Source organism: Cohnella phaseoli, from assembly GCF_003386235.1.
In the GTDB taxonomy this organism is placed as follows: Bacteria; Bacillota; Bacilli; order Paenibacillales; family Paenibacillaceae; genus Cohnella; species Cohnella phaseoli.
In genome coordinates this window covers 62,291-119,961 of record NZ_QRDZ01000020.1, presented here as the reverse complement: position 1 = coordinate 119,961, position 57,671 = coordinate 62,291, and the positions used below count along the sequence as shown (strand labels likewise).

Annotated in this window: 30 protein-coding genes (1 of these 30 cut by a window edge); 7 read left to right on the top strand and 23 right to left on the bottom strand. The window is 53.3% G+C overall.

Going from position 1 to position 57,671, the window contains the following annotated elements; genetic code table 11:
- The 4 genes from DFP98_RS23180 to DFP98_RS23165 all read right to left on the bottom strand — a co-directional run.
- Positions 1 to 8,570: the 5' portion of an S-layer homology domain-containing protein gene (locus DFP98_RS23180; protein WP_116062990.1), read on the bottom strand. The gene continues 961 nt to the left of window position 1, outside the view; 8,570 of the gene's 9,531 nt are visible here — the first part of the coding sequence; it begins with the start codon at positions 8,568 to 8,570; its stop codon lies off the left edge, out of view.
- 453 nt (positions 8,571 to 9,023) lie between these two features.
- Positions 9,024 to 11,438 carry a glycoside hydrolase family 3 N-terminal domain-containing protein gene (locus DFP98_RS23175; RefSeq protein WP_116062989.1) on the bottom strand — a complete coding sequence of 805 codons (2,415 nt, stop codon included), beginning with the start codon at positions 11,436 to 11,438 and terminating at the stop codon, positions 9,024 to 9,026.
- A 38-nt stretch (positions 11,439 to 11,476) separates the two neighbouring features.
- Positions 11,477 to 13,012, bottom strand: coding sequence for an extracellular solute-binding protein (locus tag DFP98_RS23170; RefSeq protein ID WP_246016661.1), 1,536 nt, complete (start codon positions 13,010 to 13,012; stop codon positions 11,477 to 11,479).
- Between the two features lie 166 nt (positions 13,013 to 13,178).
- Complete coding sequence (locus DFP98_RS23165; RefSeq protein WP_246016665.1) at positions 13,179 to 15,482, bottom strand: helix-turn-helix domain-containing protein; 2,304 nt, start codon at positions 15,480 to 15,482, stop codon at positions 13,179 to 13,181.
- Between the two features lie 301 nt (positions 15,483 to 15,783).
- On the opposite strand from DFP98_RS23165, the gene DFP98_RS23160 reads away from it, so the two are divergent.
- Together DFP98_RS23160 and DFP98_RS23155 are read left to right on the top strand one after the other, a co-directional pair.
- On the top strand, positions 15,784 to 16,644 hold the full coding sequence (locus DFP98_RS23160) for an ABC transporter permease (protein WP_342772504.1): 861 nt from the start codon (positions 15,784 to 15,786) through the stop codon (positions 16,642 to 16,644).
- A gap of 20 nt (positions 16,645 to 16,664) precedes the next feature.
- Positions 16,665 to 17,540 (top strand): carbohydrate ABC transporter permease, encoded by an 876-nt coding sequence (locus DFP98_RS23155; protein ID WP_116062986.1) that lies wholly within the window; start codon positions 16,665 to 16,667, stop codon positions 17,538 to 17,540.
- A gap of 221 nt (positions 17,541 to 17,761) precedes the next feature.
- Here the strand turns inward: DFP98_RS23155 and DFP98_RS23150 are convergent, their stop codons facing one another.
- A complete protein-coding gene (locus DFP98_RS23150; RefSeq protein ID WP_246016664.1) occupies positions 17,762 to 18,583 on the bottom strand; it encodes a helix-turn-helix transcriptional regulator in 822 nt (273 codons plus the stop codon).
- Positions 18,584 to 18,712: 129 nt separating this feature from the next.
- Here DFP98_RS23150 and DFP98_RS23145 point away from each other — a divergent pair, with 129 nt between their 5' ends.
- Positions 18,713 to 19,843: a Gfo/Idh/MocA family protein gene (locus DFP98_RS23145; RefSeq protein ID WP_116062984.1), complete on the top strand. Its 1,131-nt coding sequence runs from the start codon at positions 18,713 to 18,715 to the stop codon at positions 19,841 to 19,843.
- Positions 19,844 to 19,934: 91 nt separating this feature from the next.
- On the opposite strand, the gene hisD is transcribed toward DFP98_RS23145, so the two are convergent.
- The 14 genes from hisD to DFP98_RS23075 all read right to left on the bottom strand — a co-directional run bounded on the left by hisD (position 19,935) and on the right by DFP98_RS23075 (position 44,856).
- Positions 19,935 to 21,212 (bottom strand): histidinol dehydrogenase, encoded by a 1,278-nt coding sequence (hisD, locus tag DFP98_RS23140; RefSeq protein WP_116062983.1) that lies wholly within the window; start codon positions 21,210 to 21,212, stop codon positions 19,935 to 19,937.
- A 130-nt stretch (positions 21,213 to 21,342) separates the two neighbouring features.
- Entirely contained in the window at positions 21,343 to 23,013 is a 1,671-nt protein-coding gene (locus tag DFP98_RS23135) for a hypothetical protein (protein ID WP_116062982.1), read from the bottom strand.
- Positions 23,014 to 23,047: 34 nt separating this feature from the next.
- Positions 23,048 to 23,866 carry a carbohydrate ABC transporter permease gene (locus DFP98_RS23130; protein ID WP_116062981.1) on the bottom strand — a complete coding sequence of 273 codons (819 nt, stop codon included), beginning with the start codon at positions 23,864 to 23,866 and terminating at the stop codon, positions 23,048 to 23,050.
- Between the two features lie 9 nt (positions 23,867 to 23,875).
- The gene (locus DFP98_RS23125) at positions 23,876 to 24,772 is read right to left on the bottom strand and encodes a carbohydrate ABC transporter permease (RefSeq protein WP_116062980.1); all 897 of its coding nucleotides are present in this window, start codon (positions 24,770 to 24,772) and stop codon (positions 23,876 to 23,878) included.
- A 78-nt stretch (positions 24,773 to 24,850) separates the two neighbouring features.
- Positions 24,851 to 26,404 carry an ABC transporter substrate-binding protein gene (locus DFP98_RS23120; protein ID WP_116062979.1) on the bottom strand — a complete coding sequence of 518 codons (1,554 nt, stop codon included), beginning with the start codon at positions 26,402 to 26,404 and terminating at the stop codon, positions 24,851 to 24,853.
- A 111-nt stretch (positions 26,405 to 26,515) separates the two neighbouring features.
- Positions 26,516 to 27,451, bottom strand: a complete 936-nt coding sequence (locus DFP98_RS23115) for an AraC family transcriptional regulator (RefSeq protein ID WP_116062978.1) — start codon at positions 27,449 to 27,451, stop codon at positions 26,516 to 26,518.
- Between the two features lie 109 nt (positions 27,452 to 27,560).
- Entirely contained in the window at positions 27,561 to 31,586 is a 4,026-nt protein-coding gene (locus DFP98_RS23110) for a discoidin domain-containing protein (RefSeq protein WP_181917888.1), read from the bottom strand.
- Positions 31,587 to 31,734: 148 nt separating this feature from the next.
- A complete protein-coding gene (locus tag DFP98_RS23105) occupies positions 31,735 to 32,709 on the bottom strand; it encodes an AraC family transcriptional regulator (RefSeq protein ID WP_116062976.1) in 975 nt (324 codons plus the stop codon).
- 285 nt (positions 32,710 to 32,994) lie between these two features.
- Positions 32,995 to 34,812 carry a cache domain-containing sensor histidine kinase gene (locus DFP98_RS23100; protein WP_116062975.1) on the bottom strand — a complete coding sequence of 606 codons (1,818 nt, stop codon included), beginning with the start codon at positions 34,810 to 34,812 and terminating at the stop codon, positions 32,995 to 32,997.
- A complete protein-coding gene (locus DFP98_RS23095) occupies positions 34,809 to 36,413 on the bottom strand; it encodes a response regulator transcription factor (protein ID WP_181917887.1) in 1,605 nt (534 codons plus the stop codon). Before DFP98_RS23095 ends, DFP98_RS23100 begins: the two co-directional genes overlap by 4 nt.
- Positions 36,414 to 36,832: 419 nt before the next feature.
- Positions 36,833 to 38,404: an extracellular solute-binding protein gene (locus DFP98_RS23090; protein WP_116062973.1), complete on the bottom strand. Its 1,572-nt coding sequence runs from the start codon at positions 38,402 to 38,404 to the stop codon at positions 36,833 to 36,835.
- A 52-nt stretch (positions 38,405 to 38,456) separates the two neighbouring features.
- Positions 38,457 to 39,356, bottom strand: coding sequence for a carbohydrate ABC transporter permease (locus DFP98_RS23085; RefSeq protein WP_116062972.1), 900 nt, complete (start codon positions 39,354 to 39,356; stop codon positions 38,457 to 38,459).
- A gap of 55 nt (positions 39,357 to 39,411) precedes the next feature.
- On the bottom strand, positions 39,412 to 40,338 hold the full coding sequence (locus DFP98_RS23080) for an ABC transporter permease (RefSeq protein ID WP_116062971.1): 927 nt from the start codon (positions 40,336 to 40,338) through the stop codon (positions 39,412 to 39,414).
- Positions 40,339 to 40,662: 324 nt separating this feature from the next.
- Complete coding sequence (locus DFP98_RS23075) at positions 40,663 to 44,856, bottom strand: GDSL-type esterase/lipase family protein (protein ID WP_181917886.1); 4,194 nt, start codon at positions 44,854 to 44,856, stop codon at positions 40,663 to 40,665.
- Positions 44,857 to 45,115: 259 nt separating this feature from the next.
- Here DFP98_RS23075 and DFP98_RS23070 point away from each other — a divergent pair, with 259 nt between their 5' ends.
- Both DFP98_RS23070 and DFP98_RS23065 read left to right on the top strand, forming a co-directional pair.
- A complete protein-coding gene (locus tag DFP98_RS23070; protein WP_116062969.1) occupies positions 45,116 to 46,009 on the top strand; it encodes a helix-turn-helix transcriptional regulator in 894 nt (297 codons plus the stop codon).
- A gap of 105 nt (positions 46,010 to 46,114) precedes the next feature.
- Positions 46,115 to 46,948 (top strand): phytanoyl-CoA dioxygenase family protein, encoded by an 834-nt coding sequence (locus DFP98_RS23065; RefSeq protein WP_181917885.1) that lies wholly within the window; start codon positions 46,115 to 46,117, stop codon positions 46,946 to 46,948.
- Positions 46,949 to 47,062: 114 nt separating this feature from the next.
- On the opposite strand, the gene DFP98_RS23060 is transcribed toward DFP98_RS23065, so the two are convergent.
- The 4 genes from DFP98_RS23060 to DFP98_RS23045 all read right to left on the bottom strand — a co-directional run bounded on the left by DFP98_RS23060 (position 47,063) and on the right by DFP98_RS23045 (position 52,797).
- Entirely contained in the window at positions 47,063 to 48,793 is a 1,731-nt protein-coding gene (locus DFP98_RS23060) for a type 2 periplasmic-binding domain-containing protein (protein ID WP_116062967.1), read from the bottom strand.
- Positions 48,794 to 48,875: 82 nt separating this feature from the next.
- Positions 48,876 to 49,745 (bottom strand): carbohydrate ABC transporter permease, encoded by an 870-nt coding sequence (locus tag DFP98_RS23055; protein WP_116062966.1) that lies wholly within the window; start codon positions 49,743 to 49,745, stop codon positions 48,876 to 48,878.
- A 12-nt stretch (positions 49,746 to 49,757) separates the two neighbouring features.
- On the bottom strand, positions 49,758 to 50,687 hold the full coding sequence (locus DFP98_RS23050; protein ID WP_246016659.1) for an ABC transporter permease: 930 nt from the start codon (positions 50,685 to 50,687) through the stop codon (positions 49,758 to 49,760).
- 52 nt (positions 50,688 to 50,739) lie between these two features.
- Positions 50,740 to 52,797 carry an alpha-glucuronidase family glycosyl hydrolase gene (locus tag DFP98_RS23045; protein WP_116063037.1) on the bottom strand — a complete coding sequence of 686 codons (2,058 nt, stop codon included), beginning with the start codon at positions 52,795 to 52,797 and terminating at the stop codon, positions 50,740 to 50,742.
- Between the two features lie 397 nt (positions 52,798 to 53,194).
- On the opposite strand from DFP98_RS23045, the gene DFP98_RS23040 reads away from it, so the two are divergent.
- Complete coding sequence (locus DFP98_RS23040; protein ID WP_116063036.1) at positions 53,195 to 53,935, top strand: AraC family transcriptional regulator; 741 nt, start codon at positions 53,195 to 53,197, stop codon at positions 53,933 to 53,935.
- A gap of 40 nt (positions 53,936 to 53,975) precedes the next feature.
- Positions 53,976 to 57,476 carry a glycoside hydrolase family 2 TIM barrel-domain containing protein gene (locus DFP98_RS23035; protein WP_116062965.1) on the top strand — a complete coding sequence of 1,167 codons (3,501 nt, stop codon included), beginning with the start codon at positions 53,976 to 53,978 and terminating at the stop codon, positions 57,474 to 57,476.
- Positions 57,477 to 57,671: the final 195 nt, after the last annotated feature.

Genomic DNA, 57,671 nt, shown 5'->3' with positions numbered 1-57,671 from the left:
TCGATCTTAAAGCCGTCTACGACGTACGGAGACAAAGCTACCTCTACATTGCCGGCATATTTGCCGTCCGAACCCGCCGTTCCCTTCACCTTCAGCTCAAGCTGCGGCCTGGACGACTGCGTGTTCGTCACGCTGAATCGGTAGGTCGTCGCCGTACCCGACGCGCTTGCCGGCTGCACGGAAATCTTAAACTCGTTCACGGCGCCGCTTGCCGACAGCTGCAGCGTTTGATCGACGGACACGAAGCCCTTGCCCGAGCGAATCGGCTTGCCGCTACTGTCCAGCAGCGACACGGTCGCCTCGCTGTTGGACGCCGCCGCCACCAGCTGTGTCCGCTTCAGATCGCTTGCCTGCAGAGCGTACGCAGTCTGCCCCGGATCGAAGTCCAGCGGCACGCCGCTGAGTTTGACCGTGCTTAACGTTGCGTCCAGCACATCTGCGCTTTCCCGGAAGAACACCCCTTGAACGGAATGCCCGGCCTGGCTGAACTGTACCGTTGTCGTTTTCTTCTCCTCTGCGGAGAACGACAGCAGCCCTGCCGCGTCGGTGGCCACATACTTCGTCTCCAGAACTTGCCCCTCGGCATCGAGCAAATTAAGCAGCACGTTGCCGGAAGTAATCGGAGCCATCTTCATGTTCTGCATCGTCAGGTCCACACTCGTACGGGAAGCTGTATTCGTCTGTTCCATCGTCAGCAGCACTTGGTTTTCATTGTACTTGAGCGCCAAGTTGTCGAGCGTCACTTTGGCCTCGTTGTCGGAATCGTCGAATTCTTTGAGCGGCTGACCTTGCGCATCCTCCGCCCAACTGTGCAAATAAATCGTAATCCCGTTATCCGGGATTTCCGTCAGCCCATGCCGGATCAAATACGCACGGACATCGAATTCCACCGTCTCGACATATGCACCTTGATCGATCAGGCTCAGAGCGTCCGCATCCGAGATCGCAATGACATTGCCGATTCTCGTATCGTCCGTGAACGGGTTGCCCTCGTACAGTGCGAGCTTAACGACGCGCCCCTTGCCGCTCGACGTTGTGCCGTTCTTGTTGTAGACCGGAATGGACAGAACGCGCTTGCCAGCCTCTTCCTTCATCACTTTAATTTTCGAAATTCCCGTATCCGGCACATCGAGCCGCAGCGTGCCTGCCGTCGATTGCCGCTCCCCATCGGCGAAAACAACTTCAATCTGATACGCCGCATCCGCAATCGGCGAAGGCACCGTATAATAGGCAATCAAGCCTTGGGCGCTGTTCGGTACGAGCGACAAATTGGCATAATTCGTCTGCGCCCCGTTAATCGTAATGTCCACCGATTGAATTGCGGACAAACCTTGGTTCACGACATTGAACTGAATCGGCAAGTCGTATCCGGCTACGATCTCGCCGGGGTTATAGACCACTTGATCCGCATTGAACTGATTATGGTACGTTGCGCTGGCCGTATACATGGCGCTTACCGTCTTGGACACCGTAACGGGAATGGCGTCTCCTCCCGCTTGGCCTTCCTGCTTCGGCGTAATCGCGCCCACAACCTCCGTATCGGTCGTATACGTCGTGCCCAGCAGCAAGGCTCTAATCTCCGTCCCCGCGCTGTTGGCGACATACGCCGCAATCGTATCAATGGCGGTATCGTCCGGCATCGCTCCCAGCTCCATGACGCCCGACAGATACAGCTCCCCCCCGCTAAAGCCGAGCTTCACGGCCTTCAGCGCGTCGCGGCTAATTGTCTCTCCGGAAACCGTCTCGACCTGCGCTTCCTTCCAGATCAGCGACAGATGCTCCAGCTTGCGGTCCGCCTGCGGCATTTTCGCAAACACAAAGTTCGGATGAATTCGAACGTTATTGTACGCCTTCACCGCGCTCAAGCTATCCACGAATTCCGAATACACTTCTCCGTCCCGGTTGAACGCCAGCATCCGGATATCCTCCGCAGCGCTCTCGTCCTCGCCGCTTGTCGTATACCAGGCCATCACAAAGCGTTCCGTCCCATCCGGGAAAATAACGCTCGTCAACTGCGGATTCTCGTTCGCGTTGCGGTCGTAGGTCACCTGCAGATTTTTCACGACGCCTTTGGTTCTCCAGCCGGTGGTTGCGGCTGCCGGGTCCGCCGACGTATCGATGACCGCGTACACAATCTCGTTATCCGTTCCGGCGACATACTGATCTGCCGGGATAGACTCTGTGTTGCCTTTGTTTACCGTATAGACGACGGCCGTTGTCCCGTCGGTCAGCGTCTCCGCCGACATTCCCATAACCGTACCGTTCGTGCCGTTATACAGCGTCTCGACATCGCTCCACACGCCGCTGGCCGTATCGTACACCGTGTACATAATGCTGTCCGATTCGGAGAAATCCAGCGGATTGTCGATATTGGACGAATAGACGCTGCGATACGCGACGACGACTTTGCCGCCCCCGACCGAGACGATTGGCGCAATATCGGGGTTTTGGTTGTCCGTCAGACGTTTCGTTATCCAGTTCGTTCCGTCATAGACGGCAACCATGATCTCGGCGCTGTTGTTCATCAGCAGCATGTCGGCGCCGGTCAGCTCTTCTCCGGCTTCCTTGCCGATTTTATCCTTCTGTCTGACCCAGACGGCGGCGACCAGATTGCCCTCTCCGTCAAGCTGCAATCCCGTATCTCCATAACCTTCAAGCGCAGCGTCCGTTACAATCTCCCCGCGCGGATCGTAGCCGCCCTGACCGTTGCGAACCGCCCAAGCGGCAGCCGTATCCTCCACATTCGCGCTGTTGTTGTCGGACAGGTAGACGAACAGCGAGCCGTCCGCAGCCACCTGCGGATTGGAATACGGATACGCATTGGATTCCAGCACCTGCGGTCCGCCCGGCGCGCCGGCAAGCAAACTTCTTCCCGCGCTGGATGGCGCTTGCCGCCATGAACGATCGTATTCGTCCAGATAGCTGCGATCCTCCACCGTCTGCGAGTTGAATACCTGCATCGGATCTTCGCCGATAGACCTCATATAAGCCAGGATGGCAACCTCTGCATTGGATGCCATAAGCGGCATCGTCGCATGCTCTTTCCAGTAATCCTGAATGTTGTCCCAGTTTTTCGACAGCCACGTATGGCTGTAACGCAAGGAAGCAAAGTCGTGCTGAATCGAGATAAACAGGAACTTAATGACAACGCGTATGCCGACAATACTTTCCAGCGTCAGCTTGTTACCGTACAATACGCGATCGCTGCTGTTTTGCAAATAATTCCGATTCAGCCATGTGCTCGTGTTCTCCAGCGTAATTTTGCCGAACACGCCGATTTTGGCCGCGATAATCGAGTAGTCGAAGCCGATGCCGCCGAACGCTTCGATGTAAGCAAGGACGCGCAGCGAGGTCAAATAATCGTTAACGCTCTCCAACTGCGGATTGCTCCACGGGTTGCCCGGCACTTCGTCGAACAGAACGGAAGCTCTGAAACCGACCTCGAGACCGCCGCCAATCTTTAACGAGAACGTCACCGGTATGAAGCCCGCTTGAACGTTCCAGGACCACGAATACTCGAAGCCTCCGCCTGCATTGAAGCCCCCGCCATGCACGACAGCTTCCCAAGCATCGGTCTTCACATTGTACTTGATCTCTCCAATGTAGTATCCGCCTGCGCTGAACGGAATGTTCTTGCCGGAATGCCCGGCTATGTTTTTGGCAAGCTGGTTTTTCTGATCCGCCACATATTGCCCCATCGCGATCTTGTACAGATCGCCGGCGCCGGGCGCAAAGTTGTTATTCGATTTCATGAACTGTACATCGCTGCTGCCCTGTGTCGACGCCATCTTGTCCAGCGAAGCCGACATAATCATTTTGAACACCATCGGGTCGTCCGTCGGATACACTCTCATCGCGAGCGGACCGACGTCCATTTTCAGATTGCCCAACAGGCTCAGCGTTTCCAGAACGACCTTATCGTTATTGCTCGGACCCTTCGTGCTTCCATTGGTGCCGTTCATATCGCTTTTCAGCTTCTGAAGACCGGAGCGAAGCTCCGCAGCGCTGACCTCGGAAGCGCCGATCATATTGACGAGCGTAGCCGTCGACGTGAAGCTTTTGCGGAAGCTGTCCGGCTTGTCGTACAGCTTGAAATGCACCGAGCCCGATTGCGCTTTGTCCAGCCAGATCGTATCTTTATTCAGCACTTGGACGTGACGCGTCAGCCACAGATCGGAGAACGGATACTTGAGCGTCTGGTAGGATTGCCCTTGCGGAGCAAGACCTGTGCTGTTCTCCAGCACGGCATAAGCCTCTTGATCCGCCTCTTCTCCCCACCATAGCAATTCGGTCGTCAATTGAATGCTCGGGTACGCATTGTTAGGACCGTACTTGCCGCGGTAATCGCGAATATCGGTTTTGACGCCTTTATCGCTGCTTGCGACGAACTGATTTACGATGACAGGCGTCGGCTGCTGCCGATCGTTGCCGATCATGTTGACGATTTTGTCGCCGATGAGGATGCGGTCGATCGGGCTTGCATCGCCGTTCAGCGCGACCAAGCTCGGATTATAGCGGTCGCCCTCGAACCGGGTTTCGACGATGAACTCCAGCTTGTCCTTGGCGGATAGATCCGCGGCATTCTTCTCCCCTGCGGCCACGGAATAAAAGTCCGTCGTATCGAAAATAATTTCCAGCTTGCCGTCGGCAGCCAGCGTCTCGGTAATACCCGAACCGCCAATCTCCGTCGCTTCTGCATAATTGCCGTTCTTGTATACGCCGCCGCGATAGGTCACTTTGCCGGTGTACGGCTTGCCGTCGGGCTTCTTGAAGAACAGCTCGACCTTCGACAACTGGCGAAGCTGCAAAATATTAATCGGATACAGCTCCAACTGAGCCGGATTTCCTTCCTGCGACAGCAATCTGTCCTGACTGAACACGCCGGTATAGGTCGAGCCGTCAAATACGGAGGTCACATACGCATCGCTCGCAATGCCGCTCTCGTCGTACAGCGCCAATTGTCCGTTGGCATCGCTCTTCACCGATTTTTCGGCGCCTGCGCCGTTCGTGTAGGTCAAAGTCGTTTCCGTCTTCGGATAGAGCTGGAACAAATACAGCTTGTCCTTCAGCGTCTCGACAGTGAGATCGAGCTCGGCCTTCATGCCGGTGCGGGCATGCGTGGCGGTAATCGTCGTCCTGCCGTCGTTCGTGCCGCCGAGCAGAAACTTCTGCTTCGGCTGATAGGAGGAATTATTGAACTTCTCGATATCCTCGACATAGCCGTCACTGCGATGATAGATGGTGCCTGCGTCATTGTTGGAGGATTTCCACGCGATCTGATCGGTAATCTCTCCCAGATCGTCGTAGTCCTTGTTGTTGACGCCCAGCTCGTTGTTCAGCAAAATATTTCGCTTTAAGGCGATAATTTGATCGCTTGTCATCTGCTTAATGCGGTCGACGTTGCTCATCTTGTAAGAGGTAGCCGGTTGACCGTCGATTTGGATTTGCACCGCATCGTTCTTATACACCTGCAAATACAACGAATCGTACGACCAGGTCGCATCCGTGCTGTTCTTCACAGCCAGCGTTATGGCGTATACGTCTTTGATTTGCCTGCTTCCGGTTACGGGGGCGATATTTAAGCTGTAGCTTCCTCCCGTCGCTGTCACATTGCCATCGCTAAACTGGCCTGTCGTTTGATCGAATACGATGCGGCTGTCCGGTATAAGCACGCCATTTTTAGTAATCTGAAACTCAAATTCGCCCCGATTGACCGGATCGAAATGGTCGAGCGTCCATCTGATCGGCAGCGTGCCGACGGAATCGACTACAAACTGACCCATCGACTTGTCCAGCGCCACTGTCGCCGCTTCCGATCTCACGACGATATACGATAGCGCGGACAGCGTGGACTGCGCATTTTCCGGGTTAACCGTACCGATGCGAACCGTGTAGCTCGGCACATTGCTGCTCGAGATGTCCTTCATATAAGAGCCCGGGATCTTAAAGCTTGTTGCGTTGATCAGCTCGGCAGCGGTCGGAGCTTCCCAGCTCTGCGTCGGCTGCTGTGCGGCAAGCTGCGCCTCGTCCCAAAATCCATCGTACAGCTCCAGCTTGAAGTTGGCGTCCTGCACCGTGCCGCCCGCTCCGGCCAGCTCTTTATAGCGATCCATCACATTGGTGGACCACAGGATGTTCGCGTCCTTGTTTTTGTTGACGTATACGCGGTTGGCAAAGCTCGGGACGACTACGGCCGCGGAACCGTCCGCACTAATCGTAATCGTCTGCGAAGTCACCGTCGCTTCCGCCGCTTCTCCGTTGTTTTTGGCTGCCAGCGTAAACGTCACCGTGCCGGCTGTCTTGGGAAGGATGGTTCCGTCGGCCGTAATCCCCGCGATCCTAGTATCGCTGCTGCGCCATTCGAATTGATCCGGCGTTGTATAGGTCGCATTCGGCGGATATGCGAACCCCAGCTTGGTTGCCGTCGCATCGATCAGGTTCACCACATAAGGCGTACCGGACGGCCAGGTTGCCGGGTAGGTGATCGACAGCTCCGCAGAGGAAATATATTTGGGCGTTGTAACCTCCAGATAGGCAAATCGATCGGCCAGCATTCCCATATCTTCAGCGTTGCCGACGGCTAACGCGCCCGGAGTCGTATTCCGGTTATAGAAAATTTTCGCGCGCAATTGCTTGCCGTCCGTGGCTGCATCTGCGTCCGTCAGCGCGTCGAATATCGTTTGTGTAATTTGCAATTTCCCTTCCAGAGCGGGCGGGGAAATCGGAAGCCCGTCTTCTCCCGTCTTCCAGTCCAGATCGATGACGCCAACGGAGCGATCTCCAAGAGATACCTTGACGCGTTTGGCAATCTCTTCGGGAACCGTAGCTCCGTCAATCAGCCAATCCTCCTGATTGTCGCCGGTTACCAGATTAACCGTTACCGTCGCCGTATCGCCAATCAGATAAGAGGATTTATCCAACGCAATCGAGCCGAATACGTCTGAACGCGCATAGTCCAGTTCAATGTTTGGCGCATTCGTGTAATCCTTGTTCCAGGACATTAGGCCATTACGGTCCTGAAGATACTGTGTCGGCTCTTGGTGCTGGTAATCGTCATCGGAGATGACGTAATAATTCGGCGCACTCTCGCCATCGGATTGCTTCACATTTAATCCGGTATACGTTTCCCCGCTCTGAGTCGTTTGCCGATAAGCCGCAACAGTAGACTTGTCCAGCACGGCCTGATAATCGTATCTATAGGACATCGCCCCCCAACCGTACTGTTGTCTGACCGCAGGCACAACAAGGGCAGGCTGCGCAATCAGATTGTTGTCCAGCATCAGCCTGGGTTGAAAGTCGTAGCCGCTGGGACTGGAATGGATGACCGGTTGACTAAATAAGATCTGGATCGGCAAAATTTGCCCTGTCGTATAGAAGCCGCTTGTAGAGGAGGCCCGCAATATGGAATTGAGGCCTATATAACGGCTGTGAACCCCGTTTCGCATGGCGTATTCGAAAAAATTCGGAATGGTGGCAATGCCTCCGTTTCCGCCGTCATTGCCCGTTTTGGATGCGAAAGCCAGATAAGCGCCGCCGTTATACGAATGAGTGAAGTGTTTTGTCGTGCCGTTGCTAAAGTTGAAATCCATGTAATCCAGGTTTTTGAAATGGTGAAAATGAAGATAATCGGCACGGGCGTATCCGGCCCATACCTGATCGCGGAATTGATCCGGCTGCTTTTCCGCTTCTGTGCAATCTACAGGTCGCGCAGGGTTTCCAACCATTCTCCGGCAAGAAAAGCTCCAGATCGCCGAGTCGTTAACGGTACGAGTTGCAAATGTGACTTCCTTCGTCGTCTCCCCGGGGCTAAACGTCACCGTCCCCGTTGGGTTGGTCGGGCCCGGAACGGAGCCCTGCGTGCCTGCAATCTGCTCGTAGTCGAAGGACACTGCGACATTTTGCGCCTTGTTGAGCTGGAAGGTGATTTTCGGGTCTTTATCCACGATTACATACTTCGTTACAGTGACATAGACCGTATCTTCATAATTGACCGCCGGGTTGGCAAACGGCATCATCCGCTGTGAGCTCGTTGTCGGCTCGCTGAGCGAATTGCCGTTCTCGTCGACAAAATTCAGCCCGCCGTCTTCCTCAATCTGCGCCAGAAAAGAATCGAGGCTGTCCAGATGCTCGGGAGATATCCCCGCTCCCCCCTCTTCTCCCGCCGGCAGCAGGCTCGACAGCCGCTCCTCGATGGCGATCATTTCCTTAAGCGCCGCAAGCGTTATCGGCTCGCCATCGACTTCGGCGGTTTGCGTCAAGTCGACGCTCACATCCGCCAATAGCTGTTTCATTTCCTCTAATGTATAGACTTGGCCGTTTAATAGAATAGAGTAATTCAGCAGTTGGCCGTTCGTATCCGCCAGGCCCAGCTTCTGAAGCGTCTCCAGCATCGCGGGCGCCTGATCCGCTCCGTACTCCTCGGTTAACAGACGAAGCAGCTCCGCATTGTAGTCGGCGCCGCGTCCTTCCCCTTGCGTCGTCGCGAATGCCGCTGTTGTAAAGCTTGTCGCCACCATCGCGAACACTAACAAACAAGCGACGAATCTTTGAAATGGAATGAATAGCTTCATTTCCTTCTTCCTCTCCATGCGCAATCAGCCGATCATCCATGAAGATTCGGCATCTGCTTCATTCTATCGCCCGGCTAATCGAGCGCACAGAGAAGGAAGTCATGTTTTTTGTCATATGACAAACTGGAATTAAATCCTAAATGGTAACGAGCGAGCGGCCGGCCGACGTCCGATTGAACCAGCAACGAAAGCTTGTTCATTCTTGAGACTTTTCAGGCTAAAGCGGGTTTCCCGCTTTAATTGTGCTCCCGCCCCCATTTTGAGCCGAATAAAGCGGATTATCCGCCTTAAATTTACAAATACTTCTATTTCGGAAAAATAGAGCGGGCTTCCCGCTTTAAATCGACGATTTCCTCCTTATATTCCGATTTAGCGCGGATTAACCGCTTTAATAATTTCCCCAGACATCAACAACCAAAAGAGACCGGCTCGCGCCGGTCCCCCTCATCTCTATTAATCCGCCACACGAAGCATCAGACTACAGCTCGGCTCGGAATCGCCGCCGATCATCGCTTTGATGCGGCCGGCTTCTACGACGTTGGCCATGTCGACGTTCCAGACGCCAAGCTCCTTGGCCGTCAGGCTAAAGCTCAGCGTGCGCTTCTCGCCCGGCTCAAGCCAGATCTTCCGGAAGCCCTTCAGCTCCTTCACGCGCCGCGTCACAGTCGCTTCCATATCCTTGATGTACAGCTGCGCAACCTCCGCTCCGCCCATCGTTCCCGTGTTTTCCACATCGATCTCGATTTCGAAGCTCTCTCCGGCCGCCAGTTGCTGAAGCGTCCGTTCCGATGCAACGGCTCTCATATTGGAATAGGCAAATTCCGTATAGCTTAGCCCGTACCCGAACGGATACAAGACCGGCCGCGGACAATCCGCGTATCTCGGATCGTAGCCCTGATCCTTGCGATTGTAGTATGCCGGCAGAGACATGGACGAATACGGAATCGTAACGGCCAGCTTTCCGCTTGGGTTCACGGCGCCGAACAAAATCTCGCCAAGCGCCCTGCCGCCCTCCGGTCCGGGATACCAGCCTGACAGGATGGCCTGGCAATCCGGGGCCACCTCGGCAATGGCGTGCGGTCTGCCTTGAATCAGCACAAGCGCGATCGGCGTTCCGGTTGCGGCAATTGCGCGAATCAGCTCCGACTGCACGCCGCCCAGTCGCAAATCGGCCAGATCGACGCCTTCGCCGCAGTCCATATCGGACGGCTGTCCGTCCTCCACGATCGCCGCGCCGTTAATATCGAACTTCAGCTCGAAATTACGCGCGCTGCTGCCGCCCATCACCAAGACGGCAACCTCGGACTGCCGCGCCAGTTCCACCGCTTCGGCGAAGCCGTCGCGCGATTCGTCGCGAACGGAGCAGCCCTTGGCATAGACCACCTTCGCATCTCCCGACACCTCCCGGATTCCTTCCAACACCGTCGTGCCGGAGTTCGGACGCTGAATGGCGGTATAGTCGCCTAGCTGATGATACAGGGCATCCGCATTCGGGCCGATCACGGCGATTTGCCGCAATCCGGCGCCAAGGGGTAACAGCCGGTTTTCGTTTTTCAGCAGCACAACGCTTTCTCTGGCCAGCTGCAAATTCACTTGACGCGCCGTCTCGTTGCCCACGATCTCCGCAGCCGATTCTTCCGCCGTGTACGGATTCTCGAACAAGCCCAGCTGGAATTTCAGCTGCAGCACGCGCCTGACAGCCCGGTCGATGAAGGACACTTGCACTTTCCCTTGCAGCACGGCCTGCTCCAACGTGCTGAACGCCTTGTCCCACAGACTGATATCGACGCCCGCAGTTAAGGCCAAAGCTGCCGCGGACTCATAGTCGCCCGTCAAAGCCAGCAAACGATCGACCGCCGTACCGTCGGCCATGACAATCCCGTCAAAGCACCATTCCTCGCGCAAAATGCCGGTCAGCAGCTTGCGGTTCGCATGGCAAGGAATGCCGTCAATTTCGTTGTAGGCCGCCATACAGCCGAGCGCTCCGGCCTCCACGCCGGCTTCCATGCCCGGCAAATGAATTTCGCGCAGCTCGCGCTCGCCGATTGAAGCCGGAAAAGCATTCATTCCGCCTTCGCCCGCACCTTGCCCGCAAAAATGCTTCAGCACCGCCGCCACCTTGTTCGACGCAAGCTGAGTTTGCCCCTGCTTCCCCGCCTGCTCCGAGTGCCCGGTCTGCTGCCCCACATCCGGCTGTTTCCCAACCTGCGATTGCCCCTCTTGCTTCTGCCCCGCCGTCTCCTCTTCAGACCGCCGATACCCCTGCAGTCCATGAACGGCCGCTTTCGTAAACTGCGCCGTCAAGTGCGGGTCCTCGCTGAAGCATTCCTCGGAACGGCCCCAACGCGGATCGCGCAGTAGATCAAGCGTGGACACCAAGCCCAGATGAGCGCCCCTCGCCCGAATTTCAGCGGCAACCTGTGCATAGGCTTGCTCGGCGAGCTGCGGATTCCAGGTTGCGCCGATGCCGATATTGGTCGGCGTCAGCGTCCCGTCCAAAGCTTGATGTCCATGGGGACATTCCTCCGAAAGCATTACCGGGATGCCCAACCTCGTATGCTCGATGAGATAGCGCTGAATCTGATTGGCGACCTTCGCGCTGTCCGCCGCCGTAATTCCGTTCTCGTACGTCACCTTGGACCACGGGTCGGCGCGAAAGAGGCCGTAAAGCGCCCCCATCCCGCCGCCCGCGGCGACTTCCTCCATGAACGCTTCGGTCAGCTCGAAGCCGTTCTCCGTTTTGCGATAGGCATTCCAGCCGTACATCCGCTGATTCAGCTGGCCGACCTTCTCCTTGAGCGTCATTCTGCCCAGCAAATCCTCTATCCGCGCTTCAATGGGGGCCGTTTGATCCCGATAAAGTTCCATCGCTTTGCTCCTTAAACCTTTGAATTAGCCGATTCCGTTTACTGCTTAGCCTGCAAGAAAGCCTGGAACTGCTCGTTATACTTCTCCACCACTTTATCCAGTCCGGCAGCCTTCATTTTCTTCAGAGCGGCAGGGAAAGCCGTCTCGTAATCCAGCAGACCCAACTTGATCGGCAAAATGCTGGTATTAAATTCCGCCAGCGTATTCGTATATTCCACGCTTACCTCGGTCGCATCGAAGTTAAATCCCAACGTAACGCTGTTGACGGCGTCCGTGCTCTGGCTCGCCCGATATTTCAAAATCGTCGGATGCGTATTGGCCGCCCAGCGGATCATCTCCACATGTCCCAGCATCCAGGAGGCGACCTGATAAGCCGGAGCGCCGTTGCTGTCGAGCTTCAAATCCTCTTTTAGCCCGTCGCCGATATTTTTCCAATACTCACCCTCAGGCCCGTACAATACAAGATCAAAGTTATCCTGGCTGCTGAACACCCAATTCAGAAATTGCACAGCCGCTTCCGGATGCGGCGATGTTGCGCTAACGCCGTTGGAATTCCGCACGCCGTACGATCTGAATTTGATCGACTCGTTCAAGAAATAGCCTTCCAGCTTCGCTCCCGGCACTTTCTCGCCCACTTTGTCCGTAACGCCGTCGCCTTCGCGGAACAGAAAACGTCCCATCTGCTCCTCATTGTTCACAACCTCGGTCGGCGCCGTCAGCACGTCCGGATTGACCAGCCCCTTCTGATAAGCCTCGCGGAAGAAGGCAACGTCTTTCTTAAACTCCTCGCTCTCGATCCAGGAAGAAACCTGGCCCTGCTGATCGATTCGAATCAGATTTTGAAATACGGTAAAAGGATACGTCTCATACGTAGGATGCAAGTAATAAGCCGGCTCGGTATTCAGCGTCCGAATGAACACATTTTTGTTCGCATCCGGCCAGCTGCTCTTCAGCGTCTCCGCCAGCTTCAACAAATCGTCGGCCGATTTCGGCGCCTGCAGCCCGTTTTTCTCCAATAAATCCTGACGAACCGTAACCATGCCGTCCGCATAAGCGCTATCCAGCCAGTAGTTCGGCACAGAATAAATTTTACCCGAAATTTTAACCGTATCCCATACCCAATCCGGCAAGCTCTTCTTAAGTTCAGGACCGTACTCGTCCAAATATTCGTCGATCGGAATGATGCCGCCGTTGCTGGCCAGAACGTTCGGGCCTTTGTTGTCATGCATAATGTGGATCAGCTCGAACTCTTCGCCTGTCGACATCATCAGGTTCGTCTTCTGATCCCACACATCCCAAGGAATGTAGATCGCCTCATACTGAAGATTCAGCCCGTCTTCCTCCAGCTTCTTGTTGATCGCCGCTTCGCCCGCCTTCTGATCCTGCGGCGCCGTTCCCGGCATCACATATCGGACCAGCTTCTTCTCGCCGTTGCTCTCTTGGGCGACTTCCTTGCTTTCCGTGCTTCCCGTATTCCCGCCGGCGGCCTTGCCGCCCTCCGACGAGCTGCAAGCGGAAGTTATAGCGGATAAAGCGACCAGCAAACCAACCATCGGTAACCAGACTTTTTTCATTCGGATACGCTCCCTTTTTTGTAATGATGGTCCTTCCAATGAAACCGTCCCCATCATAATCAAGGCGGCAAGCGCGGGTAAACTTCAAAAATTGCGAATCCCTTTAATTCGGCTGCAACCGCCGCTAGATTTAATTCGATTTCATTCACTTTATGAGAATGGCCCGCTATTCTCCGGGTTCCGCCTCCTGATTGCGGTGGAGGATCGCATCGTTGCGATACTGCACGGGCGACATGCCGTACTTCTTCCGGAACAGCGTAAAAAAGTAAGTCGTATTATGAACGCCGACCTTCTCGCTAATCGCCTGGACCGATTCCGTCGATTCCAGCAGCATTCGCTTCGCCAACTCCAGTCGAACGTCCTTCAAATAATCGTTAACCGATTGCTGATACTGCGCTTTGAACAGCTTGCCCAAGTAGCCTGGCGTTAGACCGACATAATCGGCCAAAAAATCGACGGAAATGTCCGGCTTCCAATAATTTTGATCGATATACGCTTTGATCGTGCTCATCTGCTCCGTGCTGCGGTTTTTGGCCTTGGCTTCCATCTGTTCGCAGATGCAGCGGCACAAGGCCGCCAAATCCGCCGCAAACGCCTCCAGCGTTTCATAGGAAACGGCGTGAAACGCCATACGCGCGAACAATTCCCGCTGCTCGCCGACGGCCGAGCCCATCAGATTATATGGCTTGTTTAACTCCGTCAGCAGCTGCTGCAGCATATAGAGCGCATGATGATAGTCCGCTCCGTGCAGCGAGGCGATAAACTGATCTATGATGCGGACTGCCGCTTGCGCCTGATTCATTCGGATCGCTTCGATCAGCTTCTTCTCCAGCCCTTCCGGATATTCCATCTCGGACGCTGCGGAATCGTCAGCAGGCTCGTCCTTATAGAGCAGTCCCGGTCCCTGGAAAAAGCGCTTATACGTCATTTCCCTCGCCTTAAGATAAATATTTCTGATCTGCTCCGGCTCTTGATGAGTGCGGCCGACTCCGACCGTCAGCGATACTTTAAAATAGCTCTGCACCGTTCGCTGGATTTCCAGCAGCCGCAGCGTCAATTCGGGCGGATCGCCGGCATCCTTTAACTGCAGCAAAATCCCGATCTCATGCTCGTTAATAATGACGACCTCGCACTCGCTGCACGCCTCGTCTCCGGCCAGCCATTCCTGGGCAATGTTGCAAATCCCGAAACGGATCAGCGACTGCATATGCTCGGAATGCTCCTGCTTAAACTGCTGCAGACGATCGATCACCAGCACGACGACGTTAAAATACGGACCCGCCGGCGGCTCGGAAAACCGGTCGGTCAGATCGGTCTGGCTGCCGGTCAAATACTTGAACAGACCGCTTTTGCGGGCGACGGCCACGGCCGGCTCCATTTCGGTCACCTTACGGGCGATGCTGGAGTATGTCTCGTCGATCATATAAAACTCGTTTATCCGCTTGCTGGCCTCCGACGCCGATCTGCCGCCGGCAGCGGCTCCCGTAATTTTCTGATACAGTCGCTGAATCGGGTTGTACATCTGATTGGTCAGCCAAATGGACAGGAAGATGCCGATCCCGAAAATAATAAAGGCCACCGTTAAGGTAAGCACTTTAACGTTATTCAAATTAAAAAAAAGATCCTTTACCGGACTCACGCTGACAAAATACCAATGAAGCTCCTCCGATTTGACGAAGCTGACCAGGCTCTTCTGCCCGTCGACCGCAGCGCTGAAGCTGCCGGAATCGGCATTGTCCCGAAGAATTCGCTGCACATAATCCTGTTCGCTGAAGTTTTCCAGAAAATACGCCTCATTAGAATGGCTGAGAACGACGCCTTCCGTATTCATCGCGATCAAATACCTGGAGCTTTTATTTTGCAGCCCGCCGATCAACTGCCGCATGTAGTCCGCGTTGACGTTAATGACAATCGCGCCCTTCTTGGGCAAATACGAATTAAAGCCCGGCTGCAGCACGAACGTCAGCAATCGTTTCTCCCCGCCGAGACCGGGACTGCTTAGGGTGCGCGGGAAAAAAATCCCGTACTTTTTGTCCGCGGTATCGAGCTGCTCTAGCAGCTCCCGCTCATACTCAGCCGTAATGCCCTTCGAATTGATATAACGATCCGTATAGCCGTTGTATAAGCCAATGAATTCGATAAACGGGTAAGTCGCTTCAATGTTTTTCAGCGCATTTACCGTATAAAACTCTTCAATATAATCGACTTCCTTCGAATAGATCGAGGTCACCATCGACCGATTGCTGAGCAGATGATTCCCGATCTCGTAAACCTGCTCTTCGATAATGTTGGCGGCATAGCTTGTCTGGCCGAGCATCGACTCGGAAATTTTCCCGACATCTCGCGACGAACTGTGGGCAAATAGCGTAAACAGCGTCGCACAGATCAAGGCTACCAGGACAGAGGCCAGAAAAATAAAGCTTAAGAGCATGCTGCGATACGCCTGGTACTGTAGCAGCTTTGATTTCATCTTCAATGTCATCATCACCCGCCTACAGAATGCTTGGTTCACCCGCTTAGCCCCTTCATTATATATAAATTGTCTCCTATTTCATCCTCTTTCAATAAAATTGTAGGGATTTCAGAAATTCAAAGCCCGTTTCTCTCGGAAAGTAGCGGCTTTGCATGGAATCAAAGTTTACTCCCCCCCGCCCGTTCCTTACAGTGTAAACAAACACCCCCGACAGGAGATGATCCATTTGAGAATAGGGCGCAGCTTGTTGGCCGTTGTCCGGGAACTCGGCCGCAACCGTTCGGCTTACCTCCTTGCGATGCCCGCGGCTTTGTACACCTTTATTTTTGGCTACCTAACGCTCCCTTATATGCTGATTGCCTTTCAGAAATTTAATTACAAGCTGGGGATATGGCGTTCACAGTGGGTATGGTGGGAAAACTTTCATTTCTTCTTTGCTTCCGACCGAGCTTGGCAGGTTACCTTTAACACGGTGCGGCTTAACGTATTGTTTATCGTTTTCAGTACGCTGTGCGCTCTGGCGTTGGCCATTCTGTTTAACGAGCTGAAGAACAAATGGTTTTCGAAAATTACGCAATCGACGATTCTTTTTCCAAACTTCCTGTCCTGGGTCATTATCGGCTATGTCATCTACAGCTTGTTTGCCACCAACTTCGGATTAGTGAACAAAGCGCTCGTCGTACTCGGGATGGAGCCGGTGAACTGGTACTCTTCTCCGCAATATTGGGTGGCGATTCTGGTGGGAGCGAACATATGGAAGGATGTCGGGATCTCGCTCGTCATTTACTTGGCGGCCATAACGGGTATCGACGGAACGCTATACGAAGCTGCGCAAATAGACGGCGCCAACCGCTGGCAGCAAATCCGGCGCATTACGCTCCCTCTGCTCATGCCTACGGTATCGATTCTGTCCCTGCTGGCGCTGGGGAAAGTCATGTACGGAAGCTTCGATATGATCTATGCCATCATTAAAGACAACGGGCTGCTGTATCCGACCGTCGACGTTATCGATACTTATGTGTTCAGAGCTCTGCGCACGATCGGCAATCCGTCTCAAGCGATGGCTGTCGGCGTCTATCAATCCGTAGTCGGCTTCATTCTCGTCTTTGGCGTCAACTGGATCGTCCGTAAGAAAAACCCCGACAATTCCTTATTTTAAATAGGAAGGAATACATCCGCATGCCAAAAAAAACCTGGTTTGATTATGTGAACGTAATCGTCATTTCAGGCGTTGCCATCCTGTGCACGCTGCCGCTGCTGCTTGTGCTCATCGTGTCCTTCTCGGATGAAAGCTCCATTAGCGCCAACGGCTACAGCTTCTTTCCGGAGAAGTTGTCTACCGCAGCCTATAAGCTGCTATTCTCCGGAAATTCGCCGCTGCTCCAGAGCTACACCGTATCAATTGCCGTAACTGTCATCGGTACGCTGCTAGCCGTTCTGATGACTTCACTGGCAGGCTATACGCTGGCCGCCAAGCATGTCAAATATCGCAATCATCTGGCAATGTTCTTCTTTATTACGATGGTGTTCAATACGGGGCTTGTGCCGTGGTATATGATGAGTACGGGGCTAGGCTTGAAAAATACGCTGTGGGCGCTTATTATTCCATCGCTCGTCTTCTCGCCCTTTAATCTGTTTCTGGTGCGCAACTATATGAAGCAAATTCCGGACGGGCTGATCGAGGCGGCCAAAATCGACGGGGCGGGCGACCTGTTCATCGCTTTCCGCATCTTCCTGCCGTTAAGCATGCCGGTGCTGGCGACCATTACCTTGTTTTACGGAATCGGCTACTGGAACAACTGGTTTAACGCCATCATGCTGGTCGACAAAACCGAGCTGTATCCTTTGCAGTATTTGCTCTTCAAGCTGAACTCCGAGATCAGCATGATCCAGCAAATGCAGGCTACCGTATCCGGCATGGGAGCGGCCCAACTGCCCAGCGAATCGGTCAAAATGGCGACGGCCATTATGACGATCGGTCCGATCGTGCTGTTCTATCCTTTCCTTCAGCGCTATTTTATTCGGGGATTGTTGATTGGGTCGATTAAGGAGTAGAAAGGAAAGCATCAGAAACCTGCAAGCTTGGTCAGCACTCTTGCAGCCGCATAACATCGCAGTTGGGCGCTCTAAGCTTGGCCAGCACTCTTGCAGCCGCATAACATCGCAGTTGGGCGCTCTAAGCTTGGCCAGCACTCTTGCAGCCGCCCAACAATTGCGTTTGGGCGCTCTAGGCTTGGTCAGCACGCTTGCAGCCTGCGTAACATCACAGTTGGAATCTATTCATTTGTTTGATCCGCGATTTGCAAACGGTATTGACTCGGAGAAACATTGAATTTCTTCTTAAACGTCTTGCTCAAATGAAATTCATCGTAAAATCCGAAATTCAGCGCGACTTCATGCAGTTTAATATCGGGATGGTTCAATAAGAACAGGCGCACCGCTTCCATCTTCTGATCGAGCTGATAGACGTATATGCTTTTGCCGTATTGCGCCTTAAAATGCTTCATTATTGTGCGTTCATTCAAATAAAATTCCTCCGACAGCTGCTTGGCCGTAAAAAAACGCTGCGGATGCTGATGAATAAACTCAACAATTCGTTCGGCCATATTCGGTTTATCCATTGCAACAGCGGCATGCTCGTATAATTCCAACAGCAGCAGATTAAAGAGGACGGACAGCTTCTCGTTCTTATACGGGTTTTCGGATAGATACGTGTACACAATTTGCTGAAAAGTCTCTTTGACTTTCGAGCTGCCCTGGCAATGGATCACCGTATTCAGTCCAACATGAGTAGCGGCTCCTTCTGCTCCTTCACTCATGACCGTATGATCCTGCTCATCATAATTTACATGCAAATACATTGTCTTCGTATTGGGGCTGCAAGGCGTTAATCCGTAATGATGCTCCCCGGCGCGAAGCAGAATGACGTCGTTCGGATACAGCTTATAGCACTGATCGTTCTGATAGATCTCCCAATACCCCTCTTCAATATAAACAAAATCATGCTCCTTCATCACCCTGTTCGGGTGCAGGGTTTCATTTACGTAAACATTGCGATTGGCGCTGCCAATGATTCTGTTCTCATTGATTCGATACATTTGCTTCAATCGCTGCCCCTCCATAAATATCTCATTAATACATTTTATACATGCTTCGGCCCGATTTATCAATGTGTTTTTCCGCTCAAACGCTCTACTATTGAGATAAATTCGCTGGGAGGGACAACAATGAAAAAGATTAACGTGGCACTGGTAGGATTAGGGTTCGGAGGGGCTTTCGGCGAGATCTATCAGCATCATCCCAACGTAGGAACGATCGGCATCTATGACGCAAGCAGCGAGCTGACGAGAAAAACTGCTAGCTACTATGGCATCGCCAAAACCTATGACAGCTTCGACGAAATTCTCCGCGACGATTCGATAGACGCCGTTCACCTTGTCACGCCGATTCCTCAGCACGAGGAACAAACCGTACAGGTGTTGGAAAGCGGCAAGCACTGCGCTTGTACGGTACCTATGGCGATCTCCCTTGACGGCATTCGCCGCATCACGGAAGCGACGCGCAAATCGGGCAAAAATTATATGATGATGGAGACCACCCTCTACACCTATCAGTTCTTTTACGCCCAACAGATGATAACGAGCGGCGAGCTTGGCAGAATTCAATTCCTGCGCGGCACCCATTATCAGGATATGGCCAACTGGCCGGACTATTGGCTCGGCCTTCCGCCGATGTATTACGGCACTCACGCCATTGGGCCGATGGTCGCCCTCTCCGGATCGAGAATTAAACGGGTCAGCTGCGTAGGCTCGGGAACGATGGAAGAACAGTTAACGAAGCGGTACGGCAACCCGTTTCCTGTTCAAAGCGCCCATTTTGAGTTCGAAAACGGGTTAAAGGGCGAAGCGACTCGTTCTCTGTTTGAAACTGCGCGGGAATATCAGGAGGGCATGTTCGTATACGGAAGCAGCAAGAGCTTCGAATGGGGCTTCAAGGACAGCGACAAACCTTACGTTACAACGGCGCTTCCGGCGGTCGACGGCAGACGCGGGCGTAACATGACCGTCGAAATCGTGGAAATGCCTAACTATCATCAATCGCTTCCGCCAGAGATTCAGCGCTTTACGGTCGGCGGCAACTACGATCCGCTTAACCCGCAGGAGTCTCTTCAGAAAGGCGCGGGCGCGGGCCATCACGGCTCGCACCCTCATCTTGTGCACGAATTCGTCTCCAGCATTATCGAAAACCGCAAGCCGTGGATCGACGAGGTGCTTGGAGGCAACATTACGGCCGCCGGCATTTGCGCTCATGAATCGGCCATGAACAATGGCGAGCCGGTCATCGTTCCTTTATTTTAGAACCTCGCCCGCCTTGGGGCTGTCCCTACTTATAGGACAGCCCCAAGTTCATGCGAGCCTCCGATTGCATAATCTGATAGTCGGCGGACAACTAGGAACGACCATATCGGCGGACACGCAGAAGCGCCTGCTCCCTATGCCCCATAAAGCGTTCGATCTCGCACAACCTGGCCGCGTACTCGCCGACCAGTGCGCTTGCCTCCGATGTACACGATTGATAAGTACACGTTTTGAGGAACTTGCCCACCCACAGCCCTCCGGTATACCTTGCCGCCCCTCTGGTCGGCAGCGTATGATTGGTGCCAATCACTTTGTCCCCGTAAGCCACATTCGTTTCCGGCCCCAGGAACAATGCGCCGTAGTTCGTCAGGCGCTCCAGAAAATATCGGGGATTCTCGGTCAGCACTTCCACATGCTCGTAGGCCAATTTATCGGCTTCGATTACAGCCTCTTCCAGACTGTCTACCACAATAATCATCCCGTTATCGTTCCAGGCTGCGCTTGCGATGTCCGCAGTCGGCAAATTCATAAGCTGTCTCTCAATCTCGAGTAGCGTTTCATGCGCAAGCTTCTCCGAAGTTGTAATCAGTACCCCAGGCGAAGTCGGCCCGTGCTCGGATTGGCCAAGAATGTCGCAGGCTACCATCTCCGCGTCCGCTGTGTGATCGGCAATGATCATGACCTCCGTCGGACCCGCGAACAGATCAATGCCGACTTGGCCGTACAGCTGCCGCTTGGCCTCGGCCACGTAGGCGTTCCCCGGACCGACAATCATATCCACCGGCTCGATCGTTTCCGTGCCCAGCGCCATAGCCGCCATCGCTTGCACTCCGCCGACAATATAAATCTCATCCGCCCCCGCAAAATCCATTGCGCAAACCGTGGCTTCCGGAATTTCGCCATTTATCGGCGGCGTACAGCCAATGACCCGATTTACGCCGGCTACTTTGGCGGTAAGGATACTCATATGCGCCGACGCCACCATCGGATATCGTCCGCCCGGAATGTAACAACCTACGCTATTAACCGGAATATTGCGATGTCCCAGAACGACTCCGGGCAACGTCTCTATCTCCAGATCGCGAATCGTAGCTCGTTGCTTTTCCGCAAAATTGCGTACTTGTTCCTGGGCGAAGCGAATGTCCGTCTTGGTTTGCTCGGGTACTCTGGCGATAATTTCGTCAATTTGCCGTCGGCTCAGTCTGAACTGCTCCGGAGACCAATTGTCGTATTGCCGGGATAGCTCGCGTATCGCTTGATCTCCGTTCTTCTTCACCTGTTTCAGAATGCCTCGTACCGTTTCGTAAACCTTAAGCTCCTGCTCTTCCGCTTCCGTTTGGCTTTTCCCCATCTTAAGAACCTTTGCCACTGAAATGATCCCCTTCTTTCTGAGCTGTATCAACCCGCGCTTCCCGATGCGACCCTTCTGTGTCCGCCGACCACCGCTAACCGAATTTTTTGGCCCGTCTCGATACATCCATTCCATGCCATAAAGCTAATCAGCGAGAGGTTAAACTGTGCGGTCCCTTCACCCAGTCATTCCGATCGGGCGTAAGAAAGTAACGATCAAGAAATTCGTCCAAATCTTCCTCGAGCACCCCGAGAACGGTTTGAATCGGTTCTGTCGATCGTTGGTTTTGTTGATCCTCTTTCAATAACGCCGTCAGTTCGGCAAGAAGCCGCTCCGGCACATCCCGATGGTCTTCGCGATAAGAGCGGATGATGCGAACCAGATTCGTTTCCCGCAAATGATACGCATAGGACATAGCCCGCCTCTGGAAACCGTCCAACTCGTCCAAGTTTTTCTCGAATATGTCTCGAAGCGACGCAGAAACCCGTTCAAGAGCGTTCCGTCCTGCTTGAATGGCCGCTGTCGCTCGCTCCGCGCTCAATTCGCATCGAAGCTGAATATCCTCGATCATCCAAGGGTCCGGCTCAAGATCGTCGGTTTTCATGAAGATTGCCCGGCGCGTGGAATCCCATGAGGGAGTGTGGCATTGCTGCCCCCGGATGAACGCGGCAGTCATGGAATGCGACACGTCGCAAAGACCGATCTTGCGGGCAAACCAGGAGACATCCCACGGAAACAGCTCGAACGATTCCGAGCTCAACCGCCAGAATGCCTTCATTTCTTCGGCTGCCGTCCCATAAGGTTCGGCGAGCTCCCCCAGCGCTTCGTCGTCCCCAATGCCGGGATTCCGAAAGAACAGCTCCGTAACCCGTAAATTCGGGTCGGGCTTGGTCATATCTATACCGAAGTATTCCTTGACACCCGCAGCGCCGGGAATACCGGCTATCGCCCTGAGCTGGCGCAAGGTGACGAGCGGGTAAGCGATATGTTCGTAAGGCTCGACTTCCTCCGTTGCGGAAGTAAAGAAACCTTCAACCACAAACGGGATATTCCGTTTGACCGCAAGATTGGCGGCATTTTTCAAGAAACGATCTACCGGAAGCGTAGCGGTAACTTCGGCAATATTCGAATGCAGCGCCAGACTGACGCAATCCGCGTCAAGCTTTTCGATCGCTTTCAACACCTGACCCGCGGACAATTCCCATGGCTCCCACCAAAGACGTCCGCCGGTCAGCCGCTTCCACGTTCGGGCGAGCAGATTAACGAAAGGGACGACGCGCTCGTCCAGAGGAATTCCCCGGCACGACTCGCAGGTTCCAAACTCGTTGCACAGCCAGGCATCCTGATCGTAGGTATAGAGCAACAGATCGTCAACCCCGGGAAACTCCTCGTTAAACCGTTCGAGCAGTGCTACGTATCGGTCGGGCGTTACTCCGTCCAGCAAGCAATTATCGAGGGGCAGATCTCGATAACCATCCTTTCCGTTGTAAGGAGCGCCGAAATGGAAAATGGAGCGCAGGCCCGCCTGCTTGCACAACCGTATACGCTCTTTGAGATCGTTTCTTCGCCGCTCCCATGCGCCCGAAGAGGAATCGCCGCCTATCGGGATCTCCTGCTCGTATTTAAGCGAAGCTTCGCCGGATAACGCTACGACGTCCTCCAAATTTAACGGTTCGTCGTGAGGACGCCCGCCCCAGGCGATATTCAGCTGCAGGGCGTTAAATCCGATTTGTTTCATGGATCTTACCGTCTCCTCCGTCCATGAGACAAACTTGACGGGACTTCCGATCAATCCGATTTTGTACTTCAAATTTGCCATTGAGCAGCGTTCTCCTCTCTTCTCTGCAGCGGGTTCAAGATTTAAGCGCTCCCGACGTAATTCCTTGCACGAAATATTTCATACCGAACATAATGACCAGAATCATCGGCAAGCTACCGATGATATAGGCGGCGAAGGATAATCCGAGATCCGGCCTGCCGTTGGTCGTCATATTAACCGCCTGGATCGTAAAAGTAAGATGAGGCTCTTTCAATATAATCAGCGGCCATAGGTAATCGCTGTAAACGCTAATAAAGGTAATGATCCCCAAGGTCGCAATAACTGGCATACTTAAGGGAAGCGCGATGCGCAAGTACAAATAAGCTTCTCCGGCGCCGTCCATTCGCGCAGCTTCGAACAGCTCTTCCGGAATTCCTTGAAAGAAGGTCCGGCAAAGAATGATTCCGACCAATTGCGTTCCCGATATATAGGGTAAAATCAAGCCCCAGAAAGAGTCCGTCAAATTCAACTGGGAAATAATTGCGTATAGCGGAACGATATTCAACATGGACGGAATGAGCATTACGCTGATAATAAGCATAAAGAGGATTTCTTTGCCCGGGAAACGGTTGCGGGCGAAAGAGTAACCGGCCATCGAACTAATGAGGACTGCCCCGGCTACCGTAACGCAGCAAACGAACAGAGAGTTGCCGATGCTCCCGGACACGGCGCTCCAGGCCGTAGAATAGTTCTCCCATTTGAGCCCTTCCGGAATTCCCCAGAAGTCGACCACAATATCGAGATGATCCTTGAACGAAAGGAACAATAGCATGGCAAACGGAACAAGGGTAAGGAGCAGTAGAACCGACAGGCTGAGAACGACACCGACTTCTGCAACTCTGTAATTTCTCATAGCCCGGATTCACTCTCTTTCAGACTTGAAAATTTTTGAGACCAACAGCGTCAGGAGGAGAATGCTCACAAACAGAAAAATGCCGACCGCGCTGCCGTATCCGTAATTGGAGTTTTTGAAGGCCGAGTTGTACATGATGAGCGACGGCACCGTGGTCGATACTCCAGGTCCTCCTCCGGTCAGCACGATAATTCGCACAAAGTCCTGCAAGCTGCCGATGATCGTCAGCAGAAGCACGACTTTGAACTGCGGCGCGAGCAGCGGCAGATGAATTTTAAGAAAAATATTCCGGAACTTGGCGCCGTCCATTCTGGCCGATTCGATAATTTCCTTGTTGAAGCCCGCGATCGCGGCGAGAAAGATAAGAAACGGCAAACCCGTGATATAGGGAAATCCCATGAGGATAACTGCCCATATCGCGGTATCGCTCTCTCCGAGCCAAGGCCTTGCCAGAGAATTCAGACCTGCAAAAGACAAGAAATGATTCAGCAATCCGTTGGAAGGGTTGTAAACGGACAGCCAGATCAGAACGAAAACAATTCCGGGGATAAGCATCGGAATCACAAAGCCCGTACGAAACAAGTATTGAAGCTTCGTTCCTCGCAAGGACAAAATCAACTCCGCCGCCAATAAGGGGAATACGATGCTTTTGACAATATCCGTGACGGTAAACAGAAGTTGATTGGATAGCGCGATTCGAAACGTATTGTCGTTAAACATGCGAATATAGTTGTCCAAACCGATCCATTTCGCTTGAGCCAAGTTCCAGTCCGTAAAGGAATGATAGATGGAAGTCAGCATCGGATAATAGAGAAAGATCAAGACGAACAGGAGCGAAGGAACGATAAAAATATAAGCTTTTAACCAATATCGGATTCTGTCGGGACGAAGAGGCTTGTCGCTCATAATCTCACTCCATGTAAGCAAGCCGTCGAGGGAGAACCGCGTTCTCCCTCGGCCTGTATGATGAATTCCGTGTGCAGCTTATGGATTGGTCTTCGGATCCAGATCGTATTGTTGAGCCTTGATATATATATCCATATCCCGGTTCAAAATGTTGTCCTGCTCGGCCAAAAATTCATCCAGCGATAGTTTGCCTTCATAGTATTTCAATTGCGCGGATTGCTTGGCTTGATTCGTGTCCGAGGAAGGAACCGCATTGGCGATCGCGTATCCCATGCTGCCATCGACTTTGAAGCCTGTAAGATAGGCGTTGACTTCGTCGGGCAGCTTCACCCCAAGCACTAGGCTCGGACCTTGAACGAACTGTCCTGCCGCAAGCGTCGTCTCGAACACTTTCTGAGCGACTTCCGGCGAATAAAGGTACATCATGAAATCCTTCGTCCGGCTCTCTTGCTCCGGGTCCTTCTTATCCGCGATTCCGAGCAGATGGCCCGGCACGAGAATGCCTCGCGGTTTTCCCGGAAATAGCGGGTCGGCCTCGGCGAACTCGGGGAATTTGAACGTTCCCCATGCGAAGGCTTTATCGCCCAGCTTCTTCATATCGTCGAGCAGCGTTCCCACCTGCCAACTGCCGTTCCAATAAATCGCCGCTTTCTGCGCAATGAACAGTTGGTAGACGTCCGGATCCTGCATCGTTGCGTAGCCGGGCTGGTAATACGCGGACAATTCCTTCATGACCGTCCAGATTTTGCGTTGGGCAGCTCCTTGCATATCGTATTGCTTGTTTTTGAGAGCAAGCAATTGCTTTTCCGGATCGTAACTTGCGCCGAAATCGAAGTTTCCGTTGTCAGGAGAGTAGGCAATACTCGTATTCAATTTATGGATCTTCTCGTTGTAGCGGGCATCCCCCGGCTGAATTAACAACTCTGGGTAAAGACTTTTGGCGCTCCAGTCGAGAAACGCCTGCGTGATCGTCGATTCGAAGCCGAAAGGCATCGTAATCGGAATATATCCGGCATCTTGCAGCTGCTTGCATGCAGCGAGCAATTCCTCCCACGTTTGCGGCTCGGAAATTCCCAGCTTCGCGAAAACATCCTTGTTGTAGTAGAATCCTGTGCCCACCAGATCGAATGGAAGATAGGCAACGTCCCCGTCCCGGCTATACGTGTTCTGGTGGTATTCGGGATCGATTCCCTCGAATACGGTTTTGTCGCCGTTGTAGGGATTCGGTTGGTTCACGTAATCGTTCAGCTTCAGCAGCCAGCCTTTGTCGATCGCATCTGCCGAGCTCGTTTCCCCGATCAAATTAATGTGAACGATATCGGGAGCATCCTTCCCTCCCGCCGCCATCTTGGCTTTGAAGTTCGCTTGATACGTATCGTTATCCTTAATGACATCGATGACGACTTCGGTTTCCGGATTCAGCTTCGTGTACTCTTGGGCTGCCTCCTTCAATCCATCCGTGTAATATCCGGCGATCGTGGCGAATGTGACCGTACGCTTTTCTTTGCTTTCGGCGGAGCTTTGCGGTTCATTCGATTGCGACGCATTCGTGCCGGAATTCGAACCTGAACAGCCTGCCGCCATCACCAGGACGAGCGAGAGTAGAATGGACCCGATCAGCTTCTTTCTCATTTCTGTATTGCCCCCTATATTCGTATTGAGTTAACCTACTACAATCGTAATTTTGAATCGCTTTCATTTATATACAGAAAATCATCGTTTTCTTTAACAGAATCACTTTCCTTATACTTCGGTATGTTTGAACTCGCCTGGCGTAAGACCTTCTATTTTTTTGAACACCCTGCTGAAATACGACACGCTTTCGAATCCGGCCATATCGGAAATTTCGGAGACGGTTTTAATGCCCTCCCGAATTAATTTTTTCGCATATTGAATACGAACTCTGGCGACATATTCTCCGGGCGTAAAACCCGTGCATTTCTTGAAATTGGAGATAAAATAATTCAAGCTCAGGTTGGCTTTCGCGGCAAGTCCCTCCACTGTCAGCTTGGAGGCAAACGAGCTATGAATATGTTCAATAATGACCGCGATATGGGGGTCGGCAATTCCGGTACCTTTCCGTTCTTCCTCTACCGTCACTTCTCTGTACAGGTGCATGATCATCGATTGAAAATAAGACCGCGAAGCCAGCAACCATCCGGTTTTCTCGGCCCACACTTCCTCCAAGATCGACTTCATCAGACTTTTAATCGTGTAGTAATTGCGGGGCTTCATCAGGATCGGCAGCTCGGGAAGCGCCTCTTTGAACGATGCCGCGCCTTTGAAAACGGAGATTTCGTCTCCGGGCGACAGAGGCATGATCGGGATCGACTGCTCCGGCACCAGCAGTTGATAATGAATCCAAATATATCTAAGCGGCACGCCGGTCGCGGAGATATGATGGGGCGTATGCGCAGGAATATGAATCACCCTATTTTCTTCCGCGAGATAAGAGTCGCCGCCGATACGATACGTTACGCTGCCCTTGAGGACCATCACGATAAGATGAAAGGGAAGCGAACGCACATAGTGATTGCGGGAAAAGTCGTATTGCACGTTAAGTACCTTCCCTTGGTGAACGGCCTCCGGGTACTCCCACTCCTCCTCCCGATCCTCGTAACCGACGTGATAGATGATAGGCAACATTAAACTATGATGTTGAACATGCAGCTTCTCCAACTTCGTTCATCTCCCGGCCTAACAAAAGCGGCGGTGCAGGCGATCATCTGCACCACCATTTTGTTTTCGTTCTTCACGGATTGTCGCCGACTTTCGGTTTATGGCCGAATCACGACGGGGAACCGGAAATCTTCTTGTCGTCCGCCCAAAGCTCGCTCAGTTGAAACACGTAATTGTTATTGTCGTCTTGGCCGAGCTGTGTTGCGTAAATACGCACATGCTTAGCCGTCACGGGCGAGCTGAACGCGAACGTCTCCAAGCTGCTGCCCGGGTTCGAATAACCGGTATAGACTTGACCCGGAACGTCCGTCCAGGTTGCGCCGTCCATGCTCGTTTGAATTTTGAAATCCACCGGAAATCCGCTGCCGCCCGGCCGCGGCTTCAACCGCACTCGCTCGATCGTATGGGCTTTGCCCAGATCAAGCTGAATCCACTCGGTCGCATTCACGGTATGCGCAGTACTGGACCATACCGTTGCTATATCGTCGTCGATCGCTTGACTGGCTTCCCATCCGCTGCTGTACGTGGAAGACGCCGAGATTCCGGCGCGATCGGCCACGTCGAAGTCGCCGTCCAGTGCCTTCAGTTCGATCCAATCGATGCTGGTCGTCCCCGTCGCGTTCGTCGCCGGGTCGAACCGTAAAGCCGTAATCGTGCCGCTCCATTCGGGATGGCCGGTCAGATCGACCTCGTACGTCGTATAATTCGGATCATTGGCAACGATCGTAAAATCGACGCGCTTGCTCTCGTCCATGCCGGATAGTGCGGTCGCCCAATACAGTTGCGCGGTCGTACTGGCCGTACCGTTCTTCATGCGCACGACGAACCGCTTCTTTTTGGCCGCATCGACGTTGATCGATTGGGTCATGCTCGGATCGTTGCCGCTAATCTCCGCGTTAAACGTACCTCCGGCCACCTCCCGGTCAAGGAGGTGCGTGAATCCCCCCCATTCCTGTTCGTCGCCGTCATAGTTAAAGCTCCAGTACTCATCCCAGTTGAACGTCTTGCGAAGCATCAGCCACGGAGCTTGTCCGGTGCTATCCCATATCCAATGAGCATCCGATCCGCCCGGGAAGTTGACGACGGGTCCGCGTGTCGACGAACTATACGCCCCTTGGCTGGTCGCTTGCGTCCAATTGCCGTCCGCCAAGGCCAGACCTTCGTAACGATCCTCTCGTTCACTCCTGATTTTCCAGCTTGCGTCGGATACAATCTTGCGTCCGTCCGGCAACGTGAAGTCGGCAAGGAATCCGCCGGTCGAGCCGGGAGCGTTCACCGCTTTGACGGTAATGACGTTCTTGCCCTTCAGAAGAGGCCATTTATACCGGACGGAATCGTCGTCACCGTTGTGCCCCCCGATACCGCGTCCATTAATACTTACCGGGTAATAATCCCCCGAAGCCCAGCCTACCATCGTGTCATACTCGATGGTATCGAGATTAACGCCCAATCCCGCTTCGCGAGTCAACGTCACGCTGCCTCCGGGACTGAGGCTAATGGTGATGTCGAACAACCCGCTTACCGCCGTTCCGTTAACTTCCCAGTCTGTATACGGGCTTTCGTTCTCCAACGCCTGAAGGCGCACCGACGAATTGGAAACCGTGAGCTTCAGGTTCATATCCCAATAACGGAAATTCGTTACGCCGGCTTGCGTTAATCCGGACGACGGCATATTGGGCTTAATCTGCAAGCCGTCCTTGTCCATCTTGATGCCCATGAATCCGCGAAGCAGCGCAACGGGGACTAGGGCGCTTTCCGGGAATTCTCCCCAAGTGCCGACGCTGCCGGCATAGGTGTGCTGCACCGTTTCGCCGTTATACAGCGTTTTGCCGCCGCTGAGATGGTCCAGCGCATAACGGTCGATGATCTCGGAGAAACGGCCGTAGGCATTGTTGGCGCCCAAATATTGCGCACGGCTGGCGATTTCGTAGAACGTGGTGTACAGCGCAGCGCCTCCGTCCTGAATTTGGTCGCCGTAAGCTCCGTAATTATCCCACGCCGATACCCACCACCCTCCTTGCGCTTTGCTCGGGTTGGACGTAACGGTCGCGCGGGGGGCGAATACGAACTTGCTGAACACGTCCGCCTCTCCGGAGGAGGTCGTCACCGTCTCCGCCCAATTGAAGAAGGCCGTCGCTTTGGCGCTGTCTCCCAACCCGTAATAGAACGCGGCTACGTTCAGATAGATTGGGCCGTAGTCATGCTCTACTCCGTTCACGTCGATCGTCTGAATGTAGTGGTTCGTTCGCCAGAAGGTGGTGTCGTACGCCGCCTTCAATTCGCTCGCATAGCCGTTCAGCTCTGTGGCCCTTGCGGTATTTCCGACCAGTTGTTCCAATTCGGCCATGGCCGTCAAAGCCGCATAACCGTGCATGTTGCTGTACGCATCGATATACCCATGCGGCAGGATGTCCCAATAATCGCTCCCGTTCTCCGTTACGCTAATGCCTTCGTGATCGGATTGGGTAATGATGAAAAGTTTTTTCGTAGGGTTGTAATAGTCCAACATGTAAGTCAGAGCCGCGCGCATCCGGTCGATCTGAGTGGATAGCAGCTCCCGATCCCCTGTCGCGACATAGTAACGGTAACCGCCTAGAATAAAGTTGGCGGGCGTATCGATATGATGCAGCGTGTCGCTGCCGTCGCCCGGAAACGGCCACCCCTTAGAGTTGTCCCAAGTCCAGGGGTAACCGTCCGGGTCTTGCCGCTGGACGAGCATCGAGTACTTCTCGCCCGTTCGCCATGCTTCGTCTTGCAGCCAATCGCGAATCGTGCCCATCCACTCCCGCCAGGTCGGGCCGCTGCCGATATGTCGCTCGTAATTGCGTTCGTAGAACATCTCGGTGAGCGCGCTCGTCATCGCGGCATCCGTGCCCTCGAACACGGGAAAGCCTTCGGGAAGCCAATCGCTGCTTGGCTCGACCGTGAAGTTCAACTCGCGAACCAAGGTTTCGCCCGTATTCAGCACGTACGGTTTGAAATAAGGAGAGCCTGTCCCTTCCGCCGCAAAAAACGGGAAGGTCATCGAATCGATGCCGACAGCCACTTCCACGGTCGGCTGATTGTATTCGATACGCAAATCGTAATCATGGCCGTTCGCGCCGTGAATATAAAGCGGACTTTGCCGCAGTTCGAACGCGGGGCTGTACGTTCTCTCCGCGCCGCGCTTGTAGACATAGCTGGAATGGTACTGGTTATCGCCCCCGATCATGTACTCGAACGGCACGCGGTTGCGCACCGACACGTCAAAGCCCGGATCGTACCATTGCATCGGCATAATATATCCGATATTGTGAAGCGGAATATTGTTCGCATTGGACGTAATCGTAAACGTGTTGCTCCACTTGTTGCCGTCCAATTCGATCACCCAGCTGCCGGTCACGTTCAACGTGCCGTATGCCCCGAACGTTATATTGCTCAGCGTTAGCGTGTTTCCGGATATCGTGGAGGTAACCGCGGTCCCCAACCCCGGCAGAGTGTTCGTCCCGCTGCTCGCCGTCAAATACAAGTTGCCCGCAAGCAGATTCTCGCCGTAGCTCCCCGAACCGGTCGGGTCGAACTGAACGAGATCGATTACTCCGTAAATTCCGGAAAGCTTTACATAACCGTTGGCCAGATCGTACCGGTCCGCCGTCGTATTTAGAATTCGCATATAATCGATTTCGAACGTGCCGCTGCTTCCCTGACTCGGATCGAAGCGGAGTTCGGTAACCGTTCCCGTCCACGACGCGGGAAGCTGCACGCGAAGCTCATGCCACTCGTTGTCCGTCTGCACAGAGATCGGCAGGCTATAGGCTTCCGAATACCCGTGCCCGGTCGTTTTCCAATACAGCTGCGCCGTTCCGTTTCCCGTACCGTTTCGATATTGCAGCACAAACTGCTTGTTATCGGCCGCGTTTATGGACACCGCGGGACTTGTTAGCTGCGAATCCGCGCCGCCGAGCGTCACCTGCAGCATTCCGTCGGTGACGGAAGAGCTCGCGATATCGTTGCCGGGCGTCCACCCTTCGTAATTGCCGTTCGTCTGCCAGTTCCACTCCGCGGTCGCCTGCGCCGCTCCATACTCGGGACGGACGAGAGCGGCGACCGCAAAAATCGCGGCTGACAGAATGATTGTTCGAATCGCCTGTTTCATTATACCCCTCCTAATAATGAGTTGCATCGAAAGATAAAACGCTTTCATCTCTCATTATAGGAGGTCGTTATCGTCCAATCTTCTCGTATTCTCGTTATTGTTTGCACAATTCTACGCTATTCGGCCAGGTATCGACCAACCGATTTCGTCACTCCGAATGATGAACATGGGTCCGCAATTTATACGACTTATACTCGCTGGGAGGAATGCCCTCCAGTTGGCGAAACATTCGGCTGAAGTAAGAGAGGCTCTCAAAACCGACGCGCGCGGCGATTTCGGTCAGCCTCATGTCCGTGTCGCGCAGCAGCATCTTCGCATGCCGGATACGGAAGCGGAGGATATATTCGTTCGGACTGATCCCGACGATTTTGCCGAATCGCGAGATGAAGTAATTCTGGCTTAGGTTCACGAGGGCCGCGAGACTCGATATGGCCAACTTGGTATCGTAATGCTGATGAATGTGATCCAGGGCTCTTTGGATCGCAGGGTCGGACACGATCGCAGGACTGCTCCGGTCCGTCGCTTCGCGGAACAGCGCGGTCAGCAGGCATTGGAAGTTGGCTTTGGAGGACAGCATAAATCCGGGAGGCTCGAGCATGAATTCCTCGACTGTTGTCGTGAACAGTTTACGAACCAAATTCGGATTTTTGGGTACGATTACGGTCGGAAGATCGACTACGGCCTCCTGAAAAACCGTTTCTCTGCCGTATCGCGCTTCTTGCTCGGCTGGATACAACGGCAGCAACGGCTCCTCCTGCGAGGGGAGCAGCATTTTGTAATGAATCCAAATGTAGTTGGCGGGCAGATTAGCGCTAATATGATGCGGCTGATGGGGCTGGAAGTGAACGACCTCATTCTCTCCGATCGTCGTTCGAAAATCGCGGCAGGTGACGACGACTTCGCCTTGAAGGACCATCATCAGCCAATGATAAGGAAGCGTACGGACGTAGCATCCGAGCTCGGAGGCGTACCGGGCCTGGACTAATCCGCCTCTCATTTCACGTTGCGGATAACTCCAATGCCCGTCCCGAATCTCCCAACCCGCGTGATAGAGCATCGGGAGAAGTAAGTTGGCGGTGAGAAAGCGTTCCTTCGTAAAGATTAACCGATTGTTGGCGCTCATGTTCGGACTGCTCCCCGTGTTAAGATGATGTGGTCGATGCTAATTTTCGATAGACAACAAACGAGGGGTTCCATTTAAATATAACATGCCGCCTGCAAATGCTTCAGCATAAAATGATCGATAATCAAAGAAGGTGTATATACCTCCCGGAGACTGCCTCATACGCTCCTGAAATTACCTTATCACGGGTTTCTCAATTCCCATTTCAGGAGCGTATAGCATCGGAGGGAGGTATATACACCTTCATCTTGTTCATCGATTATCTTTCAGAGCAACTTGGTTGGCTTATAGGACAGCCCCATGTGCAGGCAATCGAATCCGAACCGTCGTACCTTCGCCATAGACGCTGCGATATTCCAGCCCATACTCGCTGCCGTAGTACAGCTTGATTCTTTCGTTCACGTTTTTGATGCCGTACCCGCTGTTTCTGGACCTTTTATCCGAGTTCAGGATGTTCTTCAGCACCTCCTCCTCGATACCCGGCCCGTCATCGGTTACGGACAGTTCAAGCTCCTCCCCTTGGCATTCCGCCTTCACTTGAATGCGGCCCGTTCCGTTCTCCTTTTCCAGAATCCCGTGTAAAATCGAATTTTCGACGATCGGCTGCAGCACCAGTTTAATCAGATTGAGCTCCAGCAGTTCTTCCGGAACGTCAATTTCAAGCTGTATGGAGTCGTCGAAGCGGATATTTTGAATTTCGACGTAGGCTTTAATATGTTCAAGCTCATCCCTCAGCGAGATAACCTCCTCGCCTTTGCTCAGGCTAAGCCTGTAGAATTTGGCCAGCAAATACAGCAGCCGATTGATCTCCTCGCTCTTGTTCTCCTTCGTCATCCAGCGTATGCATTCCAGCGTATTGTACAGAAAATGCGGATTGATTTGCGCCTGCAGCGCTTTGAGCTCCGCTCCTTTGACGGATTTCCCCAGATTGTACTTTTCCTCGATCAGATCGGAAATTTTACCTAGCATATGGTTAAACTTCATGCCGAGCTGCCCGATCTCGTCATGACCGCCCCGAAAAACGACAGGCTGCTTAAAGTCCCCTCGCTCCGTCTGCTTCAACTGCACGACAAGCTTCTTGATGCGGCTTGTGATTGTGCTCGATATAAAAATGGCAAACCCATACGCAAGCACGCACAAAACAAGCACGAACACGGCCGTCTCCTTCTTGACCGACTCCGTCGTTCTAAGCATGTCTTCATCGGGAATGAACGACAGCAGCTTCCAATCCGTCCCTTTAACGTCCTTGTACAGCAGCACGCCATGCCGATTTTCGATTTTAATTTTGGCGCTTACCTGCGCCTCTCCCGGCTCCTGCAAAATATCGCTGATTTCCTGCTGCTCCAAGCCGGCCGCCAATAGCTGAGGATCGCCGACGCTGGTAATGGTTTGCCCGTTTTCGTTAACGAGCGCCACAAGCGACGAGGGAGTCGCTCTCGCTCTTGCGATAATATCGTGAACATCGCTTTCCAATAGATCGATCCGACAAGCGCCCAATGTCTGATGATAGTTTCCGAGATTGCGAATGCGACATAGCGCGGAGATCAAGTTGGTCTGCCCGCCGTGCCCCGGGTCCAAAATCCCGCTTGGCAGCCAGATGAGCTTCCCTCCATTCTCCTCCATCCGCTCGACGATTCCGCTCTCCGCCAGGCTGCTCCAATTAAAGAAGTGATCCCGCTCGTTCGCGAACACCAGCTCGCTCGGAACGTATAAGCCGATTCGGTAGATGTCCTTGCTTCTCTCCAAGCTATATAGGAAATTAAGATTATCCCGATAATATTCGTCCTGGATAATGCTTTCATTGTATTTGTCGGAAGGCGTATACTTGAACAGCTCCTGAATTTTGCTCTCCATCATGACGATGTTGGCAATGCTGTTCACATTAAAAATTTTATACTCCAAATACCCCGCGGTCTGCTCGAACGCTTGGCCGGCCGTATATTCGAACTGGTCGATCAGCCTGGCGGAAAATTTATCGTAGAGGTAATAGCCGAATACGAGCAATGGGATAAAAATAAAAACCAACAGAGAAGTATAGAGCTTTTTCCGCAGCCCAATGTTATTTACCGCTCCCACAATCCCCTTGATCACCGCGTTTCTCATAGGAAAAACCTTTTTCTGAACTCGGAAGGGGAAGCGTTTTCATATTTCCTAAACACTTTCGCGAAATAGTTCTCGTTATCGTAGCCCACTTTTTTGGCGATTTCATAGATTTTAAGATTTCTATCCTTCAGCAATTCCTTCGACTTTTCAATCCGCACTTCCGTAATATAGTCGTTCAGGGTCTTTCCCGTTATTTTCTTGAAAAAGGTGCACAAATAGCTCTCCGAGAAATTCTGACTTTCGGCGATCAATCTAACCGACAGCTTCTGATTAGGATACTGGTGTTGGATAAACTTCATAATCTCGTAGACGTTTCTCCCGTAAGCCTCCTTATCCTCTACAAGCTTAAAGAAGACCTCCACTTGGTCAACCAGATACAAATGAATCTTCTCTAGCGTATCCATACCGGATATGGACCTCCACAAATATCCGTACAAGTCCTCCTCGTCGGTTAATCTGACCCCTCTCTTCTTGGCCATGGAATGCAAGTCGAACAGAAGCTTCAAATATCGATTGCGGATCATACCGTTATCGGAAACCTTCGAAGCCGCGAGCCCGGAATAGTAATCGTTAAGCAGCAGCAGCGCTTCTTTTCTCTTGTCGCCTCCCAGATACTCGCCGAAAGCCGCCAGAAACGCATCGTCCGGAAGCGGATTTCCGCTCTCCCGAGCGCTCAAGCCGTTGGAGAAGATAATCGTATTTACACCCTCGTAAAATTGCATTTCAATCGCCTTCATGGCCCGGTTAAAAGAGTTCTTCAGCCCGACCAGCCCGTATACGGGCAAACCTACGCCAATCGTCGCCGCATAGTTCCCTTCGCTTACCGCCATAATTTTCTCCCGCAGGACGTTAAGCTTGTTGTCCCAATGCTGAACGGCTTGGATTCTTTCTTTGAAATGAACGAGGTACAGCTCACTATCCAAAAAGCCGGCTACGAACCAATCCGCCAGCTCGCCGAGGAGGCTGTAAATTTTCGAAGAGAGGAGGCTTCGGCAGCTTTCCTTTTCATTGTGCGTCAGCGCTCTGTTCCAGTTGAATTTCACGACCGCCGTCGTATAATAGCGATCTGCTCGATACTCGACTCCGGCGTCCTCGAACGTCCCTCTTAGCTCGGCAGGATCGACATCCGATTTAATCAATTCCACGGCCAGCTTTTGCCGAACGAGGTCCGTATTTCTTCTAACCTGGTCTTGCATCCTGTCGTCCTTGGCCTTCTGATCGCGCTCGGACTTGTATTGGACGACCGCCTTGGAGAGCGTGACGATCAGTTCGTCCTCGTCAATCGGTTTCTCGATGTAGTTGAGCGCGTTCAGCTTAATCGCCGACTTCAAATACTCCTTATCGCTATAACCGCTCAAGAAAATGATTTTGCACTGCGGGTACTTCTCGCGCAGACGGGTGGCCAACTGGATGCCGTCCATTCTTGGCATGGACACGTCGGTCAAGATAATGTCCGGCTCCAGCCATTCGGCCTTCTCCAGCGCTTCGACTCCGTTTCTGGCGTCTTCAACGCGATCTATTCCAATCTGATTCCAGGGGGTATGCTTCAGTAACCCTTCTCTTGTAGCTCTCTCGTCCTCGACCAGGATCAGCTTGATCACGAAACTTCCTTCCTCCCTGCTTGGAGTGGCGCTTAAAAGTTGGATATCGATGATAGAGGCTAAAATCTCCTTCGGATGCGAGAATCCCCACAAAGTGACGGTAAGCTGCGAAGCTTAGTCCGATTGCTTTGCGGGGGCCCCGAAAGACGTCTCTGAAATCTGAATGAATACTCGAATCCGGCCTAAACGGCGGACGTTTGTTCGAAAAATCGTACAACGAAGCTCGAATCAGGCTCAACCGGCGAATGTTTGTCGGAAAAATCGTACAACACGACTCGAATCCGGCCTAACCGGCGGACTTTTGTCGGAAAAATCGTACAATGCGACCAAAATCAAGGGTTGTATATCACTTTCCCTTACTTTGTCTATCGATTATCTCCATCAACTCTGCTTATGAAATAGCCCCTACTATGCAACGCCTAGTTCTTCGCCAACCATTCCTGCATCTGCTTTTTATATTCTGCCATTACCTTATCGGCCCCTGCCGCCTTCATTTCCTTGTCGTAATCGGCCAATACCTTGTCCACGTCGGATACAAGCCCGAGGCTTAAGGAAGGGTTATACTTCTCTTTAACGGCGCTGATTGCCGCATATTCGTTTTTGACCGGTTCGGAATTGAAAACGAAGGATCCGAGTTTAGGGAAATGCGCGATTTTCGCATATTCTTCCTTTAATGCAGCATTTGGACTCGAAGGATCGTCCTTGAACGGATTCACCAGCTTATACCTCATCCCGCTGAAATACGTACCCTCGTAATCCGTACTCTGGGAGCCTTCGGGCAGCGTTTTTGCGCCATTGGCGTCAATATCGTAATTTCTGCCCTGAATCCCGTACATACAGAGCGTCCATAATTCGGGATCGGAGTAGATCGCATCGATCGTCATTAACGCTCTTTCGGCGTTTTTGGACGAATTCAGAATGGCGACGCCGTTTTTGATGCTTGGCGGCTTCGGGAAGTATTTGCCGCCGACTTTGGCGGCGTACGATCCGATCTCCCAATCCGGATGCGCTTTCATGATTTCCTTGTAGTTCAGCTCGATCGCCCAATAGCCGCCCTGGCAGGCTGCAGCCTTGCCTTCCTTAAAGGCGCTGCAGGATTCCGTTTTGTTGGCCAGAGAATCCTTAGGCCAGTAGCCTTTGTCTGCCCATGACTTTATCGTTTTGAAGGCTTCGGCATAGATCGGGCTTTGGCTCAAAAAGGCTAACGTAGAGCCGTCCTGATCGTCTACCTGCATCGACAGAATGCCCGGCGGCGTAACATCGGGTTGGTCCCCCTTCTCTTGGACATAAGGAGCAAGTACGGTCCAGGATTCGTCCGTCGCCGGCTTATAAGGAACCATTTCTTTTTCGTTTTGCTTGATCGCCTCGAAGTACGCCCCCATATCCGCCATCGTTTTGATCTCCGGAACGTTATACTTCTTTCTCAAGTCCTCCCGGTATAAGAAGCCATTCCAGTTGTACTCGTCCGAAAAAGAAGGAATCATAAAGACTCTGCCATCGATTTTGCTCTCGTTCCACGTATCCTCGGTCCAGTTTTGGGAGATGGTCGGAGCATTCTGTTCCAGCATTCCCGTAAGATCCTTGAATGCGCCTTTGCGGGTTTGCACCGCGACGTCCGTCCATGAAGCCGCATAGATGACGTCGTAATCCTCGCCCGAGGAAAGCACCAGGTTGTATTTATTATACCAGTCGGCCCAATCGATGGAATCCAGCTCCAGCGTTACGTTAACTTTTTCTTTCAGCCTCTTGTTGATTTCGGTCAGAACCGCATCCTTGTCCTTTTGGTTGCCGCCGACCCCTAGCCATTTGATTTTGACCTCTTTGGAAACATCCACGCCATTATAAGTTTTCTCCGCGGATACGGCGCTGCCGCCGCTCGAACCTGCGCTTGCCGCGCCGGGCTCCTCCGACTTCGCGCATCCGCTGACGATCACGGACGCCGTTAACCCCAACGCCATCGTTACACTGATCCATTTGACGCCTTTCTTCATCTGTGTGTCCTCCCTTGAAACCCATTATATGATAAACCGAGTGGTATCGGCGTTATCCTTTGACCGCGCCTATCGTCAGTCCGGTTACGAAGTACTTCTGCACGAACGGATAGACAAAAACGATCGGACCGATGGAAATGATCGTCATCGCCAGCTTCAGGCTTTCGCTCGGCAGACTTTCGCGCGCCCCGGCAACCGTCGCGGAGCTTATGCTCGACTTGGCCAGAAAATCCGCTTTGTTAATGACCGAGGTTAACAAATACTGCAAGGAATACTTTTTGATATCCGTGATGTACAGCATCGCATTATACCAATCGTTCCAGTAGCCGATCGCATAGAACAAACCGATACAGGCCAGCGCCGGCTTCACAAGCGGGAGCACGATTCCCATGAAAATGCGGAATTCCCCCGCCCCGTCGATTTTGGCTGCTTCGATCAGCGAAGCCGGGATCATGCTTCTAATGAAGCTGCGCATGATCAGAATGTAAAACACGGGAAGCAGCCCCGGCAGAATCAACGAAAGCAGATTGTTCTTGAGCTTTAAATATTGGATGAACAAAATGTAGGTCGACACCAGTCCGCCGTTAAAAAGCGTCGTGAAGTAAAAGAAGAAGGAGAACCGGTTGCGATATTTGAAGTCTTGTCTGGATAGCACGAACGCCGTCATCGCGCAGAAGTACAGGCCGGCCGCCGTTCCGGCCAGAGTGACGACGATGCTGACTCCGTAGGAGCGCAAGATTTGGCCGTAGTCGCTTAGAATGTACGAGTAGGCGTCCAAGCTGAACGGAACCGGCAGGAAGCCGTAGCCTTTGGAGACGATCGCACCTTCATCGGTGAGGGAACCGGACAGCACCAACAGAAAAGGGATTACGCTTAAAATCGTAAAGATCGACACGATGAAGTAAGAGCCTATCGAAAACAACAATTCGTCGGTTTTGGCCGCTGGTTTCATGGAGCTTTCAATCCTTTTGCATGGAATGGGTCAAGCAAAAACGCCTTGCGAATCGTTAAAACAACGCATAATCCTTGTCCGCTTTCTTCACGATGAAGTTGGTGACGTAGATGATCACGAAGCACATGACCGACTGGTAAAAGGTAGCCGCCGACGTCAGCCCCAGATCGGCTCCCCCGGTAAGCGATCTGAACACATAGGTATCGATAACGTCCGTGCCGCTGAACAGCATCCCGTTGTTGCCGATCAGCTGGTAGAACATATCCATGTTTCCTCTTAGAATCTGTCCGACCGAAAGCAAAACCAGCACGATAACGGTCGGCTTAAGAAACGGCAGCGTAATATTCCATATGCGCTGGAACGTATTCGCCCCGTCCACCCTCGCGGCTTCGTAATACTCCGTATTGATCCCGGCAATGGAAGCAAAGTAGATCGCGCTGGAATAACCGACATTTTTCCAAATGTGAAGCGCCGGCAGCAGAACGTACCAGTAGGAGGTTTTGCTGTAGATGTTAATGGGCTCAAGCCCCAGCGACCTCAAAATTTCGTTGAATACGCCGTAGTCGTAGCTGAATACGTTGTACACAAAGGCGGCAACGACGACCCAGGAAATAAAGTAAGGAAAAATCAGAAAAGATTGGGACACTTTCTTGAAATATTTGTTTTTCATTTCGGAGAGAAACACGGCGATGGCAACGCTGGCAATGACGCTGGTGACAATAAAAATGAGGTTAAAAACGATCGTGTTCCGGGTCACTTGGAAGGCTACGCCGGAATTAAAGAAATAGCCGAAGTTGTCGAACCCGCTCCACGGGCTGAAGAAAATGCCTTGCGAATAGTTGTAGCTCTTGAAGGCTACGATCAGGCCGGCCATCGGAAGATAAGCAAAGACGATGAAATAGAGGACGGTTGGCGCGAGCATCAAAAACAGGACTTTGTTCTTGCCGAATTCTTTCATGAAACCGCTTTTCGTTGTGAGCATAAGCCGACATCCCTTTACGTGAATTCCAACGCCTTGAACTTGGATTCAGTATAACAAGCCGAATTTCGCGGTTTAATAGACCTAAATTTCGATAATAGGTAATTTCTTTTTCCCTTGTTGGGGGTAACGTGACTGTCTCATATGTAAAGGCGTACAAGATGATCGATCAAGAAAAAGTGCATGTATCTCCTGGAGACTGCCTCATACGGTCCTGAAATTACCTTATCACGGGTTAACCGTTCGGATTTCAGGATCGTATAGCATCGTAGGGAGATACATGCACGACAAAATTCTCTATCGATCATTTTTTAGTACGACTCGTTTTTACTCCATACCGGCAGGAAGCACGTTAACCACTTCGAAGAGATGGCCTGAACTGTTCGGGTTCGTTTCCGGCTTGATTTTGATATGAAGCTTGTGCGGCCCTTTCGTAAGGCCGGACTGTACGACGGCGTATTTTATCGTCTCCCACGGCTCGGGGGTATACGAATCGAATACGGTGCGAGGGCCGTCGTCGACCCACGCTTCGACCATGCCGGCGTCCGGTCCGTTGCGGGTGTAAAATCCAAAAGCGATCGTAGAGCCGCTAACGTCGAACACCAGCTCGTTGCCGACCGTGCTCGATTGCCACCCATAGCCCGTGCCTATGTTATGCGATCCCTGCGTCCAGCTTCCCACCGTTTCCGACGACGGAGTCAGATTGCCGCGGTGATACAGGGCGGCGAATTCGTACGTATCGTCGGTCATGGCCGAAGGGATTACAGGAACTCCCGGAATTTGCACGTCGGGCTTCAGCGTGTTGTATACGTTCTCCAGCTTCTCGATGATATAAAGGCCTGCTCTAGCCTGAGCCGTATCATTCGGGTGCGTCCCGTCGCCGGCCGGGTAAGGTCCGGATTTGTACTGCGGTACATAGGTCGTGCCGTAGAAATCCAGCCAAGTGTTCGTCCCGTTGGCGACTAAATTCTGAATGCGATCCTTGTAGTGAACCTGCGGCAGCCGGTAATAATCGGCTACGGGGATATGCGCCTCCTGCCTGTTCGCTCCGGCTTGATCGCCGATATACAGACTCATCACGGCAGGTTGGTTAGGCGACTTAAGAATTTGGCGGATAAGCCCCTCATATGCCCGCGTGTACAAGCTATCCGCGCCGTCGTTGACGGCAAATTCGACCACAACGAAATCCGGATTGCTTTGCAGCAAATTCATATAGGCTCTGTGCGCTCCCAGCACGGAAGGCGTCCCGCCGATCCCCGCGTTGACATAGGTGATTTTGCCGGGGTATTTGCTCTCCCACCATTGCTTAACCTTAGCCGTCCAGCTGGTCGAATCCCAATTGCTGGAGTTAAAGCCTTGGGTGATCGAGCCGCCGATAAAGCCTATCGTAATGTTTTGTCCGCTTCGCGCTTTGGCCATCACTCTCTCCAGTCTGGAGTAATCCGCAAAATCGGCCAACGGCGCCGGTCCACCGCCGTAATCTAGCGTTACCCGACCGATCTGCGGATTCCAGGCGTTCGTCGATGAGGCTCCGAATTCGATCTTCAAATATCTCGTACCTGCCGGGAGCGCGGTTGCCCTGTAGAGAACCCTGTCCCAGTTGCCCGGCTGTACGATTTTTTCCACAAGACTGCTATTGTATAACGTATACGTGGAGCCGTTCGGCGAAGTATAGAATTTGAAATCCTCCACCGTTTCGCCGCCCAAGGCGTAAGTGTCTACGTCAAAGCTATCCAGATCGGCCGGCACCTCGTAGACCAGATTGGCGGCGATCTGTTTGTTCCGATACACTCGGCCGATTTCTCCGCCAATATTCTCTGACGGATTCAGAGCAATCGCCAAGTCGGCGGCACTGTACGAATGCACCTTCGCAAAGTTGGTCAATTCGTCGACGATTCGCCCTCCTGCGTCAGGCAAATCGCCGAATAGCTGCACGCGGCCGATCTGCGGCGTAAAGATCAGCGGATCGTTCCGCAGCTCGATTTTCAAATACTGTGTCCCCGAAGGAATAGCGGCCGATGGCTTAAAATAAGTTCTGTACCAGCCGCCGCCCGTTCCGACCAGCGTGTCGTGCGCGGCCGCTACTTCCGAGTAGGCGCGATTGTCCGGGGAGGCGTAAAACTTCACCTTGCCCGCAAGATCCGAGCCAAAGCTGTTGATCCTGACCGAAAAGTCGTAAATGTTGTTCAGCTTGTAGACGATGTTCAGACTATCGTCTCCGATCCTGCCTACTCTGGACGTATCTCCCTCCATAAATTCGGAGTGAGTGCTATCGAACTCCCAGCCGTTCGTATGGGAATAGACCTTGCTGAAGTCGACCATCTCGTCTACCAACGAAATTTTGTCGGCCGGCTTACCGTAAACCTCGAATTCATAGATTCTGGCCATATCGTCTCCCGACACGCTGGTAGACTTGGTGATATACATGGAAACGTACCGAACGTTCTCGGTTCCCGCCATCCCTTGTATCGTGCGATTTGAAATATTGCCGGTGTTATTCCAGACATATTCCACGTAGTTCCAATTCACGCCGTCCGAGCTCGTCTTAATATGCCAGTCTCTCGTATTGTAATCGGAGGTCTGCGTATCCTTGTTCGGCCAGCCTTCCTTCCCCGCTCCGGCATGCTTGACCCTGTACCCGGTAAGATCGTAATAGCCGCCTAAATCAACCTGCATCCAATGCTCGGGCCCCGGCTTTGAATTCCATTTCGTGCTCGAATTTCCGTCCAGCGCATGGCTAGGGTCGGAATTAGGCGCATCTAAATAGGAATCTACGAAATAAGGCTTTCCTCTTGAGAGAATATTGACGCTGTTGGCTTTAATATAGGCATAGCCTACGGAGGTCGGATCGGCTGTGCTGATCGCCTTCACCGCTACAATATCGCTGACATCGTAGGGAGGCGCGGTATAAAGCCCTGTCGGCGATACGGTTCCGTTGGCGCTTCCCCCATATACGCTCCATGTGACGCTGTCGGCGGCTCCGGCCACATTGGCCGCAAGCTGAATCGACTGCCCCGGAGTGACCCAGTAATAATCCTTATAGGTAGAATCGCCGACTTTCCTGACCGTAACTTGCCCCATGTCGGTCAGAGTAACGATCCCTTGGGCGGGAACTTTAATCGTGATTTGGCCATTGACGACCGGCTGGTCTCCCAAATCCTTATTCAGTGCGTTTTTGGAGGTGGAAATGACCGTCATGCCGGAAGAAGTTAAGTTCGAAAGCTGAACGGTAACGGTTCTGTCCGCGGAGCCGTTCTTGTTCAACAAAACGACGGTCGACTTCCCATCATTCTTGTAAGCGCTACCAATGATATCGTTATGATTGCTGCTGGCGCTTATCCTAATTGAACCCGGTTTAATGTACTTATAAAAGTTATACATCGTATTATAGAACGGTCTTGCCTCGTAATTTTCAGTTGGGCTCTTTCTCGAGCCGAAATTCGAGGTTTTCCCCATCAACGCGCCGCCGCTGATATAGGAGTAGGAGTCCCATATGAACATGGACTGCAGAGGCGCATTCGCCGTCAGCCACTCATGCGTGGCCAGTGCCGTATAGAACCCGTAATCGTAGCTGTCGGTATTTCCCGCAACTCCCGGCTCGACCCACACATTTTCGCCGCCGTATACCGAGGTGCCCATCTCCGTCACGTAAAATGGAATATGACCGTATCCCTTGCTGCTCGCCGTCTGGGCGGCTGTCTCCAGATAAGGAATCATCTGATGAGGATCGAAAGGTGGATTGGCTGTCCGATTGTCCCAGCCGTGGGTATCGAACGCCGCCATGTAAGACATCGCGACGGCATCGCTCGTCAATGCGTCCACATAAGTGTTCAAGTTTACGGAGTTATACGTGCCGGGACCGATAATCTTGATTCCGCTTAAGCCTACGGAATCCAGCTTCTGGCCGGCCGTCTTCACCGTTCTCACATATTGAGCGGGCGTCATATAGGTGTCCCAGTCTCCGTCGGGTTCGTTAAAGAAAATAATTTTGCCGACGTCGACGCCTTTGATCTGAATAGCGACATAGCAAAGCGCAGCATAGAAGTCTGCCAGTTCGTTGTAGTTGTCATCCGTTTCAAGGAAGTGCTTGTAGCTGTCCAGCATTCTTCGAGGTGCGGAAAACCTGGAAAAGATAGGCTCCGCGTTATGCCTTTCCAGATCCTGAAGAAACGACCATAGATGGTCGAATTCCGGCTGCTGGAAGGCGTTAACGTACCAGGCGTAGTCTCTCGGCGTATTGACCGAGTCCGCCGGCGTTCTAATATTCGTACGGAAAAACTTCATCCCCGTCTCGGCGGTGACGGCGCTGCCCAAATACTCCCGATGCACATGGTTCTCCGGCGGAATATCGTCGGCAGTCCAAGGCAGCCATTGCCCTCCAAAACCGTCGATTGTCTGATACTCTACGCTGCCGTCCACCGTGACGGTCGCATCGGCCGCGTAGGCTCGGGGAGAATCGGAAAACGAAAAAAAGGAGATTGCAAAAGCAAAGACCAGTAAAACGGATAGCCCTCGTTTCATTACAGATCCCATCCTCTCATCATTAAGCGAGTAGAAGCACGTTCATTATAGCGAGGCTTGTCGGAATAAGGAATACAACAGAATTTCGATTTCGGGTAATTTGTTTAGGCCTGGGAGGATTGTGGGAGGATTCCATCTTGCTCGTCCAACTGGTCGAGGCCTATAATTGAAGCGACTTGCAACGAGATTGGCCGGACAGGCTTCGGAATCGCCCGTTGCGCATAACCGCTGAACCTCACTAGGCAAGGAGAAGATCGGGATGACCACACGCAAAACTCCGCTTCCCGCCTCGCGCAGCCGCTACAAGGGCTCTTCGGAGCTGCGGGAGGAGCTTCCTTTTCAACACGATTTCGACAATCTCTCGTACATCGGCATCCAGATGCTAAGCACCTGGCAGGTGGACAGGCATACGCACGAGCATTTCGAGCTGTGCTATGTCGATGAAGGACAGGGTTGGTTCTCGATCGATGGGGATTTGTATCGCGTGCGTCAAGGGGATCTGTTCCTGACGAAGCCGGGAGAGGGTCATCAGGGGGCATCCTTGGGAGAATCTTACCGCCTGTATTATACCGGTTTTCAACTGACGAACCGGCAGAAGCTTGAAGCGGATTTTTACCGGCTTGGGCGCGCTCGCACGGTACGAGATACGAGCGGCGATGTGAAGCGGCTGTTCGATGCCGTCTTCGCCGAGATCGAGGACCCCGGCCCGCATTCGGCCCTGATGGCCGAAAGCCTGTTCCAGCAATTGCTGGTTCGCGTCATCCGCCTCTATCGCGATGCCGCCCTGCCGGACGGCGGTCCGGAACAAGGTCCGCTCGCGCCGGCGATGAAGGAGCTGCTGCAATACCTTCACGAGCATGCGAGCATCGGCATCAACGCCTTGGATTTGGCGAAGAGGCAGCATCTCAGCCGGACGCATCTGGAGCGGGAATTTAAGCGCTCGTTCGGCATTCCGCTCGGAAAATACATCCGCATGCTGTGCACCGATCGCGCCAAATATTGGTTGGCGGAAACGGGCGAGACGATCACGTCGGTCGCGGAGAGACTAGGCTTCTCGTCGCTTCATGCCTTCAGCGTGTTCTTCAAGCGACAGACGGGAATCTCGCCTTACGCCTATCGGCGACCGTTCTCGCCAAATGACGAAAAACGTTAACTTCCGGTTGAAGCCGAACAAAGCCGACAACCGACAGCTCGCGTTATGATGAAGCCAACGCATGAGGAAATCGTGCGGCCATCATCGAACCGGGAGGAATCGGAAATGTCGGATCGGAACAACTTGCTGCCAACGGAGGCAGATATCGCTTTTTTCAAACAGAATGGGTACTGGGTAGCGCCGCAGCTCCTTGACGAGGCTCGGTTGGAACGACTTTGCGAACATATGGAACGGGTTTATGCCGGTCAATTCGAAACGGGTCGCGCGCCTTACAACGGATATTGGACGCCTGAGCAAGGCAACGGGCTGCGCAAAACCGACAATTCCCACTGGGCCGATCTGGAGCTTCGCGCGCTGGCTACCGATCCCGTCATCGGCGAGATCGCTTCCCTGCTGATGGGGGCCGACTCCATTCGCCTGTGGCACGACCAGCTACTGTTCAAGCCGGGCAATCCCGATCGAAGATCGGGCGGCAACGTCGGCTGGCATCAGGATTACGCCTATTGGCAGTGCGCGGCCGAGCCGACGCTCGTCACCGCCTGGGTCGCCTTCGACGACGTCAATCTGGACAACGGCTGCATGCAGGTCGTTCCTCGAAGCCACCAATGGGGCCTGCTCAACGTGAACGATTTCTTCGAGCAGGATATGGAAAAGCAGCGCCAGGGCATGGACCTCCCCGAGGACGCTTCGTTCGAGCCCGTGCCGATGGTCATGAAGGCCGGCCAGGTGAGCTTCCATCACGCGCTCGCCATCCACGGCAGCGGTCCGAATACGACCTCGCGGCCGCGCCGTTCGCTGGCCGTCCATCTGATGACGGGAGATACGCGCTACAAGGCCGGTACGCGCGGCGACGGCCATATGAACGTGGGCCTGCTGGGCGGAGCCGACGGCGATCTGTTCGCGGGAGAGGCTTTTCCGGAGCTGTTCCGGAAGAACTAAGCGGCTTAACATCAAAACACCTTATTCCGGAGTCTTGGCGGAATAAGGTGTTTTGATGTTCTAGCTTTTCTCACAGCGATGACAACGAACCACTCGAAGGCAGCGGCGCAATGGTTATTTCAACATCGTTTCGCTGCCATAAAGTTTTTCCCATGCCGCTTTACGCTCGTCGATGATGGCCTGACCGCCCGAGTTGAGGTAATCCTTCATACCCGCGTCATATGCAGCGTCAAACTTGTCAACCGATGCTACGACAGCCTGATCCAAGAAGGCATCGCGTTTCTTGCTAAGCGCTTCACCTTGACCTTCTTCGGACTTGATTTCACCCGCTTTGGCATTTTGGCCTACGCGTCCGCCATTCGTCGTAATCTTGTTTGCAATTTCGATGAGTCTTGCGTCAACCCCCGCATACCCGTTGGCAAGGGACTTGGCGGTCAAATCCGGATTCCCGGTGTCAATACCGTTGCTTGTGATCGTATAGTCGATATTGGCCGGCGAGTTCATGATATATTCGTCCGTAGCGGCAATCGTCTTGAAGGAACCGTCCGGCATCTTTTCATGCGTTTTGCCTTCTTCGCCGAATTGCAGGTATACCCGGTTCTCAAGCTTGGAAATCCAATCCAGATAGAACATCGAAGCCAAAGGCTCTTTGTTGGTAGACGGGAAGAACAGTTTGCGGTCAACGGGCGCCGACAAGAACTTCCGATAAACCCCGGCATCGTTCGGGAAGGGCTCAACCGCAATATAATTTGCGTCCGGACCGACAAGCTTATGAAGGTTTGCGGTAATGCCGTCTTCACCGTCGCGATAGGGGTAATCCCAATTGTGAATAAACGCGCCCACAAAGCCTGTTTTTATGAGATTATCTTCTGTTTTATCTCCGGCGGGATAGAGCGGGAAGTCTTTCCAGACCAAGCCTTCGTTATACCATTTGTTCAACGTTCTGATGCCTTCTTTGTAATTCGGGTAAAGAAGCTTGCGATCGTCAAATCCGTTAACGTAGATGTCCTTGTCCGTAATATTGTCCGGCACAAAGGACGTTGTCAAATGGTCCGTACGCCACCCTACGTCGAAGCTCGTGGAGAAAGGAATGATCTTGTCCGCATCTTTGCCCAAGAGCGTGGAAGCGTTGTCCTTAAATGCTTTGAGCATGCTTTCGAACTCTTGCAGGCTCGTCGGCGCCTGGAGATCGAGCTTCTTTAACCAATCCTCGCGCACGAAAGTATTGATGCGGTTCAGGACGTTCAGGCGAGCTTCCAATGCCCACAGCTTTCCTGTGCTCGGATCTCTGTCCCAATTGATGTTCGAGTCGGTGAGATAACCCCACAAGTTCGGCAGCAGATCTTTGTACTCGTCGACAAACGGCGCCAGATCCGTGATACCGCCCATGTTGGCATAGGTCTGGATAGTCGGATACGAGTAGGTCACGCTGATATCCGGAGCTTGCCCCGCGGCCAGAAGATTGTTAAGAACTTCGCCTTCCGTCCAGCGCGGAACCGGTACGAAAGTCACTTCCACGTTATGATCGCGCAGCATTCCGTCTTTGATGTACTTCGTATAGACGTTGTCTTCAGGCTTGGATCCTCCAGTATTGCCCCGATCGTAAATCTCTACCGTGATTTTGCGAGTCTCCTTGAATTTGAAATTGGAATCAAGGCCCAGCTTTTCGAGCTTTGCAGCGGCTTCGTCGGCAGAAGGAGATGCGGACGATTGTTCGGATGCCGGTGGAGCCGATGAGCTGGACGGGCTTGCCGAATCCTTGTTGTTGCTCTTGGTACATCCCGCAAACGCCAAAGCGAAGACGGAACCAAGCGCCAAGATGGTCAAAAACCTGGTTAAACGCATGTAAGATCCTCCTTTTTTTTGCTTGTGCCTGTTGCTCGATTTATAAAAATCGACTTTGTCGACTTTTACCGCAGGTAAGCCGTTAACCTTTTACGGCTCCGATCGTAACGCCGGAAATAAAGTATCGCTGCAGCCAAGGGTAAATGAGCAAAATCGGCAGAGTTGCAAACACGACGGTTGCAGACTTAATGGATTCGGACAAGCCCGGGCTGGTAAAGCCCTCCTGCGTGGCCACCTCAACGCTGGTAATGCTATTGAGAATGTTAAAGAGCAGCAATTGGATGGGATAGTAGGTTCTGTCGCTCATGAACATCAACGCATCCGAGAACCCGTTCCAGCGACCAACCGCATAGAAGAGCGACAGCGTTGCCAGCACAGGCATGGAAAGCGGCAAATAGACATTAACCAGGACTTTGAAGGGTCCCGCTCCGTCCAGCTCGGCGGATTCTTTGAGGCTCTCGGGAATGCCGAAGAAGAAGCTGCGCATGATGATGACGTTGAATACGCTGATGCTGCCCGGCAAAATCAGAACCAAAGGATTATTCAGCAAGTGCAGCCCTTTCAAAAGCAAATAGGTTGGGATGATGCCTGCATTGAAATACATCGTAAAGAGAATGAGCGCCAGAATAAATTTCTTGCCCTTCAGGTTGTCATAGATAAGCGGGTATGCGCACAGAATCGTCATGAACATACACCAAATCGTCGTGACAACCGTCAGGATCGCTGTCCATACTAACGCCCATGTGACTTTGGAATCTCCGAGTACGGCTGTGTAAGCCTTGAAATTCAGATCCACCGGCAAAAGCAAAACTTGATTCTTCACCATGGCTTCCGCAGAGCTTAAGGATCGCGCCACAATGTTCAAAAACGGCAGGAGACAGGCCAGAATCACCAACACGCAAATGAAAACGATGATCCAATCCCCTAATTTGGTGCTTTTTGATTTAATCATAGATTCCCCTCCCTACCAGATGCCGCGTTCGCCGAATTTTTTGGCCAAGGCGTTTGCCCCGAACAGGAAAATGACGCCAACGACGGATTGGAACAAACCGACGGCAGTCGATAGTGAGAATTGCAAACCTCGAATCCCATAGTTGTAAACGAATATCGAGATCACGTTCGAAACATCCGTCACCAGCTTGTTGGCAAGCGCAAACGGTCTGTCGAATTCGCTGCCGAGAATATGACCAAGGTTTAGAATGAGCAATACGATGATGGTAGAACGCAATCCCGGCAGCGTAATGTGCCAAATATTTCGCATGCGTCCCGCCCCGTCCACGGAAGCAGCCTCGTAAAGCTCCGGGTTAATCCCTGCAATCGCTGCCAAATAGAGAATGGTGCCCCAACCGACGCTCTTCCATATGCCCAGCGCAACGTAGGTGATCACCCAATTCATGGAGTCGTTCAGGAACGGAATGGATTCAAACCCCAGCTTGTTCAGCATGATATTGACGAGACCCGAGCTAGGCGCAAAAAGTTGAAGCGCCATGCCTGCAACGATGATCCATGACAAAAAGTGCGGCATATAGGCAACCGTCTGGGTAAACTTCTTAAACCGCTTGAAGGCGAGTTCATTAAAGATGATGGCCAATATAATCGGCGCTGGGAAGCCGAATACCAAGTCCAGTAAGTTAAGAAGAAGAGTGTTTCTCAGAGCGTAAAGGAAATCGCGATTGGAAAAAGCCTTGATAAAATATTCGAACCCGTGATTTGCCGCCCATTCCATTTCCATCGGACTCTTGACAATGCTGTAATCCTTGAAAGCGATTTGAATGTAATTCATCGGGATGTAACGGAAAATGATAAAAAAGGATACCGGCAGGAGCAACATTGCATAGAGAACCCAATATCGTTTCAAATATCCGAGCGATTTGCTTCTCACTGCAGCAGCCAAAGCCTCACCGCCCTACACGCATTCTTTTCCATATCCTTTGTTCTCCCCCCGTCTAGTAGATTGTTCTGCCTTGCTCGTCGTCAATACCCGACTTGCGCAAGAAATAGCTGTTTACAACGTCCCGCCATTCCTTGGCATGCTTCGATTGCTCTTGCAAACGACTCAGCGCGCTCTCATAACGAGCTTCATCTATTTTGCCTTGTAAGCCGCGCCAGGCGTCCACCAGTTTGTCCGCCTGCTCGGCGCCTTCAAAATGCGTGTCGTATATGTGCTGTATGACGGTCTTGCCGGATTTCAACACATGCGTATAGGGCACGTGGTGGAAGAAAAGCAGCAGTTCGTCCGGACAGCTCTCGATCGCTTCGAAGCGCGCGGCAACCTCGTCGTGATACTGTCCCGTATAACCGGTGCCCGTCTTAACGGTCCGATCTACTCCTACCCCGCGACAGTCGGCATAATGGTAAGTCCCCCACTTCGAATATTCATATCCGTCGACATTCGGGCCGTAATGATGGCCGGGATTGACCATCCAGCCGACTCCGAGCGGCGACGTGTATTTCTCGTAGATGATCCAGGAATCGAGCAGCATGCGGCATATCGTCGCGACGACGACCGGATCGAGTCCGAACGTGATCCGCACCCATTCATCGGCAATCTGCTCCGCCGTCAGCTCCGGGCGCCATATCAACCGGCCGTATCCATAGTAATTGGCTTGCGCCAGCAGATGACCGGTCCAATTGGAGTCGTCCCCGATATTGGATACGCCTGCAATTCCGCCAAGCGGCCGGTCGAACAATTCGCCCGTCGCCGCTTTCGCCACTGTCGAACCTTCGCCTGACGCATAAGTGTCGAAATCAAGGACCTCCTTCCATTGCGGGACCAGGAAACAAAGATGCGTCTGCTGCCCTGTATACTCTTGAGTGATTTGCAGTTCCAGTATCTGGTTCGTCTGCCGTAGTCCCCCGAAAAGCGGAGAAGCGGGCTCCCTTACCTGGAAGTCCATCGGACCGTTCTTGATTTGCAGCACGACGTTGTCGGCGAACTTGCCGTCCAGCGGACGAAAATGATCGTAGGCGGCCCGGGCGCGGTCGGTCTTCCGGTCTCGCCAGTCTTGCAGGCAGTCGTACACGAAGCAGCGCCAGATTACGATGCCGCCGTAGAGACGCAGCGCCTCTGCGAGCATATTCGCCCCGTCCGCATGGTCGCGTCCGTAAGTGAACGGTCCCGGCTGAAATTCCGAATCGGCTTTGACCAGGAAGCCGCCGAAATCGGGAATGTGGCGGTACACATCGGCAGCCCGTTCCGCCCAGAATCGTCTCACCCCCGAATCGAGCGGATCGGCCGTCGTCAGCCCGCCGCACGGAATCGGACTGGCGAAGTTCACGCTTAGGAAAAGCCTGACTCCATACTCCCTGAATATATCGGCCGCCGCCGCTGCTGAAGGCAGCAGCTCGGGGGTAATGAGACGCGTCTCTGTCTCGTGCACGTTCACGTTGTTGATGGAGATCGCGTTCAATCCGACGGCCGCCATCATGCGAGCATAATCGCGAATGCGCTTACGATCCATGATGAACTTCCCATTGCGGTAAAAAATCGATTGGCCCGCGTACCCCCGCTCGATGCTGCCGTCCATGTTGTCCCAATGATCGATCATCCGGAGTTTGGCGGCCGGCTTCTCAATCACGCTGAGATCATTCACGCTTTGGCCGGTCTGCATCAGGCGAAGGAAATGGAACGCCCCGTACAGCGCACCCCGATCCGTCCGCCCGGCAATCGCGATGTATTCCCGTCCAGGTTCCCGAACGGTCTTCAGCACGTAACCTTCTTCTCCCAACTCCTCAAGTTCAGCCGTCTCCATCGCTCCCTGCAATTCAGCGAGATCGCCCGTCGTAATTCGGAGAAAACGCGGAAGCTTCCCGCTTCCGCCGATCTGGGGCGCTGTGCCCAGCATCGATCCGATGCCGTTCGCGAGCTCCTCGCAGGCATTCTTCAGCACAGCCGACGGCTCCGAAGCGGCAATGACGATTTCGCCGCACCATGAAGCATACTCTTTCGCTTGATTCAGATTCAGCGGCGGATAGCGCAGCCATGCTTTGTACCCTTCCCCCACGCCCTTCCCGTTTCGGCTTGTCGACTCCAGAACGATCTTGTTGTCATTTTCCAATTCATTTTCCTCCAAATCAAACTTGCAACAATTCAATCACTAAACAAAAAGACATTCACGGAAAACTCTTGGATTCCCAAGTGGAATAAGGTATCTTGGTCGAGGGAAAAATCATTCATTTGCTCAAATTATAGATTTAAGCGTTTTCACTATCCATAGAGCAACTAGATATTTTTTGTAATTATTAAACATCCTGATTCAATTCTTGGGACTCCGGTGGTAAGATGAATCCAGTTGCACCCCCGTAGTGCCTTCGGGACTTCAAGCGACAAGGAAGGTGATCCCCCCCTTGGAAACGGAATTCGAACGGTTGCAGGATATGATCCCGGACGTCGTGTTTTTCGTGGACAGGCGATGCTTTCCCAACTGGGAAATCATTAAGCAAACGATCGACTTTCACGATCTCACCTTCGTCGTGGAAGGCAAGTCCAATTATTACGTCAATGGCGTCAAGCACACCGTCGAAGCCGGAGACGTCGTTTACATTCCCGTAGGGAGCGTGCGCGAAGCGCATACGTTCAAGGAAAATCCAGCGCACTCCTATGCCTTCAATTTCAAATGGCTCCCGAACGAGAACACGGAACCGCTCCCGCTCCAGACCGTGACGAAAAACGTCATCACGAACGAACTGATCGGTTATTTCAAGCAATTCACTCACGTCTGGATGAGTAGACAGCCCGGATACCTCATGCAGGCCCGTGCGTTGTTCATGCTGATTCTCCATCGGCTGCTGTCGAACATCAGACGCGATTCCGCGAGAGCCGACCAACGGGTGAATCAAGTACTCGTGTACGTCGCCGAACACTATGCGGAAGAGCTGGATTTGGCCGGAATGGCCGAGATTGTGGGCCTCCATCCGGTATACCTGGGGAAATTGTTCAAAAAAAACATGGGCTATTCCTTCAAGGAGCATTTGAACATGATCCGGATCAACCATGCGGAAATGCTGCTGTCCACCGGCGGGTTCTCCGTCACGCAGGTTGCCGAACGATGCGGATTTCGCGACATTTCGTATTTCAGCAATGTGTTCAAATCGGTCAAAGGCTACCCCCCTTCGACCGTGTTCAAGTGCCAGAGCGGCTGAGTTCTCCCGCCTATTCCGTCCGTAAAGGAGCCTGCTGAAGATGAGCAGAAAGCGCATGTTCAACGACGATTGGTCTTTTTCCACACACCCGCTCCGTACCGGGTACGAAGCGGTTCTATCCGGCGACACGGCCTGGACGCCGGTCGTCTTGCCGCACGACTGGTTGATCTACGATGCCCGCAGCCTCTACGAAAACGGGGAAGGCTGGTACCGCAAAACGTGGACGATGACGAAGGACGAGATGTCTCCGGGCACCCGCTTCTCGCTCCGGTTTGAAGGCGCATACATGGACTCCACCCTCTACGTCAACGGACAAGAGGCGGGAACGTGGAAATACGGCTACTCCACCTTCGAATTCGAAATCACTCCGTTCCTTCGGGCCGGGGACAACATGGTTGTCGTCCGCGTCGTGCACGAAGCGCCCAATTCCCGCTGGTATTCCGGCGCGGGCATCTATCGGAGCGTGTGGCTCAAAACCTATACGGACACGCACCTGGCGGCGGACGGCATCTATATCTCCGCCGAGCCGGATACCGGCGGCGCCTGGCGGATCGAAACGGAAACGGAAGTCGCGTTCGGCGCCTCGGCGGCGGCCGGGTTGACGCTTCGCCACCGCGTGCTCGACCGTGAAGGCAACCTCGCGGCCATGTCCGAGACGCCCGTCCCTGCCGCGCAGGAAGGGGTGACCGTTCGCGTTCCCGCCGTTCTGCGGGTGGAACAACCCGAGCTGTGGGACATTGAACGGCCCTATTGCTATCGGCTGGCAACGGAGCTTCGAGCCGCGGACGGCACGTCAACCGATGAGGAAAGCCAAATCTTCGGCTTACGCGCGTTGGCGTTCGACAGCGAGAGGGGTTTCTTCCTGAACGGCCGGCACGTGAAGCTTTACGGCGTCTGCCAGCACCACGACCTGGGCTGCCTGGGCGCCGCCGTCAACAAGGCTGCTTTGCGGAGGCAGCTCTCCCTGCTGCAGGAGATGGGGGTCAACGCGATCCGCACCGCGCATAACATGCCCGCGGTCGAACTGATGGAGCTGGCGGACGAAATGGGCGTGCTGATCGTATCGGAAGCCTTCGACATGTGGGAACGGAAGAAGACGGAGTTCGACTACGCTCGTTTTTTCCCCGAATGGTGGCGCAAGGACGTCGCCAGCTGGGTGCGGCGCGACCGGAACCACCCGAGCCTCATCCTGTGGAGCATCGGCAACGAGATTTACGATACCCATGCCGACGAAAGCGGGCTGGAATGGACGAAGCGGCTGCGGGACGAAGTGCTGGCCCACGACCCCAGTGGCAACGCGCGCGTGACGATCGGCTCGAACTATATGCCCTGGGAGAACGCGCAGAAGTGCGCCGATCTGGTGAAGCTGGCCGGCTACAACTACGGGGAGAAATATTACGATCTCCATCACGGGCAGCATCCGGACTGGGTCATCTACGGCAGCGAAACTTCCTCCACCGTACAAAGCCGAGGCGTCTACCATTTCCCGTTGTCCCAATCCGTGCTCGCGGATGACGACGAACAATGCTCCTCGCTGGGCAACAGCTCCACGAGTTGGGGCGCGAAGAGTACGGAAAGATGCATTATCGCCGACCGGGACGCGGCCTACTCGCTAGGGCAGTTCCTGTGGAGCGGCTTCGATTACATCGGGGAACCGACCCCTTACCATACGAAGAACTCGTATTTCGGGCAGCTCGACACCGCAGGCTTCAAGAAGGACTCGTACTATATTTACCAAGCCGAATGGACCGATTACCGCGTGAAGCCGATGGTTCATGTTTTCCCCTACTGGGACTTCTCGGAAGGACAGATGATCGACGTCCGGGTGTGCTCCAACTCGCCAACCGTCGAATTGTTCTTTAACGACGCTTCGCTCGGCATTTTTCGCATCGACCACGCGCACGGGCAAAGGTTGGTCGGCGATTGGCGGATCCCTTATTCCGAAGGCGTTCTGCGCGCAGTGGCGTACGACGAAGAGGGCCGTAAGGTCGCGGAGAAGGTTCGCTCCTCCTTCGGGGATGCGGCCGCGCTCATGCTCGCCCCGGATCGAACGGAGATAGCGGCGGACGGCTCGGACCTCACGTTCATCGAAATTTCCGCCGTCGACCGGGAAGGACGTCCTGTCGAGAACGCCAATAACCGCGTGTCCGTGACCGTAGACGGTGCTGGCCGGTTAGTCGGATTGGACAACGGGGACAGCACCGACTACGATTCTTACAAAGACGTGAGTCGCAGAATGTTCAGCGGCAAGCTGCTGGCCGTGATCGCGGCCAATCCGGAGCCTGGCCGGATTACCGTTCGGGCGGATTCGCAGGGGCTAGAGCCTGCCGAGCTGGTCCTGACGACCGTTAAGCCTCAGCGGCTCGGGAACGGCGGAGAAGAAGGGGTCTGCTCGCTGTACGCCTGGACCGCAGATCCACATCCCGGGCAGGAATCGCTCGGCGATCGGGCGGGCGAAATTCCCGTCCGCAAGCTGGAAATCGTCTGTCCGGAGGGCAATCGGCTGGATGCGGAGCGCCGCTCTTTGCCCGTGCGCGTCCGCATTCATCCCAGCGACGCCACCTATGCGGAAGTCGAATGGAGGGTCACTAACGCAGCCGGCATAGACTCCAACATTGCCGCCCTGGAAGCGAACGGGCAGGAAGCCGTCCTCTCTGCCTTGGGGGACGGCGACGTCTATGTCCGCTGCGGCACGCGCAACGGAGCCGACCGCGTCCGCCTCTATTCAATCATGGAATTCCATATTGAAGGTTTGGGGAAAGCCTATCTGAACCCGTACGAATTCGTCTCCGCCGGCTATCACAGCGGCACGAGCCGGAACCTGACGAACGGCAACGAACGGGGTATCGCGACGGCGAGGGATGGGGAAAGCCGGATTTGCTTCGAAAACGTGGACTTCGGGCCCGTCGGCGCGGACGTCATTAGCTTGCCGATCTTCTCTCTGGACGGTGAGCGGTTCCCGATGGAAATCTGGGAAGGCATCCCTGGAGAAGAGGACGCCGCCTTGCTGACTCAGGTTACCTATCAGAAGCCTTCGCGCTGGAATGTCTACCAGGAGGAAACGTACCGCCTGCCGAAACGTCTGAAAGGCGTGACCACGCTCAGCTTCGTCCTGCGCCGCAAAATCCATCTGAAAGGCTTCCGGTTTGAGCGGGTGCTCAAGGCTTATGAACGGCTGAACGCGCTCGATCACGATCAGATTTACGGGGATTCCTTCACGATCGCGGCAGACGCCATCGAGAACATCGGCAATAACGTCTCCCTCGTGTATCGCAACTTGGACTTCGGGGAAAGCGGCAGCACAAAGCTCGTCCTCTGCGGGCGCTCCTCGCTCGACCAGAACACAATCCATCTCTTGTTCGAAGGTTCCGACGGAGAACAGAAACAAATCATCGAGTTCGGCTCCTCCGAAAATTACGTCGAACGGGAATTCGCGTTGCGAGAACGCGTCTCGGGTTCGCAGACGGTCACGCTGATGTTCTTGCCGGGCAGTCGGTTCGATTTGAAAGCATTCCGGTTTTTGCCATCAGACCAGGATTGAAAACAAGCGGGATGCCGGCACGCGCGGCGACGACGGCCACATGAACGTGGGCCTGCTGGGCGGAGCCGACGGAAATCTGTTCGTAGGAGAGGCTTTTCCGGAGCTGTTCCGGAAGAACTAAGCGGCTTAACATCAAAACACCTTATTCCGGAGTCTTGGCGGAATAAGGTGTTTTGATGTTCTAGCTTTTCTCGT

Bases quoted from the DNA above. Each gene is read 5' to 3' on its own strand.
- DFP98_RS23165 (WP_246016665.1), bottom strand. From the start codon at position 15,482: ATGAAATCAAAGCTGCTACAGTACCAGGCGTATCGCAGCATGCTCTTA.
- DFP98_RS23135 (WP_116062982.1), bottom strand. From the start codon at position 23,013: ATGGCAAATTTGAAGTACAAAATCGGATTGATCGGAAGTCCCGTCAAG.
- DFP98_RS23120 (WP_116062979.1), bottom strand. From the start codon at position 26,404: ATGAGAAAGAAGCTGATCGGGTCCATTCTACTCTCGCTCGTCCTGGTG.
- DFP98_RS23065 (WP_181917885.1), top strand. From the start codon at position 46,115: ATGTCGGATCGGAACAACTTGCTGCCAACGGAGGCAGATATCGCTTTT.
- DFP98_RS23085 (WP_116062972.1), bottom strand. From the start codon at position 39,356: ATGAAACCAGCGGCCAAAACCGACGAATTGTTGTTTTCGATAGGCTCT.
- DFP98_RS23155 (WP_116062986.1), top strand. From the start codon at position 16,665: ATGCCAAAAAAAACCTGGTTTGATTATGTGAACGTAATCGTCATTTCA.
- DFP98_RS23170 (WP_246016661.1), bottom strand. From the start codon at position 13,012: ATGAAAAAAGTCTGGTTACCGATGGTTGGTTTGCTGGTCGCTTTATCC.
- DFP98_RS23035 (WP_116062965.1), top strand. From the start codon at position 53,976: ATGAGCAGAAAGCGCATGTTCAACGACGATTGGTCTTTTTCCACACAC.
- DFP98_RS23055 (WP_116062966.1), bottom strand. From the start codon at position 49,745: ATGATTAAATCAAAAAGCACCAAATTAGGGGATTGGATCATCGTTTTC.
- DFP98_RS23145 (WP_116062984.1), top strand. From the start codon at position 18,713: ATGAAAAAGATTAACGTGGCACTGGTAGGATTAGGGTTCGGAGGGGCT.
- DFP98_RS23075 (WP_181917886.1), bottom strand. From the start codon at position 44,856: ATGAAACGAGGGCTATCCGTTTTACTGGTCTTTGCTTTTGCAATCTCC.
- DFP98_RS23125 (WP_116062980.1), bottom strand. From the start codon at position 24,772: ATGAGCGACAAGCCTCTTCGTCCCGACAGAATCCGATATTGGTTAAAA.
- DFP98_RS23080 (WP_116062971.1), bottom strand. From the start codon at position 40,338: ATGCTCACAACGAAAAGCGGTTTCATGAAAGAATTCGGCAAGAACAAA.
- DFP98_RS23130 (WP_116062981.1), bottom strand. From the start codon at position 23,866: ATGAGAAATTACAGAGTTGCAGAAGTCGGTGTCGTTCTCAGCCTGTCG.
- DFP98_RS23150 (WP_246016664.1), bottom strand. From the start codon at position 18,583: ATGTATCGAATCAATGAGAACAGAATCATTGGCAGCGCCAATCGCAAT.
- DFP98_RS23090 (WP_116062973.1), bottom strand. From the start codon at position 38,404: ATGAAGAAAGGCGTCAAATGGATCAGTGTAACGATGGCGTTGGGGTTA.
- DFP98_RS23100 (WP_116062975.1), bottom strand. From the start codon at position 34,812: ATGAGAAACGCGGTGATCAAGGGGATTGTGGGAGCGGTAAATAACATT.
- DFP98_RS23110 (WP_181917888.1), bottom strand. From the start codon at position 31,586: ATGAAACAGGCGATTCGAACAATCATTCTGTCAGCCGCGATTTTTGCG.
- DFP98_RS23105 (WP_116062976.1), bottom strand. From the start codon at position 32,709: ATGAGCGCCAACAATCGGTTAATCTTTACGAAGGAACGCTTTCTCACC.
- DFP98_RS23160 (WP_342772504.1), top strand. From the start codon at position 15,784: ATGCCCGCGGCTTTGTACACCTTTATTTTTGGCTACCTAACGCTCCCT.
- DFP98_RS23070 (WP_116062969.1), top strand. From the start codon at position 45,116: ATGACCACACGCAAAACTCCGCTTCCCGCCTCGCGCAGCCGCTACAAG.
- DFP98_RS23175 (WP_116062989.1), bottom strand. From the start codon at position 11,438: ATGGAACTTTATCGGGATCAAACGGCCCCCATTGAAGCGCGGATAGAG.
- DFP98_RS23060 (WP_116062967.1), bottom strand. From the start codon at position 48,793: ATGCGTTTAACCAGGTTTTTGACCATCTTGGCGCTTGGTTCCGTCTTC.